The organism is Vibrio neptunius, from assembly GCF_000967495.1.
GTDB lineage: Bacteria > Pseudomonadota > Gammaproteobacteria > Enterobacterales > Vibrionaceae > Vibrio > Vibrio neptunius.
On the sequence record NZ_JXXU01000011.1, the window covers coordinates 57672 to 115342 of the forward strand.

The window sequence follows — 57671 nt, forward strand, 5'->3', positions numbered from 1 at the left end:
GACATTAGCAGTGTACTCATCCGACTGCTGTGTATTGCATTGGGAGAGCAAAGCAAATTCTGACGATTCGAGTTGATAAAATTGTGCTTTCTCTTCCAACGCCATTAATCGACTGACCGCTGCAACCTGAAGCTCTTCGCCAGTATCTAGCCCTAGGCTGTAATTGAGCTCTTCAAATTCTAACACTCTGAAACGAATGAGCAAAAAACCATCACAGGATTTGTTGATAAGATTGGCAATGTCTTCAAACAACTTTTTCTTATTCGGCATTTTTGTAAGATCAGAGTGATAAGCGCGGTAGTTTAACTCAGCCTGTCGGTCGTTAACGGCCTGATTCATGAGGTTAAACTCATGGGCTAATACACCAAGTTCATCTTTACGATTCACCACCAAGGCTTCGATGTTTTCTCCTTGAGCAATTTGCTTCGCTTTACTCACAAGTCCCTGCAATGGCTTCGCGATACTTTTTGATAGTAAAAAGGCAGCGACGATCGAACAACCAAACGTTACCAAGACGATCAACATGATCTGTAGCCATCGGTTTTGTAGTGTTGCGAATAAGTCCGCTCTGGAGAGATAAAGGGATGCGATGAGATCTTTTTCGTCTTTAAAGCCAATCGCCACTTCAGTCGCAATAGTGTGTGCATCTGATTGTTGAGGCTCTATAGCGGAAAGGCCATTGCCCGCATCTGCTACACTGCTGGCAAGCAATGACCATTGCCCGCTCTCATGGTAACCGATATCGACATTCATACCTGTCAGTAGCGCGAGTCGCTGCGCTAAAGTCTGGTCGATAGCAAAACCAAAGCCTATCCAAGCGACCGTTTCAGCACCACTTTGAACTGGAACCAATACTAATTGAAACACCGCTCCCTGATAGTCATAGAGTATTGGGCGGTCCTCATCTGGAGCAGCGGTTTCCTCCATGGTCAGCATGTTGTTTTCTGTATCGGCACGGGTTCGATTAGTGCCTTTGTCGTAAACCAGCTTGCCGATGAAATTACCATTCTCATCAACTGCAATCGCCAAGTCGGCAGAAATCCGCTGGCGATGATTATTCAACGCCACTAAGAAACTGCGCGCGTCCTCTCTCAAAGCCTGTTTAAGGCCAAAATCTTTTGCGACGGTTTGAGCAAACCCGGTTAAATTACGCGTACGTTGATCAAACTGATTTTCAAACACCGCCTTTGCTGTACTGAGGTGTATTTGCGCTCGCTCTTCTCTTTCTTTTTCATTCGATTGGAAAATGGAGTAAAACAAAATGCATTGAACAGCGATCAACACCGCGAGAAAAGAGAACAGTATTTGAGTCTGGATACTTTTAAATTGATTCATTTATAGGACCCGTAGAAATCAATCATCTGAGCATTTTTCTGCTTCGGTATCGGTGACATTTTCTTGGTTAACGCCAGTTCAAATTCTTGGTCACCCGCCACTTCCGTTTGCAGCGTTTCGTTCATCTGTGGGTGCCAAGCGGTTAAGGTCGCTCTTTCTAACCCATCTGGAAGCGTTATTCTGGCAACCCCTGACTTACCGGTAATGGTGTAATAAGGAGTATCGACCACCTTGATGTAACCACTCATCCAGTCATGAATGTTACATCCCATGGCGACCACGCCTTCACTAGGAAAAGATTTCTCAACACCCTGTTCAGAAGCACGAATCACAAAAGAAAAATCGAGAGGGCCTGTGATGGAATAAATATGGTGGGAGATGTCGTCTTTGTTGGTAAATAGGACCGGTTGGTTGACTCTTACTACTGAAATATAAGGCTTAAAAGCACGGCCGTTTTGAGATACTTCGGTCACTAACGTTTTGTTAGTTGTCGTTTGCTCAACGGGTAAGTTTGACGCGGTAACATAGACCACCGCATCTTTGACTGGTTTGCCATTACTTTGTACAACGCGCACTTCTATCGGTGCAGCAGAAGAAATAGCGGGAAACAAGAATAGAATAAGAAGCAAATGACGCATATTGCATATCTGGTTTGTTAGACTTAACAATCAGCATAGCAGTCACGCGGTTTTTTTGCGGGTTGAAAGAGCATAGGTATCAACACACTATGCTCAGATAATTGGACGTTTGGGAAAGAGGCGTCCTTACTCGAACGCTGCTGGATCACCGGACCCGACTCGAGCAATAACAGGCTCGTCATCACTGAAATCGACCACGGTCGTCGGTTGCTCACCCAAGTAGCCACCATTTAGGATGCAGTCCACCGCGTGCTCCAATTGATCACGAATCTCTTCTGGGTCAGATTCAGTGACGTCATTGCCCGGAAGAATTAAAGATGTCGACATCAAAGGTTCACCAAGCGCTTCCAGCAAATCCAACGCAATCTGGTTGTCAGGTACACGGATACCAATCGTCTTACGTTTAGAGTTCATCAAACGACGCGGTACTTCTTTCGTCCCCTTGAAGATGAAAGTGTACGGCCCTGGCGTATTGTTCTTTAGCAAGCGAAACGCTGTGTTGTCGACCCGAGCGTACAGCGACAGCTCAGAAAGATCACGACACAACAAAGTAAAGTTATGCTTTTCATCCAATCGACGAATCTTACAAATTCGTTCTAAAGCCTGTTTATTCTCCAACTGACAACCCAATGCATAACCGGAATCTGTCGGATAGATAACCACACCGCCATTACGAATGATTGCCACAGCCTGATTGATCAAGCGAGCCTGGGGGTTTTCTGGGTGAACATAAAAAAACTGGCTCATGGTAATTCCTCATCATCGAGTCTCTCGACTCTATTTTTAACGTATTGATTTAATGCCAATCTATTGACTAATTAACTTGCGAAGGCTCAATACCCCAATCTTTCCATACAGGTTCTACACCTGCTGGCAGCCACAAATTCCTGCCAAGTTCCATCCAAGGAGACGGATAGTGGAAGTCACTGCCTTGAGACGCTAATAGTTTGTATTGTATAGCATAATCGGCCAAGTTGCGCCTTTCTTGTTGGCCTTGTTGTGGTTGGGCTACTTCCATCGCATCCCCACCCGCTTCAACAAATGCTGCAAGCAGTCGCTTGAGCCACTTTGCAGTAAGATCGTAGCGTCCGGGGTGAGCAAGCACCGCTTGACCACCTGCACTATGGATGGCACAGATTGCTTCAGCCATCGAACACCAACTTGGTGGTACATAACCAGGGTTATTACGGGTCAGGTATTTTTTAAATACCTGTTGCATGGTTTTAGCATAGCCATTGTCCACCAGCCATTTTGCAAAGTGTGCTCGTGTGATAGGTGCATCACCAGCAATGGCTTGTACCTCTTCAAGCACCCCTTCTCGGGTTGCTTTACTCAGGCGATGAGCGATCATTTCTGCTCGCCCTTCACGGTGCTTTTTCTGCTGTTCGATTAACTGAGCCAACTCGGCGGACTGCGGGTCTATATTCAACCCAACAATGTGGATGTCTTTGTTTTGCCACACCGTGGATATTTCAATACCGTTAATGATTGTTATGGGTAGCTGGTTATCTTGAACATACTGATGCGCAATCTCTAAACCATCTACCGTATCGTGATCGGTAATCGCCAGCACATCGATATCAAAACCGAGCGCTCTGTCTATCAGTTCGTTAGCAGGTAACCGTCCGTCAGAGGCCGTGGTATGGCTGTGTAAATCAATTCTCATAAATGTGTTTTTTTAGTTGACTTTTTACCTCTGCACTAGTTAACTAGTACACAAATACGAAGTACCTGAATTAAGGCTCACTATGTTACAAGAAATTAACCAAAACCAGAAAGCGAATCTTGCAGCTGACTCTCTACGTGACAGTTCTGCAAACCTTGCTTGGTGGCGCACTTGGACAAGTTCTTGGTGGGCTAACGTGTACTTTTAATTTACCAAATTAATGTTACCAAGCCCGCTACTAAAGCGGGCTTTTTGTTTTGTCGGATACTCAGCACTCAACTGGTCAAACATTCATCAAATAGAGCAAATTCCACATTGGGTGAATGTTTTCTTTGTGCGACTATGTACGGCAGGAAGTAAAAAAGATTACAAATGAAAAGGAGGTCTTGTGAACAAGGCCATTGAAATCAAAAAGCTGGGAAATCTTGAAGTTATCCAAGCATCTGCACCTTACACGCAGGATCCTACTCGTCTGTTTCATACTCTGTGTGAAAACAAAACCGACAGCCTGTTATTGGAGTCTGCAGAGATAGATTCAAAACAGAACCTCAAAAGTCTGCTAATCGTTGATTCCGCTGTTCGCATTGTTTGCAATGGCCACATTGTGACCATGCAAGCACTGACCAATAACGGTAAACACCTGCTTTCTCATTTGACCTACAACATTCATAGCAATGTGGCTCAATCATTTGATGGTCAAACACTGACACTAGAGTTTGAAGCGCCTTGCGATACACTCGATGAAGATTCTCGCTTACGAGAAGCGTCTTCTTTTGATGCGTTGCGTCTGGTCCAGCACAGTTTTGACCTTACTGAACATCAGCAACACGCCGTTTTCCTTGGTGGTCTATTCGCATACGACATGGTGGCGAACTTTGAACCTTTAGGTGATGCTGAAGCATCAAACCAATGCCCAGACTACGTTTTTTACGTCGCAGAAACTCTGCTCGTGGTAGACCATCAGAGCGAGTCTTGTGATTTACAAGCGACATTGTTTGCGAATAGCGAAGAAAAAACGACGCTGGAAGCGCGCATTGAAAGCATTCAATCACAGTGCGCTAACCTGAAACATTTACCGCAAGCGACCAAATTGACCGACGTATCTCCGCAGCCAAGCGTTTCAGACCAAGATTTCTGCCAAATCGTTCGAGATCTAAAGCAATACGTGGTACGAGGCGATATCTTTCAGGTTGTACCATCACGCCGCTTCATTCTGCCTTGCCCATCACCACTCGCGGCATACAAAGAGTTAAAGTTGAGCAACCCAAGCCCATACATGTTCTACATGCAAGATGAACTATTTACTCTGTTTGGCGCATCACCTGAAAGCGCACTTAAATACGAAACCCACACCAACCAAGTCGAGATTTACCCAATCGCAGGCACGCGTCGCCGTGGCAAACGCTCAGACGGCGCTATCGATTTCGATCTAGATAGCCGTATTGAACTTGAACTGCGGACTGATATGAAAGAGAACGCAGAACACATGATGTTGGTGGATCTCGCGCGTAACGACGTCGCTCGTATTTCCCAAGCAGGTTCTCGCCACGTTGCAGACTTGCTTAAGGTCGACCGCTACAGCCATGTAATGCACTTAGTATCCCGAGTGGTTGGTCAGCTTCGTGACGATCTGGACGCTCTGCACGCTTATCAAGCTTGTATGAACATGGGAACACTGACAGGCGCACCGAAAATTCGTGCAATGCAACTTATCAGAGACGTCGAAGGAGCACGCCGTGGTAGCTATGGCGGTGCTGTCGGCTACCTCACTGGCGAAGGCACATTAGACACTTGTATCGTTATCCGTTCTGCTTATGTTGAGAATGGCATCGCTCAAGTTCAAGCGGGAGCAGGTGTGGTGTTTGATTCAGAACCACAAGCCGAAGCAGATGAAACTCGTGGTAAGGCACAAGCCGTTATCTCTGCAATTCAGTCAGCGCATAAGGAGTCGTAGAGATGGCTAACATTGTATTTATCGATAACTTTGACTCGTTTACCTATAACTTAGTCGACCAGTTTCGTTCACTCGGACATGACGTCAAAATCTACCGTAACCACATCGCTGCAGCAGTGATTGAAAGTGCGGTCAACGAACTAGACAATCCGGTTGTGTTATTGTCTCCCGGCCCAGGGGCACCATCCGAAGCAGGCTCTATGCCAGAAGTCATCCAACGCCTGAAAGGTAAAGTGCCGATGATCGGTATCTGTCTTGGGCATCAAGCCATCGTTGAAGCCTATGGTGGTACCGTTGCTGGCGCGGGTGAAATTGTCCATGGCAAAGTGTCGATGATGGAGCACCGGAATCATCCGACATATGCTGACCTGCCTTCACCACTTGCCATTGCGCGTTACCATTCATTGGTAGCCACACAGGTACCGGAAACACTTACCGTAACCGCAGAAGTCGATGGCCTCGTCATGTCTGTGGTCCATGAACAAGATAAAATTTGTGGCTTCCAATTTCACCCGGAGTCCATCATGACTACCCATGGCGCAACCCTGTTAGCCAATGCGATCGAGTGGGCTTTACAAGATTCCAATCTAACGTCAGTGCAGCAATAAGGAGAAGAGAAAATGGAAACGATCATTAATAAACTCTATGAACAACAACCGCTCACTCAGGAAGAAAGCCAGCATCTTTTCGATATCATTATTCGCGGTGACCTTGATCCAATCCTTATGGCATCAGCGCTGACAGCACTAAAGATTAAAGGCGAAACACCGGATGAGATCGCTGGTGCAGCAAAAGCACTGCTTGCTAATGCCAATCCCTTTCCTCGCCCTGACTATGATTTTGCCGATATCGTGGGCACAGGTGGCGATGGTCACAATACCATCAACATTTCGACCACAGCCGCCTTTGTTGCAGCTGCCTGTGGTTTGAAAGTAGCCAAACACGGCAACCGCAGTGTATCAAGTAAATCAGGCTCTTCTGATCTGCTTGATTCATTTGGTATCAACCTCGCCATGAGCGCAGAGGATACACGCTCTGCGGTAGATAAACTCGGCGTTGCTTTCTTGTTTGCGCCGCAATACCACAGTGGTGTTCGACACGCGATGCCTGTGCGTCAGACCATGAAAACTCGCACCATTTTTAACATTTTAGGCCCACTGATTAACCCTGCTCGTCCAAATATTGAGCTTATGGGAGTGTACAGCGAAGAATTGGTCCGTCCTATCGCTGAAACCATGCTTAAGATGGGCATGAAGCGCGCTGCAGTAGTGCACGGTAGCGGGTTAGATGAAGTTGCTATTCATGGCAACACCACAGTGGCAGAAATCAAAGATGGGCAAATTACTGAATACACTTTGACTCCAGAAGACTTTGGCCTGACAGCACATCCGCTTGAAGCGATTAAAGGCGGCGATCCTGAAGAGAACAAAGCCATTATTACCAATATCCTTACAGGTAAAGGCACCGATGCCCAGCTGGGTGCGGTAGCGGTTAACGTAGCGCTTCTCATGCGTTTATTTGGTCATGAAGATCTCAAGGCCAATACTCAGCAAGCGATTGAGGCTATGAACTCTGGTAAAGCGTTTGAGCTGGTTAATCAGCTAGCAGCTCACGCCTAAGCACCTGAAGGAAGGAACAAAAGATGACTCAGACGCAAGATAAACTTTCAGAGCACGTGTCTCTGAAAGAAGCGCAAATGGCAGAAGTCCTAGCAAAAATCGTTCGTGATAAATACACCTGGGTGGAAGAACGTAAAGCCTCTCAACCTTTGGCGCAATTTAAAGAGGCGCTCACTCCGTCTGATCGTAGCTTCTATGACGCTGTAAGCAGTCAAAAAACTGCCTTCATCACAGAATGTAAGAAGGCGTCTCCGTCCAAGGGCCTAATTCGTGACGACTTTGACCTCGATTACATCGCTTCCGTGTACAATAATCACGCTGATGCAATTTCAGTGCTCACCGATGAAAAATACTTTCAGGGCAACTTCGATTTCCTGCCACAAGTGAGAAAGCAAACCTCTCAACCCATTCTGTGCAAAGACTTTATGGTTGATACTTATCAGGTTTATCTCGCCCGCTATTACTCTGCTGATGCGATTCTTCTGATGCTATCTGTGCTTGATGACGCCGAGTATAAAGCACTGGAAGAAGTCGCTCACTCACTCAACATGGGCATCTTGACCGAAGTCAGCAATGAAGAAGAGTTACATCGCGCAGTAAAACTAGGCGCGAGAGTGATTGGTATCAATAACCGCAATTTACGTGACCTAACAACAGATTTGAACCGCACCAAAGCGCTGGCACCGACCATTCGCGAGCTTGCACCCAATGCAACCATCATTTCAGAGTCAGGTATTTATACCCATCAGCAAGTACGCGACCTTGCCGGTTTTGCCGACGGTTTCCTTATCGGCAGCTCCTTAATGGCAGAAGAAAACCTAGAGCTGGCAGTGCGTAAAGTTACCCTAGGTGAAAACAAAGTGTGTGGTCTAACTCACCCAGATGATGCAGCAAAAGCTTACCAAGCGGGCGCTGTATTTGGTGGGCTGATTTTTGTCTCTAAGTCGAAGCGTTGTGTGGATTTAGAAACCGCTCGCCTAACCATGTCTGGTGCGCCTTTGAAATATGTAGGCGTGTTCCAAAATCACGATGTCGACACTGTGGTTAGTATTGCGCAAGAGCTTGGCCTAGACGCCGTTCAACTGCACGGAGATGAAGACCAAAACTTTGTTACTGCGATCCATGAGCAACTAGGTAATCGCGTTGAAATTTGGAAAGCTTACGGTGTGACTGATAGTTCGCCAGCATTGCTAGACGCTCCCGTCAGTCGCCACCTACTCGACAGCCAAGTTGGTTCTCAAACTGGAGGAACAGGTCTTGTATTCGACTGGTCTTTGATTGGTGATAGGTCAAAAGTAATGCTTGCGGGTGGAATTTCCCCTTTCAACGCTCAGAAAGCGGCCCAACAAGGCTGCCTAGGTCTGGATTTAAACTCAGGTGTTGAAGTTTCTCCCGGCAAAAAAGATGCAGAAAAGTTGCAGCAGACATTTGCTGAGATCCGCAACTACTAAACAGATTTATTAAAGATAAATGACTAATAATTAAATAATTTTTTTGGTGTGCTAGACAGCAATGCCAAACCGAATTGAAGGAATAGAACCATGGCAAAACTTGATGCCTACTTTGGCGAATACGGTGGTCAGTATGTACCGCAAATTCTCGTTCCTGCACTGGAACAACTAGAACAAGCGTTTATCGATGCGCAAGAAGACCCAGAGTTTCGCAGCGAGTTTATGACCCTGCTGCAAGAATACGCAGGTCGCCCTACGGCGCTAACACTGACTCGCAATCTGACCAAAGGTACAAAAACCAAACTGTACCTCAAACGCGAAGATTTATTGCACGGCGGCGCACACAAGACTAACCAAGTGCTAGGTCAGGCACTGCTGGCCAAACGTATGGGGAAAGACGAGATCATTGCGGAAACGGGTGCAGGTCAGCACGGCGTGGCAACTGCATTGGCCTGTGCATTGCTCGGTCTAAAATGTCGCGTGTACATGGGTGCCAAAGACGTAGAACGTCAAAGCCCGAACGTGTTCCGTATGAAACTTATGGGCGCGGAAGTCATTCCTGTTCACTCCGGTTCCGCCACGCTTAAAGATGCCTGTAACGAAGCCCTACGCGACTGGTCAGCAAGCTACGAAGAAGCTCACTACTTGCTGGGTACCGCTGCTGGTCCTCATCCATTCCCGACCATAGTGCGTGATTTCCAACGCATGATTGGCGAAGAAACAAAAAACCAGATTCTGGCTCGTGAAGGTCGCCTTCCTGATGCAGTCATCGCTTGTGTAGGTGGTGGTTCAAATGCAATCGGTATGTTTGCTGACTTTATTGAAGAGGAAACGGTTCGCCTGATCGGTGTTGAGCCAGCAGGTAAAGGTATCGATACCGACCAGCATGGCGCCCCTCTTAAGCACGGTAAAACCGGCATCTTCTTTGGTATGAAAGCGCCATTGATGCAAGATCCAAATGGTCAAGTTGAAGAGTCTTACTCTGTTTCTGCAGGCCTTGATTTCCCTTCAGTTGGGCCTCAACACGCTCACCTGAATGCGATTGGCCGCGCGGAATACGACAACGTAACCGATGATGAGGCTTTGGACGCATTCCAAGAACTGGCTCGCAGTGAAGGTATTATTCCGGCACTGGAGTCGTCTCACGCATTGGCTCACGCACTGCGTATGGCTCGTGAGAACCCAGACAAAGAGCAACTACTTGTGGTAAACCTATCAGGTCGTGGTGACAAAGATATCTTTACTGTTCACGCCATTCTAGAAGAAAAAGGAGTTATCTAATGAGCCGTTATGAGTCTATGTTTGAGCGCCTGAACGAGAAAAACCAAGGTGCATTTGTTCCTTTCGTAACCGTGTGCGATCCAAACCCAGAGCAGTCCCTGAAAATTATGGAGACACTGGTTGAAGCAGGTGCCGATGCACTTGAACTGGGTATTCCATTCTCAGATCCCCTTGCGGATGGCCCTACTATTCAAGGAGCGAACATTCGCGCACTGGATTCGGGAGCAACTCCAGATATCTGCTTTGATTTGATTGGAAAAATCCGCGCCAAATACCCAGAACTCCCAATCGGCCTTCTGATGTACGCAAACCTTGTTTACGCGCGCGGTATCGATAGTTTTTACCAGCGTTGTGCGAATGCCGGTATCGATTCTGTGTTAATTGCTGACGTACCAACCAATGAAAGCCAAGAGTTTGTTGAGGCGGCTAAGAAGCACGGTATTGAGCCTATCTTCATTGCACCGCCAACGGCGTCAGAAGAGACACTAAAATCAGTGGCTGAACTAGGTGGCGGCTATACCTACCTACTCTCACGTGCTGGTGTAACCGGTGCAGAAACAAAGGCCAACATGCCAGTAAGTGACCTGCTCGATAAGCTCAATAAATACGATGCTCCACCATCACTGTTGGGCTTTGGCATCTCTCAACCAGAGCAGGTTAAGCAAGCTATTGAGTCTGGTGCTGCTGGTGCGATTTCAGGCTCTGCCATCGTAAAAATCATCGAATCGAACGTTGAATCTCCGCAAGAAATGTTAAATCAGCTCGCTAATTTTGTTTCACCGATGAAAGCTGCGACGCAAAAGTAACAGATTAGCCGTCTAAACATCTATGAGATTGGTTTCTTAAATCATCGAAGAAACCGATCTTTTTTTTAACATTTAAGCGTCCCTCTCCCACTTCATCTCTTAATCACAAAACGCATCACAAAACCCAAACTCATCCCCCAAACCAATAGCAAACGTTTGCAATTGACTAAAAAATTATCACTCATCAATGAAAGTGGTTTTAATTGGCTCGATTGACTTTTCACCTTATTGCTAAATGTAAAAATAACGTGTAAAAAGCGAGGCGAAATTATTATCTAATTAAAATATTTAACTTAGATGGTAATTCTGGGAATTTAAATTTTGTTAGCACAGAGGTTATGGAAGTGTTAAAAGAAAAGAGTTTGCTAAGCAACATTGGTGTTCAGGTTGTCATCGCCATGATTGTAGGTACTGCCGTGGGTGCCTTCATGGGAGACAGCGCTACCATCTTCGCTCCACTAGGCGCGATTTTTATCAATTTAATTAAAATGCTGGTTATTCCTTTGGTTGCCGTAGCCTTGATCTCAGGTGCTGCGGGCTTAGGTAATAGCCAATCTGCTGGTAAAGTCGGCATAGTCACCTTAGGTTACTTTGGCTTAACGTCAGCACTTGCCGTCGCCCTAGCATTATTTATGGGCGAAGTATTCAAACCGGGCATGGGTATCGATGTTTCAGGCATCGAAGGCATGTTCTCTTCTGAGTACGCTTCTAAAGGTGAACTACCTTCTTTCTGGGCAACCATCACAGGTATGATCCCAACAAACGTTTTCCAGTCACTGAATGAAGCAAACATACTACAAATCCTAGTATTCTGTATGTTCTTTGGCATTGCGATTTCTAAGCAGGCCAAAGAGCGTCGTGACCCAATCATTAACGGCGTAAATTGCATTGTTGATGCCATGGTTTGGATGATCAACAAGGTTATGATCATTGCTCCACTAGGCGTATTTGGCCTGATGGCAGAAGCAGTAGGGACCTTCGGTTTTGGCGCCTTAATGGTGGTATTCAAACTGTTTGTTGTCTACATCGCTGCAATTCTTATCTTTGGTTTCGTGGCCTACCCTCTTATGGTTCACATCTTCACTAAGACCTCTGCGAAGAAATTCCTAACAGCGATGAAGAAGCCTCAAGCCGTGGCTTTATCTACCGCTTCATCAATGGCAACTCTGCCAGTCACTATGGATACCTGTGAGCATGAGCTGGGTGTAAGAAACTCGACTGCGTCTTTCGTTCTCCCGCTGGGCGCAACGATCAATATGTCGGGTAACGCCATTTACTATGGTTTGGTAGCAATCTTCTTCGCACAACTGTTCAACATCGATCTTGGTATGGGCGCATACATTGCCATCATTATTACCTCGACACTTGGCGCAGTTGGGCAAGCAGGTGTACCTGGCCCTTCGTTCCTAGTGGTTGCTGTTCTTCTAGCAGCAGGTATCCCTATCGAAGGTCTGCCTCTACTGTTCGCTCTTGACCGTATCTTCGATATGATCCGTACTGCATTGAACATCACAGGTGACGCTGCTTGTGCTGTGATTGTTGATTCACTGATTGAAGAAGAAGCAAGAGAAGAAATGAATCAGCAAGAAGCTTAAAACTAAGAAAGGGCTACTTATAAGTAGCCCTTTCCTGAACGACAAGCATACAGTTCGGCGAAGCCTAAAAACTCTGCATGAAATCCCTCTAATAGCGAGGTAAAAACCGTTTCCATTCGGTTAGTGTAAACGGATACTCCCCAGTTACATCTACCGTTGAATACCAGCTCTGCTTCGCGCCAGTATTAATGCCCTGATAATTAAATATCAGCTTAGATACCAACCTATCGCCGCTCCAATCGGTCACCACTTCCACATTCACCAACTGGTAGCCATTAGGGTTTGGGCCGCTTGGGTTAGGGTTGTAACATAAATTATACGACTCGCTGAACACCTTACTGTTGTTATACAACGTATAGTTAAGCGCTCTGTCTTCATTCCGTATGCCGTTGTTACTATTGAGTGAACGGATCTCTTCTACCAGCTCTTTCATGTTCGTGTTTTGAGACTCTAAATGGTCTTTATTTACTGGAGTAGAATTACAAGGGATCAGGTTACTCACTAATACGCGACCATCTTGCATCATTTGCCCAATCAAAATTACAGGTTGCGTTTCTAAGCCAAGCGCTGCAACAAACTGGCGCATACTATCATCTGAGTCAGTAATTAAGGTATACACTTCATCGTTATCCACATTGCTGAGTAGCCAATTCATCTCACGTGCCACATACTCGTTTTCAGGCAGCCCTAACCCTTTAAATAGTAGAGGAGTGAGTTCGGCATCTTGATTGAGCTTAGCAAGCGCTACATCATCGTCGACGGATTTTATGCTCGATACATCTACTTGCGACAATACGCAAGCTTGATAGAACTCTTTCTCGACACTTAAGTTCGGAAAATGCGCGTTCACATGGCCCACCACATAAATATACTCCTGCGTGGGCGGGTAATTGATTTGCTCTAGTGGGCTGATATCCGTACTTTTCGACTCATCGAGTGTTCCAATAACGCGCTGGGCCGTTATGCTTTGGGTATTCACGTTTTGGGCATTCACACTCTGAGAATTAACGGGTTCAAACGGGTTGCTTGTGGTGTGTTGGGTTTGCATTGTTATATCCCTCCCCTTTAGGCCGCTTTAGGCACATAATTTCTTAGTGGAAAATCAACAAATGGGTATTCATCTGTCACATCAATGCCGCAGGAATAGAAACTTTCTAAGTTCTGACTCTTATAGGTGAGGATCATCTCTATCAATAAACGGTTGGGATCCTTGGTATAAGGTTGATACTGGATTTCAATAAGCTGTCCAGACAGATCGAGTTTGCCTCTAATCAGCGTATTAAAATTAAACACCAAATAGTTCAAGGCGCGGCGAGAAGCACTAAACCCATCGTTGTGCTTAATAACAATCGGCGGCGTTTGCTTGGCAGACTGGGTGATAACGTGATTACATACCACACTTGGCAGCTGTAGATCGCTGTCTGACGGTTTTAGCTTTCCCTCATTCTTAGTACTTTTCACCATTGTCCCAATAAGCGCTACCGTGTCCCCCACCACGCTATGATTTAACGCCGCAATCAAGGCATCCAATTCGTTGGTGTATTTTGGCACAACCATATAAGTGTCGACGCCATTTATCGTAAACACCCAGCTGGCTTTTTCCGCGATGTAGGCATACGGGCGAAAAGTGATACTTTGGTTGTTACTGGTGGTTTCACTGTAGCTGAATACGCCATAATAGTCGTCGTCAGCTAAGCCCAATGCTTTGGCAGCCGCGTCAAACTCTTTTTGTAAGTCGCGGCTGGATAAGTAGGGGCGAATCGATCCCAGTGCGTACACATACGACCCGCCCATAATTTGGTTAAAGGTATTCATACCCATGTGTATCTCCTTAATAATTGTTAGCCATTAGCCTGCCATTAACGTAAATGGCATATACTTTTGCAGTGGCGTGTTTACAAACGGAAATTGGTGGGTTACATCCACACTGCAATGAAAATAGACCTCTGGCGGGTGACCGTTGTCTCTGCCCTTGTTTTTGTAGCTGAAGGTCAAATCCACAATGACATGTGGCGAAGCCAAATCACTGTAACTGGCGTTAACATCTTGCAAAAAGTAGCCAGCGACACTGGTACCCTCGTCTTTTTGCATGGTATGAGTGGTCAGATAAAGCTCAGGGTAGCGGTACGCAAGGTAGTTCTTGGCGCGGCTGAAATCACTGCGGCCTTGATTAGGCTGATACTCCAGTCCCTTCAATACATCTTGAATCACCGATGTGTTAACGCCTGTTTGCTTTTGCAGCATATCGTGCAGGCTGTCTAAGGTTTGGCTAAACAGGTGGTTACACACCACTTTGGTTAAACCCGTTTCCTCGTTATCACTGCCCGTAGCGCTGGCGCCGTCATCAACCACACCAACCACAGTCGAGAGCACCGAAAGTAAACTGTTCTCTGGCGGTTTTAGAGCCTGAATAAAGCACATTAACTCCGCTTTTGAACGTGGCTGCAACTGATAGGTCTCTTTATCGTGAATAGAGAGCACCCAGTTGATCTGCTCGGCAATGTAGAAGTATGGGCGATGGTTGTTACCTTCAACATGGTTGAGCACGGCGTAATAGTCGTATTCACTCACATTAAGGTTTTGAGCCGCGCTGTAGAAGGCTTCAAGCAAGCCCTGATTTGGGAATTCAGGCTTTAGCACCCCGACCGCATACACATAGTCGTTGTCAAGGCTACGATACTGGCGTTGAATTACCACTTCGGGCTCATCGGAATTGACACTCTGCTCTGCGGTAGGCACAAGTGATGATCCTAAATCGCCTTGCGATTGATCATGGCCTTCTACTGGCTCAAGCATTTCTTTGCCATTGGTTTGCTGGCTTGTCGTCTGAGTACTTAGATCTGCGGCTGGCTCCGCTTCTGGTTCTGCGTGCGCCGCTGTGTTGAACCCTTCGGTTACCGAGGCGTCTTCTGCTGGTATTAATTGCTCAAGTTGTTCTGATGGTGACATACCTAGCTTCTCCCTTTTGTATGACCCACACGACGCCAGAAAAGGGGCGATGGGCAAATCATCACGAAATAACGAATAGCTTTACTCTACCGATTAGAAGGCAAATTGAATTGGTTGAAGCTAAGGTTGGTTAGGTAAGACCTAGGTAAAGATAGGTAAGAATGGGTAAATACACCCAAGACAAACACTGAGGTGAAAAACGCTAAGGTGCAGGCCGCAAGTGAGCGAGACAAATCTTGGGCCTGCGAGTGAAGTGGGTTATTGAGGCTTGATCCAGCGGATTTTGCAAGGACCGCCGTTATCACCAATGGTGAAGGTTTGGATGCCACCACCGGCTTCGGTTTTTGGGCCGCATTGAACGTTATCTAACACGATAGCTCCATTTTGCACGTTGCCATTACCTTGTGGGCAAGCACAATCGCCGCCGCCAAAGTAGCCAACTGAATACCCTGCATCGGTAAGTTCACTAATAAACTTAGTATCTCTCACGCTCTGTTTGAGGTTTTCATTATCAAACCAAATAGTCACATCTATCGGAAGGCCAAGAGACTTGAGCCTATGCATTATATTGGCCGCAGTCACTTTTAGTGGCCGATAGTTAGGAAAGATATCATGCAGAATTGCCATTATTTCATGCCTGAAATTATTAGTGAACTTTCCTTTAACCTTATTTCCCTCCTCAATAATACGCTGACAAAGAGTTGAAACTGGATCATCACTACCGAGGGTCCAGCTTAAGATTCCTGATATCCATTGATGATCGGATATTATGTTGCTTAAATGCTCATGAAGACTAGTTGTGTTAATGTCATTGTCTGTCTTTGGTTTCGTAAGGTGACTCCATCCCTCAATAATCACTACGTCCATAATTGCTTTAGCTAAAGACTCCATCGCTTCTAACCACTTACTCTCTGTATGTTCGGCAAATTTAATCAACGGCATCATTGCCAAATCACAGCCGTTGGGATCTAATATTGAAGCTAACTCTTGAACACTAAATGCCGATAGATCCTGGTCATCAGCCTCAAAACTTATTTCCCTTAAACAAAACTGATAGTCATGTGCTTTGGCATAGTTGGCTTGCAAATACCCTTCTGTTACTACCCGATCAGCCTTAAAACCGTTTGCATTCGCCGATGCGTTTTCCGTTTTCAGTTTTAAACTGGCATTGGCGGTTGTGGTCGCTTTTGCCACTGCTGTGGTCGCAGCTACGGTTGCGTCTGCAATGGCCTTTGATAGCTCTTCTGTTGTTAATCCTGTCACGTTTATATTCGCCGCCATAATCCTTTCCCCTCTGTCGTTGTTTCCGCACAATTGCGAATTAAAACAAGCTATTTACCTTGGCTTGCTAAGTTAACTATATGCAGCGTAGAAACTACCAACTTGGCAGATGTTGGCACTTAAATGGGATTAATTCGGAGGAGGTTGGTAAAACCTATTGCGGCGTGGGAAGTTCTTTGTACCGATGTCAAAATCACTCGGGTATTTAGGGTATTAGGCATGATTGAAGGCGCTGATAACCGACATTACCAGCGCGTTTGATTGGTTGAACCGTTCTCTTTTTCGATCCCTTCCAGCAAGTCACTTAAGCTGATCACGTTGCGTGATTGAGCGATGGCCTTTAGCGACACATAACGAATTACATTCATAATCGATGCGCCCGAGAGGGGATATTGCAGGGCTATCTGCTTTAAATTGACATCTGGTGCCAGCTCAGCTTTGGCAGAGAATCCATTTTTCCACATGGCTAGGCGCTGGTCCGATTCCGGTTTCGGGAACGCCACCACGGTTTCAAAGCGGCGAAAGAAGGCATCGTCGACGTTGTCTTTGTAGTTGGATGCCAAAATCACTAGCCCGGTAAAACATTCAATGCGTTGAAGTAAATAGGCGACATTTTGGTTGGCGAACTGATCGTTTGAACTGCTGGTTTGGGTACGCTTACCAAACACCGCATCGGCCTCATCAAAAAACAGTACCCAGTCATTTTGCTCGGCGAGGGCAAACACCCGCGCTAAGTTCTTTTCAGTTTCGCCAATGTATTTAGAGTGAATTTGCGACAGATCCACTTTATACACATCTTTACCCAGTAACTGGCCAAGTAAGCCTGCTGTCATGGTTTTCCCTGTGCCGGAGGGGCCATAAAACAGCGCGCGATAGCCGGGTCGAATGTGCGCCCCCATTCCCCATTCATTGGCCAGTGTATGCCCGTGCTGCGCCCAGGCGTGAATATCATCCAAATGTTTTAGAACGGAATCGGGCAGCACTAAGGATTCAATGTGATGCTTGGGCTCGACCAACTGAGCAGGAAAACCTACCCCCTTTGCCGCTTTAGCAGACGTTCCTAAAGTAAGCAGAGCGTTGTGATTGGCATTAAATACCAGTGGCAGTTTTAATGGGTTGGTTAGGGTAAATTCGGGCTGCTCTAACTCAGCAGCAACCGCAGCTTGCCCCTGACTTAGGCTATTCACATCCCCCGACAAGGCATGGCTTAACCAGTGCTGCACGTTTAAGCGGGTAGCAATACACTCTCCCCCTAAAAGAAATGCAAGGGTTTCGCCGTTGGCTACCACTGCCCCGTTTGCTTCTGCACCGCCAAATTCGGTATAGGGGCGCTCTATGTTGTCGTTGCGCATCATAAGCACATCTAACACTTGCGGCTTTACCGTGGGCATCAGTGCCAGTGCCAATAAAAGTTGCGCGTCGAAATCCAGCTGATGGCTGGCAACGAACGTGGCTAACGTTCCTTCGTAAATCGTCACCTCGGGCGGGGGAATATCGCGCACGCATGAATAAGGGCACTCTTGTCCAAAATAGAGCTGCAGCCGCGTTTGAATTAGGGTTTCACACCAGTGGGCATACTCGGTAATTAAGGAAGCGTTACTGGCTTCTTTGCGCCCTAAACCAATATTCACAGGTGAATCTAACTTTTTGTTTTTATATGAAATGACATTATAGTTGATCATCTAAATTCCGCAGTTAACGGGGGGATTTAATGCTCAGTATCCACTGTGTTGTATTTGTCGTCTTGGAATAATCATTGATGTGGTAAGTAAAAGCGCGGATCGAAGTTCCGCGCTTTGCGATGGGAGGCTAGTCTATTAGCTCCAAATACTTCGGACTGGCGTAACCTGTTTGGCCGTCATCCGCTCTTATATAATCCCAGTCATTAGTCGAGAACTGTTTTGTCACTATTTGTCTAGCAGAAAGTTTGCCAATGACAGGAGCAGAAAGGGAAGGAGCTGCGTGTAAATTCAAGTTACTCCTATCTGACACGTTTACCCTATACGTTGAAACACCTAACCTGAATGGCCCTACTGCCCCAAGTTCATCATAATCGACCGACAAGGTTCCAATCTTATCGGACGTGACTTGGTAGACTTCTTTTGCCCCCTTTATCTCTTGCTGTCCCGAGCGCGCTTTTGTTCCATCCATCGTTAACTGCCGAATATCATAAGCGCTGTTCTCTATTGCCTGCTCGGTGCCTTCATAACTCGTTGAACACGACAGCCATCGATGTTGGCATAATCCGGCCTCATATAACAAAGTGCAAACCATTCCCGAACCATACACACCAACTTCAAACTTACCATCTAAGATTTTGTTCACACTTGTAAAGTAACAACTAATTTCGTTATTCACTTGGTCTGTATTTGCATTGAAATCGACCGCGAAGTAAATCACACTCCCTGGGGGCTGCCCTACATCAGCCGCACACTGCAGGGCTTGCTGCGCGGCTGCACTGCCTTCACTTGCGTTAAAATCTGAAATCGTATTTTGTGCCTTCTGAAAAACAACAACGATGTGTAATCCAGCACGCGAAAGTGCCGTCGCTTCCGTTTTTGTTAAGCATTTGGTCGGTAATTCGGGTGAGTTCCCGTTATTATAATATCGACCAACATGAGTCACCCCTGCTTTTTTCAGCGCTTCGATGTTACTCGTTGTATCACATGACGCATCGATCATTTTTGGCATATTTTTCTTCCTATCTTGTATTTGTCGTATTGCTTGCGCACCTATCACGCCAAATAAAATTAATAGGAAAAACAGTGTTTCACTTGGAATATTCTATGGTTTTCCAAAAAAGTGCCTGTCCTCTACCCTCTATTGCCGCATCAAGCACCATTAGCTGGCGTGACTATTCACAGGTAAAAGCTAAGGTGGTAGCTTGTGTTATCCACGACCACTTTTACACCGATGCCCACTCACATTTTCAAGACCATGGGGTAACATTACACGGTTATATTCAGTGGAAACCCGCAAGTAGTCGATCGTGATGAACGTAATTCGTTTTATCGTTGGCATTATAACCACACAGAAATGAGCGTCTCACACAGCGAGATACGCAATGATAATAGAGTGCGTTCCTTACGGTGCCTGTCCCATTAATTCGAATTTATTTCTGCCTATCCGATCCGCTTTCTAGGGGATTACTACCCCAGTTCCGCGCTGGCGTTTGAATTTTGGTAGCGCTGTACTAATGCTACTCGCACTGCCGACCATTTGGCCACGTTCAATATTGAAACAGCTATTAAGCCAAGTGTGGGAATTAAACCCAAGCCGCTCCAGTATGGGAGGCGTAACGTTGGAAATCATCCCTTTTTTACCTTTGCGAATGTGCCGCCCCGTCCAATCCACCAACTCTAAGTAGTCCATAAGCCGAAACGGCAAACCTTCGGGCCGGTTTTTCCTCGGGTAGCCCGTAAATGGAAATAGGTTGGGCGGCGTAACTCGATGACCTCCAACCGATTGGATGCGCAACTGCACCGAGGTATGGCTTGAGTTCTCTGGCGTATCGGCAATTCCCGCTCGCACTGGGTTGAGATCGACATACGCCATGGCTGCGGCAAGGGCTTTTTCATCAAGTAGCGCTTGGCTTTTAAATCGCCCTTCCCAAAAGTGCCCCGTGCAGCTGTCTTCTTTGTTGGCTTCGCTTGCAATAAACTGATTGATTAGGCGCATAAACCAACTAACACAATACAATCGCTCTCGCCAAGTTTCGATGATGCCCTGATACACCCGCAATTCTGGTTTGGTCAGTTTTTCTCCGCGTAATTTTCTTTGAACCATAACGGGAGCCAAATGAAAGGATGTCCATCGTTCAATGACTTCCTGCTGCGTTAATGCTTGAGCTTTGCCACGGTTCACATGCAGCACAATATGGTAATGATTACTCATTACTGCATAGGCGCACACATCGATGCAAAATGCCTTGGCTACCGCTTTGATACGAGTTTCTACCCACCCTTTACGGTGTTCGTAGTTAGTTTGGGTGGTGGCATCATAGCCACACAAAAATGAGCGTCTCACACAGCGAGATACGCAATGATAATAGCGTGTGGCTTCTAAGCTAATTTGTTGGCTACGTGCGGTTGTCATGCGTGATCCTTCTTGTCATACGCTGACTTTAGTTCACACCATTAGCCTAGAAAAGCCCACTTTGCTATTTCAAGAGTTCCCTACTTTTTAGATGTAATTGACTAGTTTATTAGTTATCGATAGACGTTTCTTAGCGTTTCTTAAGGTGTCCGTCCTATTAATTTCAGCATCAAAGCCACACAGAAATGAGCGTCTCACACAGCGAGATACGCAATGATAATAGGGTGTGGCTTCTAAGCTAATTTGTTGGCTACGTGCAGTTGTCATGCGTGTTCCTTCTTGTAATACGCTGACTTTAGTTCACGCCGTTAGCCTAGAAAAGCCCACTTTGCTATTTCAAGAGTTCCCTACTTTTTAGATGTAATTGACTAGTTTATTAGTTATCGATAGACGTTTCTTAGAGTGTCTGTCCTATTAGGTTGTTCCTGTCCCATTACTCGTTTTATACCGCGCCATGGGTACTGCTTAGAGTGTCTGTCCCACTAATTTTTGATTGCCTATAACAATTGGGCTAAAAAGTGTTTTAATGATTTTTAGGTTTTGTTATGGGCTTTTTAATATACATTTTATGATATTGTTGAAGGAAGGTAGATATTTTGCATGTCACCTCTACTTAGAATCTGCGTCAAATTTTGGCTGCCCCATTGTGCCCACCAACCACCACTAGTGTCTGCAGTATTTAACTTATAAGTAGTGGCATTATTTGCCAAACCATATTTACAGAAAGCAACCATTATTAATCGAGAAAGATTCTTGCCTTGCAAGTGATTTCTAATATTTATTGTTTCCACCCCGACCCTATTATCTTGAATACTATATCTGATTTTCCCTAACTCCTCTTCACCATAATATATATTCAATGTTGATGGGCTGGCTGAAATGTAATAACTGGTAGCACCAATCTGCTGTTTTTCACCCCCAATCGCATTTCCAATATCATTTGCATTCAATGTTACAGCTTCAACCTGCCCGAAATCTTTCACTGCTTCCGGTATTACTTCAGGGTACAATTTTGTGAATTGTGACTCAATCACCTTATATCCTTTTTGCACTTTATTTTGCTCAACCCAAGTTGCAACATCAACCTTCTCTTCTTCGGTTAGTGCCGTATTTGAAAGGTTTTTCATACGCAAAAATCGCTCCATTTCCGATACGGTTAGCGTTGACAATTCTTTTTGTTGGCCACTAATTGTAACTTGCACTCTCTGAATGGGTTGAGTAGTAGAATAATTGTTTGCTATTGACTGTAATTTCTTTTGAGCTACTGTTTCAATTCGATTATCCACAAACCCAAAACCTTGCTTCCCATTACTCTTTTTCTGGCCAACAGAATTAGCAACCGATCTACTTCTATTCTCTTTAATCTTCTCTACTTGCGTATACATATTTCAAACCTTTTAAATTTCTTTAGTGATTGTTATAGGCTCACGTCATTGCCTATAACAATGAGGCTAGAAAGCGTTTTAATGATTCTTAGGTTTTGTTATGGGCTTGAGATTACAAAAAAACTTAGCTATCTAACGCAATACATTCAAAGCCACAACTTAATCATTTCTTCCTGTTTATCATATTATTTATCGGAGTCTGGATTTCTATAACTTTCTCGCTATTCCCCCCTTCTTTATTAAAGGCAATTATTTTATGTATAGTTATTTTTGACCCCTTAGGTGTCGGTATTTCCAGCTCCCATATTTTATCCCCATCCTGATTGGTGTGTGTTAATTTGCAATCTGCTATAGTTTTACTCGGCGGCCCTTTTACAGCTGGGTCTTTATATGTGTATTCAACCTGTACTTTTTCAGCTTTATCGATAGATTCAACTTTTATTTTATATTCATCACCCTGGTGATCCATAACATTAACCCTCGGATAATCAAGTCTGACTTGAGGAATATCATGATTGTAAGGATCCATTATTTGTTTATAATGCTTGTTTGGCTCTTTATTAGTGAACTTCTCCTTACCACTTTCTAGCATCCATTCTTTCTCATCATAATTTGTAATGTCAAAAGGACCTATAATTTTTTCGTTAAATGAGGAAAGTCCTTTGTTACTAAAAATACGTTCGCTTTGCTGTGATCTAGGCGTTCTATTTCCACTAGAGTCAAAATGTCCATCTAGTTCCGGCCTATCTCCCCCCTTAATTACCGAAGGACGCTTATCAGGATCATCAAGTCTAACATCCGTTTCTGGGCCTATGAAAATGTTTTGAGGAGCCCAGCAGATTTTTTGTATCCATTTATCTATTTCATCTGAGTTAGCCGCGTATAATGACTTCCTTGAACAAATATTTTTTATGAATTCTTTTTTATCTACAGGAAATTTTTGACCCGAAAACTCTTCCAGTTTATAAAATACAGGATCAACACTACTATTTATTTGAAACGCCTTCTTAATATCACTCTCCAGGATTGACCAAGGCACTTTATGATGTGCTGTAAAATCCTTGATGGTAGGCGTGACTGACTTTCTTTTTGCAAAAGTAATTGCTTCAGTCTCGATTGGTCTTGTTATAGTGTTTTCCGTTGCGTTGTAGATGTTTTCCTGTCTCCTCGTTATAGAATACAAAGTATTTTCAAGCTTTCTCTGCGTGCACAGTATCGAATTATTTTTTTTAGAACATTTCTTCTGAGTAATAAAAATAGTCATAGCCCTACTTTTATTCTCTTTCGTCTTCTCTACTTGTGCATACATATCTCAAACCTTTTTTAGATTGAATTTAATCACTGTTATAGGCTCTATTTCATTGCCTATAACATCCCAACAAAGCCACTGTGGACTTTACCTCGACTAACTCATTAACATTGATGGCTCTTTAACCGCCTATTTAGCTATTAATGAGCCACTTCCTTACTTTTCAAACTATTCATCTCACCCGATGGCGAACTGATATTTCCAAAGCCCTTTGTCGTCATGTGCGTATATTTATTGGTTGTCTTTAAGCTGGGGTGTTCAAGCAATGCCAGAGGCCACTTAGGGCGTCTGTCCCCCCACCCTTACCGCCATTTCACCAAGCTCCGTCGCATGTTGCTCTAGCCTTGGGTCGTCGTTTACTGCTACACCATTGACTTCCATAGTTGGCTCTACCATGCCCATTTTTTGTTGGACTACGTGGCCAAGCTCATGCGGTAGGTGGCTTTCTTGCCCTGGGGCGAGGTAGATGTCTTCCCCTTGTGCGTAAGCGTGAGCCTGAACTTGGGCTGGCTTGTGTGAGTTGTAGTGCACGCGCACCCGTTGCAGATTTACACCCGATATACGCTCCATTCCTTGGCGCAGACTAACAGGCAAAGGCTTAGTCGCCATCTTAACGCATGGCGAAGCCGCATTACTTGCCGCACGCTGCGCTAACCATTTGTGGTGCTTCACGCCAAACAGTGGCGGGTTTATCCGTTTTAAGTTTGTCCGTTTTAAATATCGCTGCGTCTTCATTGGCGTTACCGTCCTTGCTTGCCTTTTTAACTTTGCTATATCTTTACTTTATGCTGGTTTTTACTTGGCGACTTGGTATAACCGATGCCGTCGTTGGTAAAGTCAAGGTTGGGGTGAGTTGTCAAATGGTTAAAAAAAACCTCTTCACAAATAGCCTTGCCCTAAGGTGTGAAGAGGCGGTTGAAATGAGCCATCAATACACTGAGTAAGGATGACTCGTTGGCTAGCCGTTACAGGCTATTCAGTTGCAGCAACTGCACTTAGCGCTTGTTGCTCGGCATCTTTTACGGCTTGGGCAACATTATTGGTTCCGTAAATTTGCCTAGCGACACTCTCATCAGTGTAAGCAACACTATGGCTGGCGACTTGCTCTTGATGGATCACCTCTTGCTGTGCATGGAACTCTTGTGTGCTGTCAGATTGTTTTCTTTGGCTCATGATGTTTCTCCTTAGTTAATTTTCGCTATTTCTTGCCTTGTGTTACAAGTCCTTGCATGGGTAGACAACGTTGAAATGCTTGTTGGCTACGGATGTGTTATTTGGTTAAGCCAGTGGTGAAAATTCACCCTCTACCCATACGTCGTTATTGGCGAACAGGTTTATAAGCTCGTGTGGCCGTGAATGTGCCAGTTCTAAAAAGCTGGCTTCCCATATATTGCGGTTCGATTTAACCTTTATGACGTTATGTAAATCTCGCTTCCAGTCTATGGGCAAAAACACACATTTTTCGGTGTCGGTGCCACCGTATACTTTGTCTTCTGCCGACAAGCAGACTAATCGTCGTTTATTGGTTTGCGTCAGTTCCGATTCTAATACCAGGTAACTAAGACAAGATCGCAGCCAAGTTGCTATGGTTTGAGGCTCTTTTGAGCTAACGGCCTTAGACGCTAGTACCTGAGATACTAACGCACTCGAAACCTTTACTTGCCCGTCTTCCTCACTCACTAACTGTTTGTTTACTGCATCTGGTTTCGCTGTTTGTTGATTTGTTACTTTCCTATGTGGCTTGCCTGCTGGCGCAGTGTTCTGTCGGCCTGATTTCGATGGCTCTGTGTTCAATGAGCTTGAACTCGCCTGGTTTAAGGTTTGTATTATGTCTATTGCCATGCTTCGGTATGCAATGCTGTCGTGTTCAACCTCTGCTTTCGCCCCTTTGGCATCAGTTTTTGCAGGCGCTGCTTGTTGGTGGGCTTTGTAGCCTGCCATTAACGATTTTGCCATTGCTAACCGCGCCAGCACTAAGGGCGTTCGGTTTAGCCCAAGTACGCGAATGGTCTGCTCGCCTTTGCTGGGTTTATCGTTATGCGCTCGCCAATCTTCGTACTGCTGCTGCGTTTGGCTGTCGGTAAGCAGCTCGCCACTGGTGGTGAACTGGTTTGGAATACTGGCGGGCTTTTGCCACATCAGTACCTCCACTTTCGCTGGCGTTCGATGATGTTTTGCTTGGTAAAAGCGGCACACTTGATCAAAAGCGTAAGCGTGGCCGTTATGTGGATTAAAGCGGATATAATCACGCGGGTCTTCTTGATAGGGGTTAACCAGTAGTGGCTTCTCTTGGGTGACATCTTGTGCGTTGCGCTCACCCACAATTGGAAACTGGCCTGCTTTTTGGTCACTGTTACATTCTGGGCAGCTATAAACTAGGTTTGATTGGTCGTACGCTTGCAAGTAGTAAGGCGAACAAGAGTGGCGTTTGTCACTACTTTGACTGGCATCAGTATCTAACAAGGTGACGGGACGAAAGTGCCCAACTTCCCCTGCCCCTGTTGGCATTAAGAAGCTTTCGCAGTAACAGCAGCAGCAATGTGATAAGCGCTCTAACGCCGTATGAACATCACGGCTAGCGTATAGTGCCGGATCAAACGCTGCGTAAGTAAAGCCCACTTGCAGTGTGTCTTGCGCTGAAGAGCGAGTACTGCCATCACGCTGTGTGATTAGAACTAAGTTATTTGCCAGATCGGGCGCGTACCCTTCTTTTGATAACACTTGACGATCTTGTTTCGTTAGCGTGTGGTATTTGGGTGCTTGGCTCAGCCGCTCCACCAGCTCTTTCATCTGCTTGTTTGCAGCTGCCTGTTTTACGCTCAAATCAGCGCTTAACTCAACGTTAAGTTTGTCTAATTTAATCATACTGTTGCCTACTTGGTTGTCTTTTTGCCTTGTTCGACCATTTTTGTCCTTGCAGAATGGTTATTCACTTACCCCATTAGGGGGACGCTGATCCACTGGATCTTGCTGACTCATAGCTTCTGGCTGACTCATAGAGTGTGGCTTGGCTTCTGCGGTTAAAACATTCAACGCGGGATCGTCCATACCCAATAATTGCTGCTGATAGGTTTGCTGCTTTTCCATCATTTGCTGCTGCATGTCGAACGCGGCCTGTGTTAACGAGGCTTGTTTGTTCATCACTTGCTGCTGCTTGTTTTGATGTGTTGCCATGAGCTTGCTTTCGTAGCCCTGCGCGATGTTTGACATTGTTTCCGCTGCCTGGCTATTGAGCGTGCTAAGTGGGTTTGAGCTGCTTAAGTTCGAGCTAGGTGTACCTTGCCCATTATCTCGCCCTTTTCCATCTTTTCCCTCTTCGCCCAATATAGGTTGAGTGGGTTGAGGGCTTTGACCAAACTCTGAAATATCATTACCCTGATCTTGCTGCTTGTACGCTTGCGATAGCGACGGGTGCTGCTGCATCAATTTTTGCCGTTCGCCGTCGATGTAATCCGACGACTGTTTCAACGAATGATTAATCGCTTGCATGGCGTCTGCGATTACGTTGTCGACATTTTTCATTATCGTGTTGGTATCCACGGGCAATGACATTTCAGCTAACCTCCGCATTGCATCGTACCTATCAAAGGCTGATGCCTCATTTAGCGTGTCGCTACCCTTTGTTTCATTCACACGACTCCCAATGTTTTGGGTTTTGTTTGCTGCGGATGATTGGCCAAAGGGGCGTGGCTGGGTGTTATTGTTCATGGTTCACCTCAATTGATTGACAGCGTGTGCGGTTTGTTGGTGTGCCCGTCTGCAATGCCCACTTTGCCTGCTTTTGTTTTGGGGATAGGCAAATCGCTATACACACTTAAACAGCCCACTTCATCGACGTTGACGATGATTTGTCGTTCCGGTAATGAATACAGGTAGTGACGATACTGGCCCGCTTGGCTCACATAACTGTCCGTTGCCAATTGCTCGCACAATACGCCCTGTAGCTGAGTTATGTAGGCATTAGACTTTTCTTCCAATGTCCCTTTTGCTCGCCAATCAATGTTTAACGCGATGCTAAGCACGCCAGCGGCAATACTGCTAAAGCCCAAGGTATTGCCCGCCTCACTCCACTGAACAAACGCATTTTGCAAGTTGGTTTGATCCAATTCGAATGTCACTAGGGGGCAGTCAAGCCTATTCAAGGCGATCTGATTGAGCGTAGCGAGCGCGTTTTCTACCGTGTGGTGCTTTAAGTCGATATGTGTCGCGACATGCAAGTAGGCGGCGTAGTTCAACCCAAAGCCTGTCAGTGTTCGCGAACCTGTTAATGCCCAATTCGCGGCTTGCGTTTTTATGCTCTGTTTTGCCGGAATGTATCGTTCGATGTACATCAAACTGTTGTAGCAGTTAATGCTGTCTTGCAATCCACTATTCCAAGAAAAAGGCACCGACGACTTACCGTGTTCAAACAAGGAAGCGACTTTGGTGAGTTCACTGTCGGTAACCAAATGGTTGCGGTTTAGTACATCACTAACTTGGCTGGCCGACGCTTGATGCGCTTTGTTTTCTGTGCTTAGGGTATGCACGTCTTGTACATCGACATCGAGCAGCTTTTTTATATCTAGTGTCAGGTCAATATTAGGCAACGCCACATATGAGGTACCCGACAGCCCTAGCCCAATTTGCTCCACAAACCCATCTTCATTGGCAAAGGCTAAAGTATTCGTTGTATTAGCAATGTTGATGTTGATCCAGGGTAGTGCATTCGGAAGCATGCCAACCAGATCTTGATTGCGTGGCGTTAACTGGCTAAACGACTGCATTTCTGTCCCTTCGATTTTTATGGTCATGTCCCACTTCCTGTCCTTTGGCTAGAGTCTGTCTGAAAAATCTTGAATTACCTTGCTGGCCTTTTCACCGACGTTGGCAAAGTTGGTGGTACTTTGCTCTACCATGGTGTTCACCTGAGTCAGAATATCTGCATAGGGCGTGGTTTCTCCGGTTGCGAGCATTTTAGACAGTGCCACCCCCATAGCCGTTGTCGCCATGGTGTTGATGTTTCTTAGGTTGTCTGTGGCATCTTGCACCGCTATGGCTGAAGACTGCGATATGGATTGAAGCGCTTTACCTGCGCCCGATGCTTTAATCACGTTGCCGGTTAATGTTGCCTCTTGGGTCTGTTTGACCGTTTCGACAATTTGAGTATTCACACTTTCATCTTTCATTGTGATTCCCCTGTTTGGATCCTATTTGATGGCTCTTGTTGATTTATGCTGAGCACCGAACGCGTAACGTTTGATTACACCAAGTTATCAAACTTGGTTTTCAGCTCTTTTGCGATGTTTTCAAGTAGTGCTTTTTCGCTCGCTTCGATGTTCTTTGCCACTTCGTCCACCGCTTTAGCCAACGCTTCATCAATCAAGCTTTTGGTAATCGATTTGTTGGACATTCTTAGTTCTTTAATCAATGCAAATTCCACTGCGCTTTTTAGCTTTTCTTCAGCGAGTTGCATTGTTTTTAGCTCTAGTTCTAGCACTTCTTTCGTCTTAGGGGGCGGCGCAGCGGTTTCTGTTTTCAGAATTCGGGCACAGCTTGCGTTAAGTGCGGCACCTGCCGATGTTTGCGAGTTTTGTTGAGCCGTCACGGCATTAAACATGGTCATGCCAAGGGTTTCAGTTCCTGCTACGTCCAACATGCCCATAGCCTGTGAAGGTGCGCCCCCTGTTAAAAGGGTATGTATTTGGCTCACCGAGTCGGTGACTTGATCGTTAACTGAGCTCATTGTCTTCTCCTAGTTTTTGACTTTATTTTGACTACTCTGCTGCTGGGGGTTTACCCGCTGCCGCTGCGAGAATCATTGCGCAACATTGATTGACACTCGCATTTTGTATCAGTTGGCATTGCGCTTCGTTATGCACTGCATTTTCCATCAATAGTCCAATGGTGTTCGCCATGACGACATCGGTGACGGCCATTGCAAATGCGGGTGCCGAATCTATGCTCTCTTCTTCCATCTCATTCCCCCATGTGGGCACGTTTCCGACATGCCAGGTTAGTGCTTGGGGAAAGGCTTTCTAGAAATTCAATCTATCACCTTTAATTGGCGATATTGGCACAGGTATATTGCCAATATCGCCATTACGAATCGCCCTAGCGGTAGATTCGCTCTGAGCCGACAGCTGCTGCTGCAACATCCATAGCAAACATGGTGTTAACGCCTTGAACCAGAGCAGCTTGAGCTGTTACTCCATTGTTCTGCTGGCCAGATGTCGCATTGTGCGCAGCATTAGATAGAGCTTGGCTTGTCGCTAACATAAAGTTACCTGTTGCCACTGCAGGTGCATCACCCAGTACTTTGGTGTTTACTTGTGAGATTGAGTCTGTGATCTGACTGTTTACTGCCGTTGGAAATGCCATAATATCTTCCTTTTTAACTATTTAAAGTATGTGGCTGACTAGCCACAAGTTTGTCCGCCTATCGCGTCGTTGAACCTTTCAGGGATGCTCCGTCAAGCGCCTAATAGTTTCTTCGTCGCCACAGCCGAGGACGCGGTGTCGACGGTATAAAGTAAATTTACTCCTGCCGTCGTGACTGCTTGCGCAGCAATGTTTGCTTGTTGCTGCGCTGCCGTTGCGTTATGTGCCGCATTAGCAAGTGCTTGTGAAGTTGCTTGGAACAAGTTGCCCATTGCTGTTGCTGGGGCTGTACCAAGTACTTCGACATTCGCCTGAGTTACCGAATCGGTGATCTGGCTATTAACTGCTGTTGGAAACGCCATTTAAGATCTCCTTACCCTTAACTCTGCTTTAAGCTGTCTAGGATGTCTTTGGTTGCTATGCCTGTTGATGCCGTATCAATGGAGTACAAGGTTGTGACGCCCATTGTGGTTGCAGCTTGTGCGGTAATTGCTGCTTGCTGCTGCGCCATAGTGGCGTTGTGAGCTGCGTTACCCAATGCCTGTGAAGTCGCTTGGAATAGATTGCCCATCGACATGGCTGGTGCGTCGCCCAGTACTTTAACGTTTGCTTGTGTGACCGAATCTGTGACTTGGTCGTTTACTGCGGTTGGGAATGCCATAGTGCTATCCTTTTCAATGGTGTTGCTGATAGTTCGCTAACAAACTAGGGTTAAGAACCTAGCCCGGCAACGGGTTTCTTACGGGGAGTAAGAATTGCTTTTGTCCCCATTGCGGTGCTGGCGGTATCGATCGAGTAGAGCGTTGTTACACCCATCGTTGTCGCCGCTTGCGACGTGATACCAGATTGTTGCTGAGCTAGTGTGGCATTGTGTGCCGCATTGCCTAATGCCTGTGATGTCGCCTGAAAAAGGTTACCCATCGACATTGCTGGTGCATCACCTAATACCTTCACATTCGCCTGTGTGACTGAGTCTGTGATTTGGTCGTTAACCGCTGTCGGAAAAGCCATATTGTTTGCCTCGCTTTGTTTGTTCAATCTTCACTGTGTTTACTGCGCGTTTGAAATTGAATGCCGCTGTAATTTCAAACGATATGAATAGGTTAATCGCCCGATGACAAATAAAATTGGTCAAGCTTATGCTCCGTTTGGTAGCAAGCATTCAACCATTGGTAGAATCTATTTTTACGGGATTAAACGCGTTTCTGTATGCAGTAATGGATGCGAGAGATCGTCCACCAGCGCCAAAAGTTCTGGGCTGGATTGGTCATGGTGAAATTGATCTCGATAGACTCCGGGGCTCACGCCTACGGTGGCTTTGAACTTGCGCACAAAAAAGCTAAGGTCGGAAAATCCGACGTCGTCACATACTTGGGTTACGTGCCTATTGGGGTTTTCTGACAGAATTTCCATCGCCTTAACTATTCGTAATCGAAGCAGTACTTGCTTAAATGACATACCTAAATACACTTTGAACAGATATGACAAGTGCGAAGGGCTCATACAGGCATGCCCTGCCAACTCTTCCATTGTTAGCGGCGTTTTGAAGTTATGGTAAAGGTGGCTTATCGCTTTGTTTAGGCCAGGGTGGCTTTTGGGGCTCCCTTCAAGCTGAGTTTCGTTGGTATTTTCATTTAAGTTAAATGAACTGTCAGTCAAAAGTGGTGCCCGCGCGTTGATACGGGCTTGATTATCAATTTTTAAATAAGGCTTACGCGCTCTTCCATTTATGGTAGTAACAGTAGTTGAAGTTTCGCTTGTCGGCTCATCGTTAACCATAGTCGGAAAACAGTTGAGTAATACCTCACGATTAATAATGGTTGATTCAGCTTGTATCGCTAATTTATCTAGACATCGCTTTAACTGTTTTACGTTACCTGGCCAAGCGTAGTTATTTAAAACCTGCCATGCACTCTCCTGAATAGACAAGCGCTCAATTTGAGGATCAGATTGTTGATAGTATTGCACCAAGGCTTCTATATCTTGCTCTCTTTCAGCCAGCGTGGGCAATCGAATATTTAAACAATGGTAATGCAACCACCTCAGTAATAAGTTATCGTCCCTGTCACTTTCTCTTCCTCCGTTATCCTGTTCTAAAAAAGGTAATTCTGTTGTACTCGCTATAAGGCGTACATTGGTATTTAAGCTATCAAAGCGCTGCAATGCAGCTTTTAATGCACGGGCGTTGTCGTTGGTTAACGCGTCAACATTGGCAATGTAGACACTCCCCCCTTGTGCTTGTTTGACCTGTTCGTCTAACTTGTCGGTGAGGTTTTCATCATTTAATAACTTACAACATACACAAACAAATGGAGCAGTTCTTCTCTCACTACTTTCGTGTAATGCTTTGGCAGCAATTCGTTTTCCCGTACCACTCTGTCCAAGTATAAGGACCGGTATTTGACTTGCTGCCATTAATGCTATGCGCTGATTAGTCAACTGTACAAATGCGCTATCGCCAACCCATAAGCTATTGAAAGATAGGTATTCTTCTGTTTTTACTTTCATTCCATTCATGGTTATTTCTCCATCATTGTATTCGTTACTGGAGAAGCAATACGTGTTTATTCTGCCAGAGCGTTAAATAAACCAACTGCATTACGTCTCTAGGAAAAAATTAACCAAGTGGAACGATTAAAAACGGATCACATTCGGATCAGTTACGACACCTGACTGAGACTATTGAACTCACCTTGCCTCTCTTTAGTTACGTGTATCTGGAGTGCTTCCCATATAATTTTATGTTGGAACTTGTAGGAATCGGTCAATGGATGAAGAAAACCAACAGACACTAATTTTTGTAGTTGCCGAATTCCGGTTACCTTACAACTCATTAAGTACTGATCAATCTCATCCAATTCGATGGTTAAACCAATAGCAACTAAAAAGTAGAGAAGTTTGGTTTCAATCGTATCGAGAAGCTCCATCATACTTTGAACCCACTCAATCAATTCTAATGGCACTGTTTTATTGGAGCATTGGGATATGAGTAGGGCTTTTAGTATTCGAGGGTTACCTTCTGAACGAGAAATCGCTAAAGATTTGTGTGAAGGAGATGCAACCTTTTTCGGTTGACTAAGTGATATCGAATCTGCCAAGACGACTAGGTTCGAGTGATCTAACAATGTTAGCGGAATTAAGTATGTTCCTGGTAATTGATAGGGGTCTGTTGAAAAGTGTAAGGAGCACGTCACTCCCAAAAGGATAAATATAGGGAGGTTTTGTGTGTGCTCTATTAAAAGCTGGACGATATAGGCCTGACGAGATCCAAGACTCTGTAGCCCGTCAATGACCAATATTGAAATTCCTGTTTCCTTTAAGCGCTGAATAAGAACCATTAAAACCAGTACATCAATTTCGTTACGTCTGTAGTCTGATAGTCCATCTAATGCGGCGGATTCTGCTCTACTTAAATACAACCCCATCAGCCGTAACATATGAAAGTAAACTATAGGGCTCTTAACAACTTTTTTGAGGTTTGATCGAATAACGTCGCTATCCAATTCTTGTGGCAGGTGCAAAACCGCACGAATCAACTGCTCAAAGAGTTGGGATTCGTTCGTTACACTTATATATAAATTGCATTTTTTATCGACATTAATGCTACGTAAAAAGTGAGAGATTAAATTTGTTTTCCCCACCCCTTGCATTCCATACACACACGCACTTTGTCCTCGCTCTGCAGCTAAATGGTGCACAAACCTAACTTGGCTCAGCTCATGGGTACGGCCGACACAAGGAAAAACTTCAGGATAATTCTGAACAGTGTATTCCAAAAGCGAAGGCGACACGTCATCAAGCAGTTCTCCTACAGTCACATTGAAAAAACAAGCTAAGCTTGCAACTGTTCTATATAAAATGTTCTTCCCAGCTTCCGCTCGTTTTATTGAACCAATCGATACGGCTAGCCGACGCTCTCTACACTTGTCAGCTAATTTCTCTTGGCTCAATCCATTTTTTTCTTAATTGCTTTAATAAAAGGCTATTTAATGGCACCCGACCATACTGTGTTTTATTCATTTATATCATCCAGTTAATATCAAAATTGATATAAAACTTCACCTATCAAATCGACACAACTGAAACAGGCGACAATGGTGATGGTTGCATATTACCATTACAATTATGCAGTTGAGATTTCATTTATTTACATGGATGCTTGACTCTCGGCATAATATGAATTTCTTACTAATCAATGCCCTTAATAAATTTCAAAGCCTAACATTAACTCTAGGACAAAACTTCCTTACTCGAAATATCTCGACCAAGACAATAACTTCATTTAAGAATGGGAATCATCGAAAAGTACGCATACAGTTTACGCTAGATAAGCGATTACAATATTGCCCGGGTTCAAACCGGAAGTTATGCCGCTTGTGCTGTGATTGTTCATTCACTGATTGAAGAAGAAACAAAAGAAGCTGAGATCCAAAAGCAGCAAGCTTAAGCGCTGATTTCAGGTAATAAAAAGCCCGGCTAGTAACGTAGCCGGGCTTTTTGGTGATGTGTCTATTACAAGAAGTGGAATGTCGCGTTTAGCGAGAAGTTTTTCACATCGTCTTCTTTCATATTGAATACGCTGTAGCTCGCACCGAGAGAAATTGGGCCCATAACGAAATACTCCGCACCAACACCGTACATTACGTCGATTTCATCCTCATTAAAACCGCCATCGGCTTTTAGATCGTAAGAATGAAGTCCGCCTTTTGCGTAAACATGCAACGGGCCAAAATCAAGACTTGGCTTCGCTGCGAAGTAAATGGAAGAACCCGTTAGGTTAGTTTTAATACCTGAATAATCCACACGGTCATAATCACCGAGGTTTTGATAGCCAGCCTCGAGACCGATAAAAGGCAAAATACCTGTACCGACATGTACGTTATATGTCGTTGTTGACTCACCCCCTAAGTCGCCTTGACCTACACTTGCACTGCCGTAGATCCATGAGTCTGCTGATGCTGTTGCTGATGCACCTAATAATGCTAGTGCGAGTAGTGTCTTTTTCATATTAACCTTCTTTGTTTTCGCTTAGCAGAGGCTACCGCGGCAATCCTCTGCCAATTCCAGTCAAAATTTTGTTATGTCTAAATTCTAATGCAATTTATATACCTAGCAATCGTCAATCGCGTTTTTCACGCGTTTGTCCGATACTGGGTATGGTGTGCCTAACTGCTGAGCAAAATAGCTCACGCGCAGCTCCTCAAGCATCCAGCGTACTTCTTTGACGTCATCTGGTACAGCCATTCCTTTCGGAATTTTGTTGAGTAACTCTTTATAGTCATTGGCCACTGATTCAATTTTAAGCATGTGCAGACGATCCTTATTCGGATCGATCGGCAATTTCTCCATACGACGCTCAATCGCTTTCATGTAACGCAATATATCTGGAAGACGCTTCCAGCCACACTCCGTTGCAAATCCTTTGAAGATCAGTCCTTCAATCTGAGCTTTGATATCTGACAAAGCAAAAGCCATAGTGAAATCTATCTTACCCTTTAGCTTTTTATTAATACTGAACGCAGTCGTCAAAATTGTCTCAACTTGTTTTGCAATATCAACAACAGTATCACCGAGCTCCGCACGCACGTGTTCTTTAAGCTGCTCGAACTGCTCAGGCTGCCATACTAGCCCACCCTTTTCTTCAATAAGCTTATCGACGCCACACGCGATACAGTCATCAATCAGGTCGAGTACTTTGCCATAAGGGTTAAAGTAAAGACCCAGCTTAGACTTGTTCGGTAAATTGCTATGTAGATATTTTATCGGAGACGGCACGTTAAGCAAAACCAAACGACGCTGACCCGCTTTCATCGCTGAAACCTGCTCTTGCTCTGTCTCGTAAAGCTTTATTTCGACGCTGTCTTTGCTATCTACAATCGCCGGATACGCTTTCACGTCATAGCCGCCACGTTTCTGTTGATACACTTTTGGCAACTCACCAAAGCTCCAAGTATGAAGACCTTGTTGCTCGATATCGTCATCTGCCACTTTCGACAGGGTTTCCTGCACTTTGTCTTTCAAGCTTTCTTTTAGCTCATGAAGATCGCGGTTTTCTTTGAGCTTTCGATTTCTGTGATCGACAGCCCGAAATGTCACTTTAAGGTGATCTTGAACCTGATCGAGGTTCCAATCGTCACGCAAAACTTCCACGCCCGTCATCCGACGAAGCTCTTTCTCTAAAGCGTCAAGTAAGGGCGCTTCCATTGGCGTTGCACGAGCTAAAAACGCATCTGCATAGTTAGGCGCAGGCACGAAATTCTTACGAATCGTCTTCGGCAGTGATTTGATCAGGCTAACAACCAGTTCATGACGCAGTCCTGGAATTTGCCAGTCGAAACCAGCTTGTTCAACCTGATTCAATATAGGCAAAGGTAAGTGAACAGTCACACCATCATTATCTTCACCCGGCTCAAACTGGTAACTCAGTTTCAATTTAAGACCATTTTGGTGCCAGAAGTTAGGGTAATCCAGATCCGTAACATGGCTCGCGTCACCCTTAAACAGCATCTCTTTTTCAAAGTTCAGTAGTTCGCTGTTCTCTTTGGACGCCTTCTTCCACCAAGTATCAAAATGGCGGCCTGAGACTACTTCTGTCCCAACTCGTTGGTCATAAAAGTCTGCCAACTCGTCATCGTCAACTAAAATATCACGACGACGGGACTTGTGTTCCAGCTCTTCCACTTCTTGGAGAAGCTTACGATTCTGTTTGAAGAAGGCATGCTTGGTATCCCATTCACCTTCAACGAGGGCGCTGCGGATAAAAATCTCTCGACTCACTGACGCATCAATGCTGCCATAGTTTACTAAGCGCTTAGGCACAATCGGAATACCATACAGCATCACCTTTTCGTGTGCCATAACGGCAGCACGTTTTTTCGACCAGTGTGGTTCACTGTAACTACGTTTGATGAGATGCTTCGCCAGCGGTTCAACCCATTCAGGTTGGACCTTAGCAATTATACGTCCCCATAGCTTAGAAGTTTCCACCAGCTCGGCCGACACAATCCATTTAGGCTGTTTCTTAAACAAGCCTGATGCAGGGAAAATATGGAATCTTGCGTTGCGCGCCCCTTGGTACTCATTTTTCTCTTGGTCTTTCATACCAACATGAGAGAGCAAACCGACCAAAATCGCGCTGTGAGTCGCTTGATAACTGGCGGGCTCATCGTTGAGCTTGAAATCCATTTCACGCATAGACTGGTGAATCTGGAAATAGACGTCCTGCCACTCACGCACCCGCAAATAGTTTAGGTAATCTTGCTTACACTGTTTGCGGAACTGATTGCCTGTTAATGCCTTTTGCTGCTTCTGAACGTAATCCCACAAGTTAACAAACGTCAGGAAATCAGACTCTTCATGGAAGAAACGCTTGTGTTTATCATCTGACGACTGCTGTTTATCGCTCGGCCTCTCTCTTGGATCTTGAATCGACAGTGCAGAAGCAATAACCATCACTTCTTTCAATGCGCCATATTTTGGCGCTTCAAGAACCATACGAGCTAAACGCGGATCAATCGGTAAGCGGGCCAACTGGCGACCAATCGACGTCAAACGCTTTTTAGGATCTTTAGCATTTTCATTGATCGCTCCCAGCTCTTCCAACAGTCGCACACCATCTTGAATATTGCGTTTGTCGGGCGCTTCAACGAACGGGAAAGCTTGAATGTCGCCTAAACCCAGCGCTGTCATCTGGAGAATAACCGACGCTAGGTTAGTACGAAGAATTTCTGGGTCCGTAAACTCTGGGCGAGATTCAAAATCCTCTTCCGAATACAAACGAATACAGATACCTTCCTCAACACGACCACAACGACCTTTACGCTGGTTGGCACTCGCCTGAGAAACAGGTTCAATCGGCAGACGTTGTACTTTGGTTCGATAGCTGTAGCGACTGATACGTGCTGTACCTGGATCAATGACATACTTGATGCCCGGTACTGTCAGAGAGGTTTCAGCAACGTTGGTCGCCAATACGATTCTCCGCCCAGCATGAGGCTGAAATATTTTGTTCTGTTCACCCGCTGAGAGGCGTGCATACAAAGGAACAATTTCAGTGCTTTTGAGATTGCGTTTTGCTAATGCATCCGCAGTGTCTCGAATTTCTCGCTCACCGTTCATGAAGATCAGGATATCGCCCAAGCCTTCATCACACAGTTCATCAACCGCTTCAAAAATACCTTCTAGCTGATCGCGATCGACATCATCATCACCACGCAGCGGGCGGTATCGTGTCTCTACTGGATAAGTGCGACCAGACACTTCAATAATAGGAGCATCACTGAAGTGTTTCGAGAATCGCTCGGGGTCAATGGTCGCGGAAGTGATGATCACTTTCAGGTCTGGGCGACGCGGCAAAAGCTCTTTGAGGTAACCGAGAATGAAATCGATGTTGAGGCTGCGCTCATGCGCTTCATCAATAATGATGGTGTCGTACTGATTTAAGAAGCGATCGTGCTGAATTTCAGCCAACAAAATACCGTCGGTCATCAGTTTAATTTGGGTATTGTCTGAGATCTGGTCGTTAAATCGAACCTTATAGCCAACAAACTCACCTAACTTGGTTTCCATTTCTTCAGCGATACGATTCGCCACCGAACGCGCCGCCAAACGTCTTGGCTGAGTATGACCAATCAAGCCATACTGACCACGTCCGAGTTCAGCGCAGATCTTTGGCAGTTGAGTCGTTTTACCTGAGCCAGTTTCACCGGCAACGATAACCACTTGGTTGTTTTCTATCGCCTGTGCAATGTCATCTCTTTTCTGGCTAACAGGCAGAATTTCTGGGTATTCAATGGTGGGTTTATAACTGGCTCTTTGCTCTACATCCATCATAGACTTGGCAATATCGAGTGCAATTTCATCAAATACCGCATGACGGGAGGCTTCTTTCTTGATTTTGCTCGCGCCCGAAATACGCTTGCTCAAACGAAATCTGTCCTTGAGCATACACTGATTCAATGCCTTGCGAAGAGAGGCGGCGTTGTTAGCCTGCGTTTTATCTTCGGCGACGGGATTTTTTTCTGGCTGTGACGAAGTCAAAGCGTTACCTATTCTTTTCACTACATAAAACTGTCACCGATTGTATCACAGTCGCTATGGCAAATGTCTCAATGCAAAATGCAAATTTTTCTTGAGAAAAAGCCCTTGCTAAAATACAAGTGCACTCAAACCATCAACACACGAGCATTAACCCCAACAATGGGGCCAATACAGTGTATTTTATGAACTTTGGAGTAGAAGAAAATACTCATTTTGCCCCAGTTTGCAACAAACTGGCGGCTTTACTCAAAAAGCAAACTGCACATAGAGGCTGTTGTAGTTACTGCCCCCTTTAATACGTCCGTATTGAGAAGCTTGCTCGAAGATCGCGCTGCGGTGATGCAGTGAGTACCCAATCCACATATTGTTCAAAGCATGGTTGTTTATTAAATCGCCAACATTCACATCAAAAGAGAAATCGAGATAGTTGAGTAAATTGCTCGCATTGTAGCCTTTCGAGTCCATCTCAGTTTGCTCGATATAGGTGATGCTATCAATAAACGACATACCCTCTGCGAAGCCAAATCGCCATTGAGTTGGCCAATCGAAAGTATAATAAGCCTTTATCGCCGCAACATATTCTGTACTGGCAGATTGCACCTCTGAAGACCAGTGATGAACAATACCTGGTGTAAAATAGATGTCCAACGGCACACCAAACAACTCATCGGTCAATGGGTGTCCATAAAAGAAAGACGTCATCTGGTTATTGTATGGGTCTTTCTGTGTGTTGAGGTTGATGATATCGCCAATGTTTGACGGCGTTGCCCAGCCGTGCGCTATTCGGAAGTAACGTTTGTTCTTGAGCTCAGACTTTGGGGCTTTAGATTGATCGTTGAAGAAACCAAAACCAATATAAAATTCACCTTGATAGCGTTCTTCAACCGTCCTTGAATGGTAAGTATTGCTATCCAAACGCGTTACGCTGGTAGCACCGAGCAGATAGAGATTAGAATAGACGTGATAACGAGCATCAATACCCAGATTCAGGTCCACACCACCACCGATCTTTTCGCCAGTAATGTCTGAGAAGGTGTAATACTGGTTATTGAAGTCTGCCTCTTTATAGCGTAGGCGTACATGAGGCTTCAGTGCCCAATCTCCATACTCAAGCTCCCCTGAGATACGTAAATTACTGTGAAAACGAAATTCATCATCAGCCATCAATTCAGCATCGAAATACCAATTCTCATCGAAGAAATAACGTAGCTGACCACCAAAATCGACCGCATCCCCCCCACTAGAGTTTTGCTCTGAAGAAGGAATATCTACGAAACGAAGCCGCATCAACGCACTGAGTTGAATAGCTTCATCCTCTGGCTTATAGAGATAGGCTCCGCCCTGCAAGCCTTCGACAAATACATGCTCGTTCTGAAAGAACATCATAGGAACAAAGGTACCAACTGTCTGGTCATTGTTACCCGTGTAAAAAGGGATAGAGGCCATACGATAAACAGCCGCAATACCCCAATCCTGTTCACTGATACTGGTTTCTTCTTCGGCTGCCGCAGAAAAACTGATATTACTCGCGGCCAACATCATCAGTGCCAACTGTCTATTTATATTACTCATTTTTGTCCAAAACTGACTGAACGACGCAAATTCTCTTCAATCGATAAAGTTATTAGTTATCTTTAAGCTCAATTCACCGTTAATATAAGAGTATATGTTCGCCTAAATCCAGTAATTGTGAAAGCATCAGATTTAAAGAAACTACTCGACGCGCTACCTGAAGACCAGAACCCTAACATTGTCACGGGTGAAGAATGGCTGCCTGAACGGCTGGTCAACACGCATCTCGATGATGAGATGCTGTTCTTGGAGTTTGATAACGCCCCAGAAGAAACCCAAGGTGAAGACGAAGGTCGAGGCTTTGTTGAGCATGAAATTGCTATGATTCGTCAACGATTCGAACAAATTCTTGACGAAAGCTCCGATACAAAAACCAAAGCAGATGCTATGCTGGCGCTCTTTCTTATGGGCCATGAAATGTCGAGTTCTGAAATTATCGAAATCATGGAAGACCCTGAAGTGCCTAAGGATCCAACAGACAACTAATGAAACTGACTCCTGAACTCCCCTTCCTACTTGCTGGCCCGATATTAAGAAAATCCACTACCAAAGATCTTGTCTTCTGGCTGGTCACAAGTCGCCCTCTTGAAGGTCAATTTGTCCTTTATCACGAACCAGACCATGGGGTGATATTTCAGGACAACCTCAGCCACTGCCATCAAATTCAGGTCGGCACTCGCTGTTTTGTCACCTTGGCACATTTCAAACATAACTTCCCATCTGACGTTGCGCTCAGTTACGAATTTGAAACTCAGCTAGGCCCGCTTAGTCAGCTATGTCCACATTTGCTGTACAAGGATGAAGAAACACTCACGTTTAAGATTTCAACTAAAGCAGATTACGTCCTGCATGGCTCCTGTCGTAATCCACACCACCCAAGTAAAGACGCACTAGTCAGCATGGATACAAAAATAGCGGCTCAATCACTAGATGACCGACCGGACATGTTGGTTATGAGCGGCGATCAGATCTATGCCGATCATGTTGCAGGCCCTATGTTGGACGTTATCCTTCAAACCATCGATATGCTTGGCTTACCTTCTGAATCATTCAATAACGCGCCGATTGAGTCCGCACAAGCCTTGTACGCACATCCAGAATGTTTCTACGGGCGGGATAAAATATTACCCCACTATGTGGATGACGGTTCCTGGTTAACCAAATTGTTTCCCAAACGGCATGCGCCAATTTTTAGTTCCCGAGAGAGTGAAAACCATCTGATCACCTTTGCTGAGTTTTTCGCCATGTACATTCTGGTTTGGTCGCCAACACTCTGGCCGTATCTCAACCTGACACGCTTGCTCGACAAGGCGTTCACCCACAGTGGCAAAGTATTGTCGCCCAAATGGCAACAACAATGGCGCGAAGAAAAGCACATACTGGATGAGTTCATTGAGGGCTTACCACAGGTTCAGAGACTATTTGCCCACGTCCCGACTTACATGATTTTTGATGATCATGATGTCACAGATGACTGGAACCTGACGGTCGGGTGGGAAAAAGCGGCATACAGCAATCCGTTTTCCAACCGAATTATTGGTAACGGGTTAATGGCTTACTGGTTATGTCAAGGCTGGGGGAATGAACCGAATAACTTCAATGATGAATTTTTATCTGTCGCTCTTGAGTATTTCATCAACCCCACAGCACAACACCAAGATGATTTCATTCGTTATCTTTACAGCTTTGAAAGGTGGCACTATACGGTTCATGCCTCGCCTAAGGTTGTCGTGTTGGACACCCGAACTCGAAGGTGGCGCTCAGAATCCCGAATGAACAAACCATCTGGCCTGATGGACTGGGAGGCTCTGATTGAGTTTCAACAAGAACTGATGCATCAAGACAAAGTTATTGTAGTGTCCGCCGCACCGATGTTCGGTGTCAAATTTATCGAAGCGCTGCAAAAAGGCATGACAAATCTCGGTCAACCACTGGTGATAGATGCAGAGAACTGGATGGCCCACCCTGGGAGCGCGAACACGCTCCTGAGTATTTTCACGCACACCAAAACACCGACCAACTTTGTCATTTTGTCAGGTGACGTGCATTATTCGTTTGCTTATGACATTAAATTGCGTTTCCGACGCTCCAGCCCCAACATCTATCAGATCACATCGAGCGGGTTCAAGAACCAGTTTCCTGAGCCACTTTTGGCAATATGTGATCATATGGATAGATTGCTTTACTCACCTCGCTCTGTCCTTAACTTTCTGACCAAACGAAAGCGCCTGAAAATCAAAAAGCGCGATCCCAACACGAAAGGAGTACGCCGTTTGGTCAATACCAGTGCGATTGGCGAGCTGAAACTTGACAACCATGGAAAGCCTGTACGCATATCTATATTGACGGGTGACGGTAGAGAAATTGATTTCCCACCCATAAAGGAAAAGTAATCTTTTTGTAAAAACACTTGTGCTCGCTTCATAGAATCACTATCTATAGAAATAGGAACAAATTTTGAGGCGCATCACATGTTGAATTCAATCACTACTCTGTTTAAGCAACTCATCGATGGTCAGGATCTAGGAAACCACGTGGGCAGCGATCCAAATCTCGCCATCGCTTGTTTGCTTTGCGAAGTCGCCGGAGCAGACCATCAAATCCATCAAGCAGAAACTGAAGCCAAACTGCTGCTCATGACAAAATTGCTGCTTTTAAGCAACGAAGAAGCCGCAGCGCTACTTGAGCGCGCAGAAGCAAAGAGCAAAGCGTCCGCCTCCCTTTATGAATTCACTTCTCAACTGAGAGAACTTGGTCAAGAAACCCGCTTCGATTTAATCAAAGCCATGTGGGAGGTTGCTCATGCCGACGGCGAGATTGACCCATTGGAAGAGGCCGTCATTCGCAAAACAGCAGAACTATTGTATGTCGATCATAGTGAATTTATTCGCGCCAAATTGCAGATAGTTGAAGGGAATAGCGAGTAATTTTCTTTTCATAGGTTGAATTTATTTGCTCTCCAGTTCTACCTGTAAAACGAAAAAGGATACGTTGACTGTCACCTTTAGTTTAATCAGCCGAATCCAATAAGCTTTACTTCATACTCTCTAGGACATTACAACTTCAACATCACACCGAGCTTAGTCATAAAACTTCGATAATGTACACTGCTATCAGAAAGGCTCTAAAGTCAAAAAAGGGAGCATAAGCTCCCTTTTTACATCTCTCTTTTATCACAGCATCGTCAATGCTAATTTGGCGAGGTTATACGCGTCAACGTACCCAGAATGCTGCCGCCCTTCCCACTCAATATTTTGCGCTTCCTGAGCGGCTTTGTGGCCAATGCGTTTATCTTTGAGGCGGTGTTGAACGCGATACAAAGTGGCTAAGTTGATGAATTCTTTAAACGGCATCTCAATACCTTTGTCTTGGCATTCTTGCACCAAGATAAGATCATCCCGCCCCCATGATGCATAAATCTTATTCGCACCGCCAAAGTTCTTGATCATCGACTTTAATACTTCTTCAAGCGGGCGGCCTTGCTTTTCAATTTTACGTGGCGTAATGCCGGTGAGCTGCGAACAAAACAGGGAGACTTCATCCTGTTCGGGTTTGACATAGTACTGGGCACGCTTGACGATCTCGCCTTTCACAAGATCGATTTCTGCCAGTCCGACTTCGATGATTTCACCCGTAGTACCGACACCGTTTTCATTCCAACAGCACATTTCCAGATCGAAACAAACTATACGGTTATGGTTCATTGTTCGCCTATGTTTAGTATTTTGATAAAGCGCCGAATTCTACCTCAGTTGAGGTCAAAACTCGAATACCACCGAATTGATTGCGCAGATCTTCTGCAATTTTCTGTCAAACTGCCCAGTCATTTTAGTCAACTTACCTATAGTGTGACTAAAAGTGACTAAAAACAAATCAATCAGGCCTGTTAGCGCCTCTTTTCTGAAGGCCTGTAGACTTGAATGTGATAATATTTGCCCCAATTTAACCCAATAATTACGACAATAGCAGTCAAAGTGTGACTGCTATTTCTTCCATCAATTAAGAGAAATGTCATGACGTTCGATTTACAAATGATCCCTCAAACGTTCGATATGCTGCACGCTGGCCTGACGGCTTCAAGCGTCCTTTTACTTCTGATTGCGGTTTCGCGCAAATCTAAAGTCGTCGAAAAAGTGGTTGAGAAACCAGTTGAGAAAATCGTCGAAGTTGAAAAGCCTGTCGAGAAGATCGTTGAAGTAGAGAAAGTGGTCGAAGTTGAAAAAGTGATTGAGAAAGTCGTGGAAGTGGAATCAAAGCTTGCTACAGCTTCTACCGACTCAGCCATGCAGCTACTATCAATCATGCAGCAAGAAGCTCGCCTGATTGACTTCCTGAAAGAAGACCTGACATCGTTCTCAGACGAAGATGTCGGCGCTGCGGCGCGTGTTATTCATACCGGCGGTCAGAAGGTACTGAACGACTACGTGAGCCTTGAGCACATCCGTGATGAGGATGAAGAAACACGCGTTACTATTGAAGAAGGCTTTAACTCGCAAGAGGTTCGCTTAACGGGTAACGTGACAGGCAGTGCGCCATTTAATGGCACTCTGGTTCATAAAGGCTGGAAAGCGCGCGAAATGAACCTTCCAAAACTGGCTGAAAACTACGATGCTACCGTCATTGCGCCTGCTGAGGTTGAGCTGTAATGGAAAACCTGAACACCATTCAGGCTGAAACGCCAAAGTTTAGCGTTGGTATCGACTTAGGTACCACACACTGCGTACTGTCTTACGTGGATACATCGAAGGAAGACTCGCGTGTTGAAGTCATGTCGATTTCTCAGCTGACCGCACCGGGCACCGTAGAAACTCGCAACCAGCTAGGCTCGTTCCTGTATCAACCACACGAGCACGAGATGAACCCTTCAGCTCGTGTATTGCCTTGGTCATCTGAGCCTAAAGCCCTAGTGGGAGCAATCGCTCGCAACCTTGGTTCAAAAACTCCGATCCGCCTTGTAGCAAGTGCAAAGTCTTGGCTTTGCCACGCTGGTGTCAACCGACGTGATGCGTTCCTTCCTGCTGGCAGCCCGGAAGAAGTAGAGAAAGTGTCTCCGCTTCGCGCAACAGAGCTGTACCTCGAACATCTCAAAGATGCGTGGAACCACACTCATCCTAGCGACCCGCTTTCAGAGCAAGATGTGACGATTACCGTACCGGCATCTTTTGATCCTGCGGCTCGTGATTTAACCGCTGAAGCTGCACGCAATGTTGGCTTAACTCATCTAACACTGTTAGAAGAACCTCAGGCGGCTCTATACAACTGGATCGACAATAGCGATGACAAATGGCGTGATGAAGTCGAAGTTGGCGACATCGTGCTGGTTGTCGATATCGGTGGTGGTACCACGGACCTTTCTCTAGTTGAAGTTACTGAAGACGAAGGTAACTTGACACTAAACCGTATCGCAGTAGGTGAACACATTCTACTCGGCGGTGACAATATGGACCTTGCCCTGGCGTACCGCTTGAAGATGAAGCTAGCGCAAGATGGTAAAGAGCTACAACCATGGCAAGTTCAGGCAATGACGCACGCCTGTCGTGACGCTAAAGAAGCACTATTGAACGACAGCGAACTTCAGTCAGTGCCAATCGTAGTACCAAGTCGCGGTTCTAAACTGCTTGGCGCAACCTTGAAGACGGAACTGACGCAAGAAGAAGTTCAGCAAACACTGGTGGACGGTTTCTTCCCGAAAGTTGCCGTTACTGAGCATCCAGTTCAGCGTAATCGCGGCGCTCTTACTCAAATGGGTCTTCCGTATGCGCAAGATGCAGGGATTACACGACACATCGCTGCGTTCCTTGCAAAGCAGGCTAATGCTCAAGGTGGAGAAAGCGCTTCAACCGAGTTCAATCCATTTGCTGGAATGCCCGGTATGGGCGGCGCTGAAGCACCTTCAGCTGACTTTATCAAGCCAACAGCCATTTTGTTCAACGGTGGCGTTTTAAAATCAGACCTGCTGGCGAATCGCCTTGAAGAAACCATCAATGAGTGGTTGATAGACGCTGATGCTGAAATGGCTCAACGTCTAACGGGTGTGGATTTGGATCTGGCGGTGGCAAGTGGCGCTTCTTACTATGGCTCTGTACGTCGCGGCCAAGGTGTGCGAATCCGCGGCGGCATTGCATCGAGCTACTATGTAGGCATCGAGAGTGCTATGCCAGCCATTCCGGGCATGGCTCCACCAATGGAAGCTCTGTGTGTAGCACCATTTGGTATGGAAGAAGGCTCTGCGGTTGAAGTACCAAGTCAGGAATTTGGTCTTATCATCGGCCAACCAGTAAACTTCCAGTTCTTTGGTTCAACAATCCGTCGTGAAGACGCCGCAGGTACACACCTTGACCACTGGGGCCCTGATGAATTGGAAGAGCTACCAGAGATTCAGGTTACTCTACCCGTCTCTGAAGGTCGCCGTGAAGGTGAAGTAGTGCCAGTTACCCTAGCCTCTCGCGTGACAGAACTTGGTACGCTTTACTTAGAAGCCATTGCCGCAGATAACGGTCAAAAATGGCATGTTGAGTTTGATGTACGCGAAGACGCACAAAGCGACTCAAACGAAGAAGAATAAATAAAAACTAAACGGCATCCAATCGGGTGCCGTTTTTAAATACACGAAGGTTTGTATGGCATCTCCTCGTTTTCTAGTTGGTATTGACCTTGGCACCACAAACACTGTGGTAGCCTACTGTGAAATCACCGACAACCTTGAACAATCCGAAGTATCCCTGTTTGATATCGACCAATTAATTGGTCCGGGTGAAGTGGTTCGTAAGCCACTGCTGCCCTCTTTCCGCTACCACCCAGCCGTTGGTCAAATATCCCCTTCTGACCTAACACTTCCTTGGGAAAACCAACCCGTTTCTGGTGACATCAGTAATGTCATCGTTGGTGAATGGGCACGTGAATTGGGCGCGAAGGTAGAAGGCCGACAAGTTTCCAGTGCCAAAAGCTGGCTCTCACACCAAGCGGTGGATCGCAGCTCAGATATCCTTCCATGGGCTGGTGCGCAAGACGTCGACAAAGTCTCGCCTGTCATTGCTAGCGCAAGTTACCTCAACCACATTCGCCAAGCTTGGAACTATCGTTACCCAAGCAACAAGCTAGAAGATCAAGACGTCGTCGTAACTGTTCCTGCTTCGTTTGATGAGACCGCGCGTAAGCTCACTCTGGAAGCCGCTGAGCTGGCGGGCTTGAAGAAGATCGTCTTACTCGAAGAACCACAAGCGGTATGCTACGACTGGTATGCGCGCCACCAGAAAACGGCTGCTGACGAGCTCAAAGAGTTGCCGCTGATTCTGGTCTGCGATGTCGGCGGTGGTACCACCGACTTGAGTTTGATTGAAGCAAAGTATCACAACGATGAATTGGCATTGGATCGAATTGGTGTTGGCGAGCATTTAATGCTTGGTGGTGACAACCTCGACTTGGCATTAGCACATCTCGCGGAAAGCCGCTTTAATCAAAGTAAGAAACTCACCGCAGCAAGCCTAACTAAACTGATTCAACAAACTCGTAAAGCAAAAGAAGATTTGCTGTCAGTGAGCGCGCCTGACGAGGTAAAAATCACCATGCTGGGCAGCGGGTCTAAGCTACTTGGCGGGACAAAGAGTATTGGCCTCAGCAAACAAGAAGTCCATCAAATTGCTCTGGATGGTTTTTTCCCACTTTCCGATTTCAGTGAAGTGCCAGACAAACGCCGCAGCGCGATGGTCGAGTTTGGATTGCCATATGTTGCAGACCCTGCGGTCAGTAAGCACGTTGCAGAGTTTCTTAATCAGCATCAACAAGTCTCTTATTCTGCATTAGGTCAAGAAGACACATCAACGCCAGCCATTCCTGTTGGCCTGTTGCTCAATGGTGGTGTATTTAATAGCGAGCTGGTTACCGAGCGAGTAACCAGCCTACTTGGCAACTGGCGCGGCGCTCCTGTGACAGTACTCGATAACCCACATCCTGATTGGTCAGTCGCTCTTGGTGCCGTTGCATTTGGTAAGGCTCGCCGTGGCGCTCAGCTTAAGATTGGTGGCGGTGCTGCACGTTCTTACTTCCTGCATTTACAGGAAAAAAACAAGATGGGCAAAGCACTTTGCCTTCTGGCGAAAGGCACGGACGAAGGGCATGAGATTCGCTTAAGTGGACGTCGATTCTCCTTAACGCTGGGTGAGCCCGTTCGCTTTAACCTGCTAACGTCTACCCACGACACACTGACTCACAACACCGAAATTCAAAACGGTGTGATGGTCGAAGTAGACCCAGATATCTTCTCGCCTCTTCCTCCATATATTTCAACTCTGGAAAGTGAAGGGACTGATCTTCAAGCTAACCAGAAAGAACGTGTTGAGGTGCAACTGGCCTGCCAGCTAACTGAAGTTGGCACGCTAAAAATGGAATGTGTCAGCGTTGAAGATGACAACAAACGCTGGGAGCTGGAATTCGAAGTTCGCAATCAGCAAGCGGACGACACAGAGCAAGAGCAACTGCACCCGCGCCTTTCTGAGTCTAAAGAGCTCATCTCCCGCCTCTACAGCGGCAACAAGAAAAGCGCCGACGCAAAAGAAATCAAGACACTCGCAAAAGACTTAGAAAGAAAGTTAGGTAAACGAGACGACTGGGATTTTAGAACCTTACGTCATTTGTTCGATGCTTTTGCACAAGGCCGTAAACGCCGTCGCCGCTCAGAAGCTCATGAGAAAAGCTGGCTTCGCTTAGCAGGCTTCTCACTGCGACCTGGCTTTGGCGATGCCACCGACTCTTGGCGAATCGAACAAGTGTGGGGCCTATATCAGCAAGGTATTCAGTTCAAAAACCATCAGGGCTGGACAGACTGGTGGGTGTTCTGGCGTCGCATCGCGGGCGGGTTAAGTCAGGAGCAACAAGAAACACTGTTGGCTGATATTGCCAAATACTTACACCCAGGTGCGATGAAGAACCCTCAGTCAGCCAAAACAGCGCAAGACATGGGTTACGAGTCTATGGTTCGACTATCTGCATCACTTGAGCACCTTGAAGTGGAAGATAAAGTGCTGTTAGCCAGCTGGTTCTTAAGCAAAGCCATCAACCACAATCAATTTGAACAGGCTCATTGGTGGGCGTTGGGTCGCCTAGCGTCACGAACACCCTTATACGGTAGCCAGCATAGTGTCATCCCTCGTGAACAAGCTGAGCAGTGGCTGCCTAAACTGCTAGAACAAAACTGGCTCAAAGAACCGATGATTGCATTCGCCACCGTGATGATTTGTCGTAAGACAGGTGACCGTTTATTCGATATCTCTGATGATTACCGCGAGCAAGTTCTAACTAAGCTAAAACAAAGTAAGGTTCCAGAGTCTTGGGTCTCGCTGGTTGAAGAAGTCAAAGAGCTATCTGAGAGCGAATCGAAGCGCGTCTTTGGTGATGCGCTGCCAAGTGGTCTAACGCTCGTTCACAACTAATGGGTTAGTGCTATTCACCAGCCATTGCGCTAGGCGCGCTAATGAATGGGGAAAAATCACTGAGTTTCAGATTAACGCTAAGGAGTCGCAACGGCTCCTTTTGGCTTTTACAACAACATCATCAGTTTGTAAAAGTGATGGGATTGACATCACAATTTATTGTGATAACACGACGAAAGTGCTTGGGCCGATCAGTGATGCCGTCAATAAGCTCAACAAGCTGACTGGGAAAGCAGCGAACCGAATCAATTAATGTTCACTACTTACTCAGTAGCGACACGCATTCATCAAAAGAAGGATGATCACCTGTTCCGATGTCCCAAAGTTGCTTAGCCGCGTAATAGGCAAAATTCGGGTCAGCAGGAAACATTGCCTGCCTAGAGCGTTTCTTGCTCAGATAGAGCACTTTTATCTCTTTCAGCTCTGAGCCGAGAATGTTCCTCGAGTTGGCACATATTTCCGCTAGACCTTCATAGGCGTAAGCGTTAACTTCAGCCATGTTAATAGCGGCAAAGGCATAAATGGGAAAAACGGCAGTGACCAGAGTTATCTTAATACGCTTGTACATTGTTACGCCCTAGGCATGATTAGCCGTAAATAAGGTAGTCATTTTGACTATACTCATTCATATCCAACCAAAGAATTAGTCGTTTCTCTGTATCATTTGCAAAAACTCAGCCTCCGATTGCATTATTTGTTTATATTCACCCGTTTCCATCAGTTGCTTTAAACCTGCATTGAACTCACTCACCAATAAACGGCTGCGTTGACTATTGAATCGACTGAAGATCACAAACATGTCGTCTTCAAGCAAGGGTTTGGCGTGGAGTTTTATATAGGGTCTAAGTGCTTCGGGCACATAGTGTTTAATGAGGTACAAGCCCCGTTCAACACCCGTTGGATAAGCGTCTAATCGCCCTTTCGCCATTTTCTGAAAATTGGTTTCTTCCGAGTTGTTCACTTCAAAGTCGACACCCAATTGCTCCATAAAGTGGGTAGCTTGATAGCCTTGGGTAGCACCAATTTGAAATTTGTTTAGATCTTTTGCATCGTGCCAAGAAAATGGTATGTCTGAGTGATAAAAGAACTGTACACGTTGACTAAAAAATGGCTCTGAATAGATGAAGTCTTTCACTCTGTCTTCATTTTTCATCCAAGGAAAAGAACCATCAAATTCACCTCGAATCGCGTATTGATAAGATCGAACCCAAGGGTAGTACTCTAGCTCGACAGCATATCCGCGAATTTCGAATGCTCTTCGCACCAGAGTTTCCGATATTTTCAATTCTGGGTCAGACAGAGAGCTGGTGTAAGGTTCCCAATCTCCCACGGCAAACCGAACCGTCTTATCATTGGCCAACGATGAAAATACACACAGTGAAAACAGTAATGAGATGAGTCTTACAAGGTTCATAAAAAACACAAATATCAATAAATAATATTAATTGTAGTTGCAATCTAAACAATGGATGGTGATACGTGCTTTAGAGCTTGTTAATACCACTTCATAATGCTCTGAAAGAACTGGGCACCGTACCTGACCAGCGCTTGAAACTCCGCCTGAAACTGGCGCTATCACTGTATCCAAGCCGAAAAGCCATTTCTTCTGTAGTCAAGTGTGTTCTTAGCAAAAATTCTTTAGAGAGTTCGAAGCGTACTTCATCCACAAGCTCTCTATAACTGGTTTGCTCCTGATTGAGTTGCCTTCTTAAAGTCCTAACCGAGCATCCATGTTGGACGGCAATGTCATCAATAGAAGGGAACATACCAACACTCTGATAGAGAAAGGCTTTGATCTGATTACTTAATCGTGTAGGTGATTGCAATACTGCCATCACAGACTCACAGGAGTTGAGATAGGTATTGAGTAAATCTGAATTGTGGCTAGCTAACTTCCAATCCATAACATTGGCATTAAAAGTCAGCGCGCAGCGTGGTTGTTCAAACAACACTCTACAGCAGAAACGCTCTGTATAGTGAGTGGCGTAGTCAGGTTTTGGGTATGGCAGTTCCAGCTTATCTATCATCAAGCGCTGCCCAGTCAGTTCAAAAAATAAAGAGGTTATAGAACTAAAAAAGTACTCAGTACAAAAAGGAAGTAGTTGACCAATCTCCAAATCATTTTCAATCTCAATGGAGGCTGTGTCAGCATCGCGACATACTCTTACAGAAAAAATAGGGCCATTGAGATCCAGATATTTAAACCCTGCTTTAATCGCTTCAAAGACAGTTCGACTACTCAAAACAGCGTAACCAAGGATACCAAAATGGCTCAGCGTCGCTCGCTCACCAAGCAACAATCCCAAACTGATATTGGGAAAGAATCTCTGTACGTATCGAAATATCAACAACTTGTCTGAATAGCTGATATGACTTTCCTGGCTGCGCCAGTCTATGGACCGTAAACCTGCTTGGTTGAGTAAGCTATCCACATCGAGGCCATATTCTTGCACGACACTAAGCAGCAAAGAGATATCTAATACCCCCAACTGATATCGATGATCAACCGGCAGATATTGTGCGATGATCGCCATGCCTATTCCTCGTTCGACCTAATCTTCAGGATAACGGAGTTCACTCCCTTTAATTGTGATATTAGTTAACTTTATGGCCGAAAATGACCTGTTTAATCTCAACCAAACACGCAACACTGATGGAAATGTTATTGGATTGTGAGGTTATCATGATGATGAGCCAAGCTGCCCCTGAATACCTTATCCAGTCGAATGGAAAGCCCTGTTTCGGTCATTTTGATGGCGTACCAAAACAATTGGGAATCCAACACTTTGCATACTGCAATAACATGGATCGCAAAGTCGGTAGGCTGAAAAAATACTTTCACTACAAGCAGTTTCAATTTGTCAGCATCATGACACCACGCTACGTGATTGGCCTAGCCATCGCAGATATTCGCTATGTAGGATCTGCATTTTGTTATGTTTACGACGTCCAAACCGACACTCTGGTAGAGCAAAGCTGGTTAAGACCTTTAAACATCGACAAACAAATGTCCCCATCTCCATATCAAGGATCCAGTCACATCGCGGCCAAAAAACTAGCGTTTGAGATTGCCTACCCTAATTGGCAGGTCAAAGCCAGCACGGATTTGTTGCAACTCGATGTTTCGCTCCAACCACCAAGCAGCAGCTTGCCGCTCTCACTTTGCACGCCTACTGGCTATAACGGCTGGACCTACACCAAAAAGCACAACGCGCTGGCCGTTAAGGGAAATATTACGGTAGGTGGCAACCAGATTGACACTTCTCTCGCGTTGGGTGGCTATGACTTTTCAGCGGGCTATATGCGACGCGAAACAAGTTGGCGATGGGCAAGCATCAATGGTTTCAGTGACAAGAGCAAGCTTGGCCTCAACTTAGCTGCAGGGGTTAACGAAACGGGCAGTCATGAGAATGCTCTATGGGTTGATGAGGTTCGGCATCTACTCGGTGCTGTCCACTTTCATTTTGATCGCCAAGCGAACCAAAAGAAATGGCGTATTTTCTCTGATGATGGTCGAGTCGATTTGACTTTTACACCACTAAACAACAGAAGTGAAAAACTCAACTTGTGGGTTCTACAAAGCAATTTTCGTCAGTTTATCGGCCACTTTTCAGGTGTCATCAAAGATGACAATGGTGTCCATCACACAGTAGAACAGCAACTTGGTTTAACCGAAGATCACTTCGCTCGCTGGTAATATTTTCGGAGCTTTGTATGAATTTCAGTATTCTTATCGACAACCCTGAATGGCTTCTGATGCTATTGGCCCCCCTTTTCATTGGTTTGATGTTGGCTGAGTACTTCATCGGCCAAAAACGCGGTCATCTTCCACAAAATTCATCCTATTTTCTTCCAGAAGTATTATGTAACTTTACTCTCGCGGGCATGCATCAACTAGCGGACCTGTTGACTGGGCTTTTAATCATTCAGCTTTACATGTGGTTGTTTGGCTGGCGACTGATGGACATAGAAATGGGTGTTGCGAGCTTTATTATTCTGCTCATACTGCAAGATTTTTTCTACTACTGGTTTCATCGCGCCAGTCATCGCACTCGCTGGATGTGGGCTGCGCACGTTGCTCATCACAGCTCTGAACGCATGAACTTCAGCACGGCTTTTCGACAAAGCTTAATGTACCCCATTGCGGGGATGTGGCTATTCTGGGTGCCGCTTGTGATCATAGGATTCGAGCCTAAATGGGTCATTTTTGCCGTACTGTTAAACTTGGGTTTGCAGTTCTTCGTTCACACTCAGTGGGTTCGAACACTTGGCCCATTGGAATATCTATTTAATACCCCTTCTCATCACAGAGTGCATCATGGTCGTAACCCTCAGTACATCGATAAAAACTACGCTGGTGTACTCATTATCTGGGACAAACTGTTCGGTACCTTTGAACCTGAAGTTGAAACCGTACGCTACGGTGTCACTAAACCCATCAACAGCTTCAATCCACTGGTAGTGACATTTAAAGAATGGGGAGACCTCTTGCAGGATATACGTCAGAAGCAGTTATCTTTTCGGCAAAAACTGCGCCTTTTATTCTCCCCACCTAATGACTAAAGAACACTTGTTCCTGATAGAAGCGCTAGCTTTGGTCTTTATTATTGGCAAAGCTCACTGCGTATATCACCTATTGGCCAAGAAACCCAACGTCTTCTGGAGTTGAGGGCAAAACCTTCTCAGTCCCTCAACCTGTTATGTCGAACATAGAGCAGGGAAATCACATCACTGTTGAATGAAAACACCCTATAAAGACCCCTTTATCCAGCCCCAGAACTGACGTTGCAACAATTGTCTCGCATAGTCTGCGATCCTGCTATGCTGATATTAAAGGTCGTCAATCAGGTACATGGAAGGAAGATATCAAAACTGGTCAGTGAATATCTAGAGCCGTTCAAATAAGATAGTGGCGAGCAATCTGAGAGTACGAGCTATTTTTGTTTTAGCCGGCGACTGAATTGTCCGGGAGTAATCAACACGAAATTTTTGAACTCTCTCGTCATATGAGCTTGATCGGAAAAACCTTGATAGGCAGCCAGTTCGGCTAAAGAGAGTTGAGGGTTGTCTCTCAGGTTTTGAATGCTGGCATGCACTCGACGAAGACGTTGGAAGTACTTTGGACTCATTCCCACCCAATGTTTGAATTTGCGTTCAACTTGCCTTTGGCTTTCGCCAAAGCTCTCGCCTATCTTGCCATCCTGCGCAAGATGAATCAGCTTAGCTCTGTCTTCATCCACGTCATGTTGAGACACGTATTCTGAGCACCAATTCATCAACAGCGCTATTCGCTTGCTATGATTCTGCTGCTCGGATAATTGCGTGACCAAAGCCTTTGAAGGTTCGAAACAAAACCCATCTTGACGGTTTACTTTGCTGGCTTCAATGAGCTCGTCCAAAAATGAAAACTGCATACCAGGGTGAAAGCGGACCCCGCAAAGCTCGGCCTCACAAGACATAGTGATGTTCTTGGTGACTATGCTATATGGATGATACACCGCGCTTTGACTATATGCTCTGCCTTCTAAACTCACCTGCCCTTTTAGTACAAACATCACCCCAGAGCCTCCATCACAGTATAGAGGTTTGGAGATGGCTTGCCCAACAGACACTTTAGCCGACCATATTGCCTGAATATGATCGGCTAGTAGACCATCTGGATTGACTATTTCAAAATCCATTTGTTGAGTGTTACTCCTGCCGTTAGTCTGCCGAAAGACTACCAATTTCAGGCTTGAACGTTTTGGCGATACGATTCCAGCTATTAATTGCATTGATAGCCAGCGTGAGGATAACGAGTCCCTGTTCACCAAACGTATTCAGTGTTGCCTGATAAGCACTTTCGTCGACATCGCTACATTTTGTGATACATTCAGACCAATGTAGCGCAACTTTTTCCTCATCGCTATATTCGGGCGTATCTCGCCAAGCATTGAGCCCAATGAGACGAGAGTATGGCTCTCCTTGTTTCAATGCTTCTTTACTGTGCATGTCAATACAAAATGCACACTGGTTGATCTGCGACACGCGAAGCTTAATCAGCTCCCAGATGGTGATCGATAGCGTGTCTTGTTGCTCGAACTGGCTACGAAGGTAGGTTTCCTGCGCCATCAAAATCTGGATGCCTTCAGGGGCGGCATTGAAGTAATTCAATCTAGTTTTCATCTGCGGTTCTCCTTAGTTTCTATCATTAGATTACCTTTAGTAAAAAACCAAAGATTGAAGATTTTCGACATCTCTACCGACCAATGTTGTCTATGCTGTTAATACACTATCAACAACAAGGAAGTAAGCGAATGCACAACCTGACACTGATGCTTTTGAGTCTAATGCTAATTGCGTTGCCAGTTCGCGGTGATGTCCTCACCTTAACGTCTCTGGAATGGCCCCCTTATGCAGGAAGAAGCCTCGACTCTCAAGGTGCTTCCGTAGCCGTTGTCAAAGCTGCTGTTGAAGCAATGGGACATGAGTTAACTGTTGAGTTTTACCCTTGGGAACGAGCCGTTCACCTTGCAAAAAATCAAACCAAGTATGCAGGTTACTTTCCTGAATACCACTTTGAGGCATCCGATCTAATCTTTTCAGAGCCCATAGGAACAGGCCCTCTTGGCTTCGTCGAGAATAAAGCGAACCCAATATCGTGGAGCAACTTGCAAGATTTAAAATCAACCAAAATCGGCGTGGTTCGTGGTTATGTGAATACCGAGGAACTCGACAGCATGATTGCCAGTGGTGCACTTCAATCGGAAGCGGTAACTAGTGATAGCCAAAATCTGAAAAAAGTTTCAGGACAACGAATTCCTCTCGCCGTTATAGACAGTAACGTTCTCAGCTATTTGCTCGCCAGTGATAAGGCCCTCGCAGGAGCGAAGAACCAACTGCAGATGAACTCTAAACTATTGGAAGAGAAAGAATTGTTCATTGCATTTGCTAACGACGAAACCGGCATGAAATGGAAATCGATCATTGATCAAGGGTTGAAAAAGATCGACGCCAATAAAATTATGGCTGACTACTTCAATCAATAATGCTTGTATGACATAAGCAAATGGGAGCAAGATTCCCATTTGCTGTGCATACCGAACAGAATCACAAATAACGAAGGCTGATCGCTGTCCATTCCTTATCACCTATTTTCTCAGTTACTGCATTAACAAACTTTATAGATAAGCTTCCATCAGTTTCAAAGTTCAATTGACTCATCAAGCTGTCTAGACTTGAGCCTGTGTGACTCAAGGCTGCATCCAGTTCATACCAAAACGCAGAGCCTTTAAAGTAAAACAACGGATAGTATTGCCCCGCTCCCTGTTCACTGAAGAGACGGTTTGCTTCAATAAGCCCTGTGCTCGAGAAAGGGAACTTTTGAGCAAAGCCATGCCAGAAATGAATCGGGTTATCCGCAGCATAAGGCGTAGTTTGTAAAGATTTTATCGCGTAGTACTCTGCAAGACTTTCCGCTGCCCAAGTCGGCCTGCTGGCTGAATCTAACACATGGACTGACTCATGCGCAGCAATCTTAAGAAGCATCTTTAATGAAACTGGTGTGAGTTTTCCTTGCTCTAACCAGGCATTAATCAAAATCATGTTCTGACCGGCGGCTCCACTTAAGCTCCCTGACGAACGGTCCTTTTTGAAAAAGGCCATCTGCCAGTCTCGTCGCTGTGTATTCGAGAATACGCTGTTCAAGTAACGTAGTGACGTTTCTAATACCGGTTTCCATTGCTCTACTTGCTTCATCACTTGAGGGGCATCGCTGAAAACGGTCACTTTGTTGTCATTGATGTTTAGTTCTGTACTTTTCATTCCCCAAACAACAAACATGGGAGGCTCTGATAGCTCCGGCATCTCCTGGCAATTTTGCTCCGGAGTACAGACGCGAATATTACGACTCCCTTCGACACGTGGCAAAGA

The 57671-nt window shown here is 45.4% G+C and carries 54 protein-coding genes, 1 pseudogene and 1 other annotated feature (2 of these 56 cut by a window edge); of the genes and pseudogenes, 18 read left to right on the top strand and 37 right to left on the bottom strand.

From position 1 onward, the window contains the following. From TW84_RS04415 to rnm, 4 genes are all read right to left on the bottom strand, one after another. On the bottom strand, positions 1 to 1335 hold the 5' portion of the coding sequence (locus TW84_RS04415; protein WP_045974467.1) for a putative bifunctional diguanylate cyclase/phosphodiesterase. Its footprint begins 1032 nt before the window's first position; only the first 1335 of its 2367 coding nucleotides appear in the window; the start codon lies at positions 1333 to 1335; the stop codon falls past the left edge of the window. Further along, the gene (locus tag TW84_RS04420; protein ID WP_045974468.1) at positions 1332 to 1973 is read right to left on the bottom strand and encodes a cupredoxin domain-containing protein; all 642 of its coding nucleotides are present in this window, start codon (positions 1971 to 1973) and stop codon (positions 1332 to 1334) included. Before TW84_RS04420 ends, TW84_RS04415 begins: the two co-directional genes overlap by 4 nt. 126 nt (positions 1974 to 2099) lie before the next feature. Then, the gene (locus TW84_RS04425) at positions 2100 to 2720 is read right to left on the bottom strand and encodes an L-threonylcarbamoyladenylate synthase (protein WP_045974469.1); all 621 of its coding nucleotides are present in this window, start codon (positions 2718 to 2720) and stop codon (positions 2100 to 2102) included. Between the two features lie 67 nt (positions 2721 to 2787). Further along, positions 2788 to 3639, bottom strand: coding sequence for an RNase RNM (rnm, locus tag TW84_RS04430; protein WP_045974470.1), 852 nt, complete (start codon positions 3637 to 3639; stop codon positions 2788 to 2790). An 82-nt stretch (positions 3640 to 3721) separates the two neighbouring features. Here rnm and trpL2 point away from each other — a divergent pair, with 82 nt between their 5' ends. The 8 genes from trpL2 (at position 3722) to TW84_RS04470 (ending at position 12345) form a co-directional block, all read left to right on the top strand. Next, complete coding sequence (trpL2, locus tag TW84_RS04435; RefSeq protein WP_045974471.1) at positions 3722 to 3847, top strand: tryptophan operon leader peptide; 126 nt, start codon at positions 3722 to 3724, stop codon at positions 3845 to 3847. Beyond that, positions 3794 to 3896: a sequence feature (Trp leader region), on the top strand. Its footprint overlaps the gene before it by 54 nt. 131 nt (positions 3897 to 4027) lie before the next feature. After that, positions 4028 to 5593 (top strand): anthranilate synthase component 1, encoded by a 1566-nt coding sequence (locus TW84_RS04440; RefSeq protein WP_045974472.1) that lies wholly within the window; start codon positions 4028 to 4030, stop codon positions 5591 to 5593. A gap of 2 nt (positions 5594 to 5595) precedes the next feature. Then, a complete protein-coding gene (locus TW84_RS04445; protein WP_045974473.1) occupies positions 5596 to 6201 on the top strand; it encodes an aminodeoxychorismate/anthranilate synthase component II in 606 nt (201 codons plus the stop codon). Positions 6202 to 6213: 12 nt separating this feature from the next. Further along, positions 6214 to 7212, top strand: a complete 999-nt coding sequence (trpD, locus tag TW84_RS04450) for an anthranilate phosphoribosyltransferase (protein WP_045974474.1) — start codon at positions 6214 to 6216, stop codon at positions 7210 to 7212. Positions 7213 to 7235: 23 nt separating this feature from the next. Further along, on the top strand, positions 7236 to 8663 hold the full coding sequence (trpCF, locus tag TW84_RS04455; RefSeq protein ID WP_045974475.1) for a bifunctional indole-3-glycerol-phosphate synthase TrpC/phosphoribosylanthranilate isomerase TrpF: 1428 nt from the start codon (positions 7236 to 7238) through the stop codon (positions 8661 to 8663). Positions 8664 to 8753: 90 nt separating this feature from the next. Beyond that, complete coding sequence (gene trpB / locus TW84_RS04460) at positions 8754 to 9944, top strand: tryptophan synthase subunit beta (protein ID WP_045974476.1); 1191 nt, start codon at positions 8754 to 8756, stop codon at positions 9942 to 9944. After that, positions 9944 to 10750, top strand: coding sequence for a tryptophan synthase subunit alpha (gene trpA / locus TW84_RS04465; RefSeq protein WP_045974477.1), 807 nt, complete (start codon positions 9944 to 9946; stop codon positions 10748 to 10750). The genes trpB and trpA overlap by 1 nt, the downstream gene beginning before the upstream one ends. Before the next feature lie 338 nt (positions 10751 to 11088). Further along, positions 11089 to 12345: a dicarboxylate/amino acid:cation symporter gene (locus TW84_RS04470; protein ID WP_045974478.1), complete on the top strand. Its 1257-nt coding sequence runs from the start codon at positions 11089 to 11091 to the stop codon at positions 12343 to 12345. An 88-nt stretch (positions 12346 to 12433) separates the two neighbouring features. Here TW84_RS04470 and TW84_RS04475 read toward each other — a convergent pair whose 3' ends face one another. From TW84_RS04475 to TW84_RS24950, 23 genes are all read right to left on the bottom strand, one after another. Then, positions 12434 to 13393: a cyanobactin maturation protease PatG family protein gene (locus TW84_RS04475; RefSeq protein WP_052707882.1), complete on the bottom strand. Its 960-nt coding sequence runs from the start codon at positions 13391 to 13393 to the stop codon at positions 12434 to 12436. Between the two features lie 17 nt (positions 13394 to 13410). Next, positions 13411 to 14166: a hypothetical protein gene (locus tag TW84_RS04480; RefSeq protein ID WP_045974479.1), complete on the bottom strand. Its 756-nt coding sequence runs from the start codon at positions 14164 to 14166 to the stop codon at positions 13411 to 13413. A gap of 27 nt (positions 14167 to 14193) precedes the next feature. Next, a complete protein-coding gene (locus tag TW84_RS04485; protein WP_052707883.1) occupies positions 14194 to 15294 on the bottom strand; it encodes a cyanobactin maturation protease PatG family protein in 1101 nt (366 codons plus the stop codon). 258 nt (positions 15295 to 15552) lie between these two features. Beyond that, positions 15553 to 16575 carry a hypothetical protein gene (locus TW84_RS04490; protein ID WP_045974480.1) on the bottom strand — a complete coding sequence of 341 codons (1023 nt, stop codon included), beginning with the start codon at positions 16573 to 16575 and terminating at the stop codon, positions 15553 to 15555. Between the two features lie 245 nt (positions 16576 to 16820). Next, on the bottom strand, positions 16821 to 18257 hold the full coding sequence (locus TW84_RS04495; RefSeq protein WP_045974481.1) for an ATP-binding protein: 1437 nt from the start codon (positions 18255 to 18257) through the stop codon (positions 16821 to 16823). A gap of 127 nt (positions 18258 to 18384) precedes the next feature. After that, entirely contained in the window at positions 18385 to 19266 is an 882-nt protein-coding gene (locus TW84_RS04500) for a glycoside hydrolase domain-containing protein (RefSeq protein WP_045974482.1), read from the bottom strand. Positions 19267 to 19713: 447 nt separating this feature from the next. Next, the gene (locus TW84_RS04505) at positions 19714 to 20670 is read right to left on the bottom strand and encodes a transposase (protein WP_045974483.1); all 957 of its coding nucleotides are present in this window, start codon (positions 20668 to 20670) and stop codon (positions 19714 to 19716) included. 566 nt (positions 20671 to 21236) lie between these two features. Continuing rightward, positions 21237 to 22055 (bottom strand): hypothetical protein, encoded by an 819-nt coding sequence (locus TW84_RS04510; RefSeq protein WP_045974484.1) that lies wholly within the window; start codon positions 22053 to 22055, stop codon positions 21237 to 21239. A gap of 163 nt (positions 22056 to 22218) precedes the next feature. After that, a complete protein-coding gene (locus TW84_RS04515; protein ID WP_045974485.1) occupies positions 22219 to 23364 on the bottom strand; it encodes a hypothetical protein in 1146 nt (381 codons plus the stop codon). A 279-nt stretch (positions 23365 to 23643) separates the two neighbouring features. Continuing rightward, entirely contained in the window at positions 23644 to 24099 is a 456-nt protein-coding gene (locus TW84_RS04520; protein ID WP_084720187.1) for an eCIS core domain-containing protein, read from the bottom strand. A 237-nt stretch (positions 24100 to 24336) separates the two neighbouring features. Beyond that, positions 24337 to 24537, bottom strand: coding sequence for a hypothetical protein (locus TW84_RS04525; RefSeq protein ID WP_045974486.1), 201 nt, complete (start codon positions 24535 to 24537; stop codon positions 24337 to 24339). Positions 24538 to 24642: 105 nt separating this feature from the next. After that, positions 24643 to 26229: an HNH endonuclease family protein gene (locus TW84_RS04530; RefSeq protein WP_045974487.1), complete on the bottom strand. Its 1587-nt coding sequence runs from the start codon at positions 26227 to 26229 to the stop codon at positions 24643 to 24645. A 60-nt stretch (positions 26230 to 26289) separates the two neighbouring features. Further along, entirely contained in the window at positions 26290 to 27072 is a 783-nt protein-coding gene (locus TW84_RS04535; RefSeq protein WP_045974488.1) for a hypothetical protein, read from the bottom strand. Between the two features lie 8 nt (positions 27073 to 27080). Then, the gene (locus tag TW84_RS23715) at positions 27081 to 28154 is read right to left on the bottom strand and encodes a hypothetical protein (protein WP_052707884.1); all 1074 of its coding nucleotides are present in this window, start codon (positions 28152 to 28154) and stop codon (positions 27081 to 27083) included. A 21-nt stretch (positions 28155 to 28175) separates the two neighbouring features. Next, positions 28176 to 28529 (bottom strand): hypothetical protein, encoded by a 354-nt coding sequence (locus TW84_RS04545; RefSeq protein ID WP_045974489.1) that lies wholly within the window; start codon positions 28527 to 28529, stop codon positions 28176 to 28178. Positions 28530 to 28603: 74 nt separating this feature from the next. After that, positions 28604 to 29086, bottom strand: coding sequence for a RebB family R body protein (locus TW84_RS04550; RefSeq protein WP_045974490.1), 483 nt, complete (start codon positions 29084 to 29086; stop codon positions 28604 to 28606). A 31-nt stretch (positions 29087 to 29117) separates the two neighbouring features. Next, positions 29118 to 29318 carry a RebB family R body protein gene (locus TW84_RS04555; RefSeq protein ID WP_045974491.1) on the bottom strand — a complete coding sequence of 67 codons (201 nt, stop codon included), beginning with the start codon at positions 29316 to 29318 and terminating at the stop codon, positions 29118 to 29120. Between the two features lie 136 nt (positions 29319 to 29454). Further along, entirely contained in the window at positions 29455 to 29721 is a 267-nt protein-coding gene (locus tag TW84_RS04560) for a RebB family R body protein (protein ID WP_038162424.1), read from the bottom strand. A 92-nt stretch (positions 29722 to 29813) separates the two neighbouring features. Next, positions 29814 to 30083: a RebB family R body protein gene (locus TW84_RS04565; RefSeq protein ID WP_045974492.1), complete on the bottom strand. Its 270-nt coding sequence runs from the start codon at positions 30081 to 30083 to the stop codon at positions 29814 to 29816. Between the two features lie 17 nt (positions 30084 to 30100). Further along, positions 30101 to 30382 (bottom strand): RebB family R body protein, encoded by a 282-nt coding sequence (locus TW84_RS04570; RefSeq protein ID WP_038162420.1) that lies wholly within the window; start codon positions 30380 to 30382, stop codon positions 30101 to 30103. A 50-nt stretch (positions 30383 to 30432) separates the two neighbouring features. Further along, positions 30433 to 30732: a RebB family R body protein gene (locus tag TW84_RS04575; RefSeq protein ID WP_038162418.1), complete on the bottom strand. Its 300-nt coding sequence runs from the start codon at positions 30730 to 30732 to the stop codon at positions 30433 to 30435. 174 nt (positions 30733 to 30906) lie between these two features. Further along, the gene (locus tag TW84_RS04580) at positions 30907 to 32238 is read right to left on the bottom strand and encodes a helix-turn-helix domain-containing protein (protein ID WP_045974493.1); all 1332 of its coding nucleotides are present in this window, start codon (positions 32236 to 32238) and stop codon (positions 30907 to 30909) included. 143 nt (positions 32239 to 32381) lie between these two features. Then, positions 32382 to 33671, bottom strand: coding sequence for an ATP-binding protein (locus tag TW84_RS24950; protein ID WP_071209555.1), 1290 nt, complete (start codon positions 33669 to 33671; stop codon positions 32382 to 32384). A 419-nt stretch (positions 33672 to 34090) separates the two neighbouring features. On the opposite strand from TW84_RS24950, the pseudogene TW84_RS25300 reads away from it, so the two are divergent. Next, a pseudogene (locus TW84_RS25300) lies at positions 34091 to 34168 on the top strand (dicarboxylate/amino acid:cation symporter); the annotation flags it as partial. Between the two features lie 65 nt (positions 34169 to 34233). Here the strand turns inward: TW84_RS25300 and TW84_RS04590 are convergent. The 3 genes from TW84_RS04590 to TW84_RS04600 form a co-directional block, all read right to left on the bottom strand. Then, positions 34234 to 34728 (bottom strand): outer membrane beta-barrel protein, encoded by a 495-nt coding sequence (locus TW84_RS04590; protein ID WP_045974494.1) that lies wholly within the window; start codon positions 34726 to 34728, stop codon positions 34234 to 34236. A 102-nt stretch (positions 34729 to 34830) separates the two neighbouring features. Then, the gene (gene hrpA / locus TW84_RS04595; protein ID WP_045974495.1) at positions 34831 to 38760 is read right to left on the bottom strand and encodes an ATP-dependent RNA helicase HrpA; all 3930 of its coding nucleotides are present in this window, start codon (positions 38758 to 38760) and stop codon (positions 34831 to 34833) included. A 246-nt stretch (positions 38761 to 39006) separates the two neighbouring features. Then, positions 39007 to 40332, bottom strand: a complete 1326-nt coding sequence (locus TW84_RS04600) for a MipA/OmpV family protein (RefSeq protein WP_045974496.1) — start codon at positions 40330 to 40332, stop codon at positions 39007 to 39009. Between the two features lie 117 nt (positions 40333 to 40449). Between TW84_RS04600 and TW84_RS04605 the strand changes: the two genes are divergently transcribed. The 3 genes from TW84_RS04605 (at position 40450) to TW84_RS04615 (ending at position 43259) form a co-directional block, all read left to right on the top strand. Then, a complete protein-coding gene (locus TW84_RS04605; protein ID WP_045974497.1) occupies positions 40450 to 40818 on the top strand; it encodes a VC1380 family protein in 369 nt (122 codons plus the stop codon). Next, on the top strand, positions 40818 to 42725 hold the full coding sequence (locus TW84_RS04610; RefSeq protein WP_045974498.1) for an alkaline phosphatase D family protein: 1908 nt from the start codon (positions 40818 to 40820) through the stop codon (positions 42723 to 42725). The genes TW84_RS04605 and TW84_RS04610 overlap by 1 nt, the downstream gene beginning before the upstream one ends. Positions 42726 to 42803: 78 nt before the next feature. Further along, positions 42804 to 43259, top strand: coding sequence for a tellurite resistance TerB family protein (locus tag TW84_RS04615; RefSeq protein ID WP_045974499.1), 456 nt, complete (start codon positions 42804 to 42806; stop codon positions 43257 to 43259). 246 nt (positions 43260 to 43505) lie between these two features. Here the strand turns inward: TW84_RS04615 and TW84_RS04620 are convergent, their stop codons facing one another. Continuing rightward, positions 43506 to 44036 (bottom strand): 3'-5' exonuclease, encoded by a 531-nt coding sequence (locus tag TW84_RS04620; protein ID WP_045974500.1) that lies wholly within the window; start codon positions 44034 to 44036, stop codon positions 43506 to 43508. 309 nt (positions 44037 to 44345) lie between these two features. Here TW84_RS04620 and TW84_RS04625 point away from each other — a divergent pair, with 309 nt between their 5' ends. From TW84_RS04625 to TW84_RS04635, 3 genes are read left to right on the top strand one after another with little or no spacing between them, the layout of a single operon-like run. Further along, a complete protein-coding gene (locus TW84_RS04625) occupies positions 44346 to 44978 on the top strand; it encodes a DUF2760 domain-containing protein (protein ID WP_045974501.1) in 633 nt (210 codons plus the stop codon). Further along, complete coding sequence (locus TW84_RS04630; protein WP_045974502.1) at positions 44978 to 46897, top strand: Hsp70 family protein; 1920 nt, start codon at positions 44978 to 44980, stop codon at positions 46895 to 46897. The genes TW84_RS04625 and TW84_RS04630 overlap by 1 nt, the downstream gene beginning before the upstream one ends. A 55-nt stretch (positions 46898 to 46952) precedes the next feature. Beyond that, positions 46953 to 49760: an Hsp70 family protein gene (locus tag TW84_RS04635; protein WP_045974503.1), complete on the top strand. Its 2808-nt coding sequence runs from the start codon at positions 46953 to 46955 to the stop codon at positions 49758 to 49760. 259 nt (positions 49761 to 50019) lie between these two features. Here TW84_RS04635 and TW84_RS04640 read toward each other — a convergent pair whose 3' ends face one another. The 3 genes from TW84_RS04640 to TW84_RS04650 all read right to left on the bottom strand — a co-directional run bounded on the left by TW84_RS04640 (position 50020) and on the right by TW84_RS04650 (position 52294). Then, a complete protein-coding gene (locus tag TW84_RS04640; protein ID WP_045974504.1) occupies positions 50020 to 50328 on the bottom strand; it encodes a hypothetical protein in 309 nt (102 codons plus the stop codon). A gap of 75 nt (positions 50329 to 50403) precedes the next feature. After that, positions 50404 to 51174: a substrate-binding periplasmic protein gene (locus TW84_RS04645; protein WP_045974505.1), complete on the bottom strand. Its 771-nt coding sequence runs from the start codon at positions 51172 to 51174 to the stop codon at positions 50404 to 50406. A 91-nt stretch (positions 51175 to 51265) separates the two neighbouring features. Then, positions 51266 to 52294, bottom strand: a complete 1029-nt coding sequence (locus TW84_RS04650) for an AraC family transcriptional regulator (protein ID WP_045974506.1) — start codon at positions 52292 to 52294, stop codon at positions 51266 to 51268. A 149-nt stretch (positions 52295 to 52443) separates the two neighbouring features. Here TW84_RS04650 and TW84_RS04655 point away from each other — a divergent pair, with 149 nt between their 5' ends. Together TW84_RS04655 and TW84_RS04660 are read left to right on the top strand one after the other, a co-directional pair. Beyond that, positions 52444 to 53457, top strand: coding sequence for a DUF2804 domain-containing protein (locus TW84_RS04655; protein ID WP_045974584.1), 1014 nt, complete (start codon positions 52444 to 52446; stop codon positions 53455 to 53457). Between the two features lie 17 nt (positions 53458 to 53474). Then, positions 53475 to 54323 carry a sterol desaturase family protein gene (locus tag TW84_RS04660; protein WP_045974507.1) on the top strand — a complete coding sequence of 283 codons (849 nt, stop codon included), beginning with the start codon at positions 53475 to 53477 and terminating at the stop codon, positions 54321 to 54323. A 371-nt stretch (positions 54324 to 54694) separates the two neighbouring features. Here the strand turns inward: TW84_RS04660 and TW84_RS04665 are convergent, their stop codons facing one another. Next, positions 54695 to 55441 (bottom strand): AraC family transcriptional regulator, encoded by a 747-nt coding sequence (locus TW84_RS04665; protein WP_045974508.1) that lies wholly within the window; start codon positions 55439 to 55441, stop codon positions 54695 to 54697. Positions 55442 to 55463: 22 nt separating this feature from the next. Beyond that, positions 55464 to 55925 (bottom strand): carboxymuconolactone decarboxylase family protein, encoded by a 462-nt coding sequence (locus tag TW84_RS04670; protein WP_045974509.1) that lies wholly within the window; start codon positions 55923 to 55925, stop codon positions 55464 to 55466. 131 nt (positions 55926 to 56056) lie between these two features. Here TW84_RS04670 and TW84_RS04675 point away from each other — a divergent pair, with 131 nt between their 5' ends. After that, a complete protein-coding gene (locus TW84_RS04675; RefSeq protein WP_045974510.1) occupies positions 56057 to 56788 on the top strand; it encodes a substrate-binding periplasmic protein in 732 nt (243 codons plus the stop codon). Positions 56789 to 56849: 61 nt separating this feature from the next. On the opposite strand, the gene TW84_RS04680 is transcribed toward TW84_RS04675, so the two are convergent. Then, a protein-coding gene (locus TW84_RS04680; protein ID WP_045974511.1) for a hypothetical protein crosses the window boundary here: on the bottom strand, positions 56850 to 57671 show its 3' portion. The gene runs 378 nt beyond the window's last position; 822 of the gene's 1200 nt are visible here — the last part of the coding sequence; its start codon lies beyond the right edge, outside the window; it ends in the stop codon at positions 56850 to 56852.

Coding starts and splice junctions, on each gene's coding strand:
- TW84_RS04420 (WP_045974468.1), bottom strand. CDS start 1,973: ATGCGTCATTTGCTTCTTATTCTATTCTTGTTTCCCGCTATTTCTTCT.
- TW84_RS04425 (WP_045974469.1), bottom strand. CDS start 2,720: ATGAGCCAGTTTTTTTATGTTCACCCAGAAAACCCCCAGGCTCGCTTG.
- rnm (WP_045974470.1), bottom strand. CDS start 3,639: ATGAGAATTGATTTACACAGCCATACCACGGCCTCTGACGGACGGTTA.
- trpL2 (WP_045974471.1), top strand. CDS start 3,722: ATGTTACAAGAAATTAACCAAAACCAGAAAGCGAATCTTGCAGCTGAC.
- TW84_RS04445 (WP_045974473.1), top strand. CDS start 5,596: ATGGCTAACATTGTATTTATCGATAACTTTGACTCGTTTACCTATAAC.
- trpD (WP_045974474.1), top strand. CDS start 6,214: ATGGAAACGATCATTAATAAACTCTATGAACAACAACCGCTCACTCAG.
- trpCF (WP_045974475.1), top strand. CDS start 7,236: ATGACTCAGACGCAAGATAAACTTTCAGAGCACGTGTCTCTGAAAGAA.
- trpB (WP_045974476.1), top strand. CDS start 8,754: ATGGCAAAACTTGATGCCTACTTTGGCGAATACGGTGGTCAGTATGTA.
- trpA (WP_045974477.1), top strand. CDS start 9,944: ATGAGCCGTTATGAGTCTATGTTTGAGCGCCTGAACGAGAAAAACCAA.
- TW84_RS04470 (WP_045974478.1), top strand. CDS start 11,089: ATGGAAGTGTTAAAAGAAAAGAGTTTGCTAAGCAACATTGGTGTTCAG.
- TW84_RS04475 (WP_052707882.1), bottom strand. CDS start 13,393: ATGCAAACCCAACACACCACAAGCAACCCGTTTGAACCCGTTAATTCT.
- TW84_RS04480 (WP_045974479.1), bottom strand. CDS start 14,166: ATGGGTATGAATACCTTTAACCAAATTATGGGCGGGTCGTATGTGTAC.
- TW84_RS04485 (WP_052707883.1), bottom strand. CDS start 15,294: ATGTCACCATCAGAACAACTTGAGCAATTAATACCAGCAGAAGACGCC.
- TW84_RS04490 (WP_045974480.1), bottom strand. CDS start 16,575: ATGGCGGCGAATATAAACGTGACAGGATTAACAACAGAAGAGCTATCA.
- TW84_RS04495 (WP_045974481.1), bottom strand. CDS start 18,257: ATGATCAACTATAATGTCATTTCATATAAAAACAAAAAGTTAGATTCA.
- TW84_RS04500 (WP_045974482.1), bottom strand. CDS start 19,266: ATGCCAAAAATGATCGATGCGTCATGTGATACAACGAGTAACATCGAA.
- TW84_RS04505 (WP_045974483.1), bottom strand. CDS start 20,670: ATGACAACCGCACGTAGCCAACAAATTAGCTTAGAAGCCACACGCTAT.
- TW84_RS04510 (WP_045974484.1), bottom strand. CDS start 22,055: ATGTATACGCAAGTAGAGAAGATTAAAGAGAATAGAAGTAGATCGGTT.
- TW84_RS04515 (WP_045974485.1), bottom strand. CDS start 23,364: ATGTATGCACAAGTAGAGAAGACGAAAGAGAATAAAAGTAGGGCTATG.
- TW84_RS04520 (WP_084720187.1), bottom strand. CDS start 24,099: ATGAAGACGCAGCGATATTTAAAACGGACAAACTTAAAACGGATAAAC.
- TW84_RS04525 (WP_045974486.1), bottom strand. CDS start 24,537: ATGAGCCAAAGAAAACAATCTGACAGCACACAAGAGTTCCATGCACAG.
- TW84_RS04530 (WP_045974487.1), bottom strand. CDS start 26,229: ATGATTAAATTAGACAAACTTAACGTTGAGTTAAGCGCTGATTTGAGC.
- TW84_RS04535 (WP_045974488.1), bottom strand. CDS start 27,072: ATGAACAATAACACCCAGCCACGCCCCTTTGGCCAATCATCCGCAGCA.
- TW84_RS23715 (WP_052707884.1), bottom strand. CDS start 28,154: ATGACCATAAAAATCGAAGGGACAGAAATGCAGTCGTTTAGCCAGTTA.
- TW84_RS04545 (WP_045974489.1), bottom strand. CDS start 28,529: ATGAAAGATGAAAGTGTGAATACTCAAATTGTCGAAACGGTCAAACAG.
- TW84_RS04550 (WP_045974490.1), bottom strand. CDS start 29,086: ATGAGCTCAGTTAACGATCAAGTCACCGACTCGGTGAGCCAAATACAT.
- TW84_RS04555 (WP_045974491.1), bottom strand. CDS start 29,318: ATGGAAGAAGAGAGCATAGATTCGGCACCCGCATTTGCAATGGCCGTC.
- TW84_RS04560 (WP_038162424.1), bottom strand. CDS start 29,721: ATGGCATTTCCAACGGCAGTAAACAGTCAGATCACAGACTCAATCTCA.
- TW84_RS04565 (WP_045974492.1), bottom strand. CDS start 30,083: ATGGCGTTTCCAACAGCAGTTAATAGCCAGATCACCGATTCGGTAACT.
- TW84_RS04570 (WP_038162420.1), bottom strand. CDS start 30,382: ATGGCATTCCCAACCGCAGTAAACGACCAAGTCACAGATTCGGTCACA.
- TW84_RS04575 (WP_038162418.1), bottom strand. CDS start 30,732: ATGGCTTTTCCGACAGCGGTTAACGACCAAATCACAGACTCAGTCACA.
- TW84_RS04580 (WP_045974493.1), bottom strand. CDS start 32,238: ATGAATGGAATGAAAGTAAAAACAGAAGAATACCTATCTTTCAATAGC.
- TW84_RS04590 (WP_045974494.1), bottom strand. CDS start 34,728: ATGAAAAAGACACTACTCGCACTAGCATTATTAGGTGCATCAGCAACA.
- TW84_RS04600 (WP_045974496.1), bottom strand. CDS start 40,332: ATGAGTAATATAAATAGACAGTTGGCACTGATGATGTTGGCCGCGAGT.
- TW84_RS04610 (WP_045974498.1), top strand. CDS start 40,818: ATGAAACTGACTCCTGAACTCCCCTTCCTACTTGCTGGCCCGATATTA.
- TW84_RS04615 (WP_045974499.1), top strand. CDS start 42,804: ATGTTGAATTCAATCACTACTCTGTTTAAGCAACTCATCGATGGTCAG.
- TW84_RS04620 (WP_045974500.1), bottom strand. CDS start 44,036: ATGAACCATAACCGTATAGTTTGTTTCGATCTGGAAATGTGCTGTTGG.
- TW84_RS04625 (WP_045974501.1), top strand. CDS start 44,346: ATGACGTTCGATTTACAAATGATCCCTCAAACGTTCGATATGCTGCAC.
- TW84_RS04630 (WP_045974502.1), top strand. CDS start 44,978: ATGGAAAACCTGAACACCATTCAGGCTGAAACGCCAAAGTTTAGCGTT.
- TW84_RS04635 (WP_045974503.1), top strand. CDS start 46,953: ATGGCATCTCCTCGTTTTCTAGTTGGTATTGACCTTGGCACCACAAAC.
- TW84_RS04640 (WP_045974504.1), bottom strand. CDS start 50,328: ATGTACAAGCGTATTAAGATAACTCTGGTCACTGCCGTTTTTCCCATT.
- TW84_RS04645 (WP_045974505.1), bottom strand. CDS start 51,174: ATGAACCTTGTAAGACTCATCTCATTACTGTTTTCACTGTGTGTATTT.
- TW84_RS04650 (WP_045974506.1), bottom strand. CDS start 52,294: ATGGCGATCATCGCACAATATCTGCCGGTTGATCATCGATATCAGTTG.
- TW84_RS04655 (WP_045974584.1), top strand. CDS start 52,444: ATGATGATGAGCCAAGCTGCCCCTGAATACCTTATCCAGTCGAATGGA.
- TW84_RS04660 (WP_045974507.1), top strand. CDS start 53,475: ATGAATTTCAGTATTCTTATCGACAACCCTGAATGGCTTCTGATGCTA.
- TW84_RS04665 (WP_045974508.1), bottom strand. CDS start 55,441: ATGGATTTTGAAATAGTCAATCCAGATGGTCTACTAGCCGATCATATT.
- TW84_RS04670 (WP_045974509.1), bottom strand. CDS start 55,925: ATGAAAACTAGATTGAATTACTTCAATGCCGCCCCTGAAGGCATCCAG.
- TW84_RS04675 (WP_045974510.1), top strand. CDS start 56,057: ATGCACAACCTGACACTGATGCTTTTGAGTCTAATGCTAATTGCGTTG.